The organism is Streptomyces axinellae (genome assembly GCF_039532135.1).
GTDB lineage: Bacteria > Actinomycetota > Actinomycetes > Streptomycetales > Streptomycetaceae > Streptomyces > Streptomyces axinellae.
The window spans coordinates 57672-113236 of record NZ_BAAARJ010000019.1; the positions used below are offsets into that span (position 1 = coordinate 57672).

Here is a 55565-nt window from a genome sequence, read left to right on the forward strand (position 1 = left end):
TCGGGGCCAGCGGATCGTCCGTGACGTCGATCTGCGCGAAGGCCGCGTCCAGCACCTTGTCCGGCAGCGGCTTGCCCGCATCCCGCCGCAGCGCCTCGTTGATGTGCTGCTTGGCCTCGTCGGGGTGCTTGTGGATCCAGGCGTTGGTCTTGACCGAACCGCGCAGTACGGCTTCGACCGCGGCGGGGTGCTTCTTGAGGAAGTCCTGGCGTACCACGAGGTTCGTGGTGACGAACTTGCCGCCCGGCCACAGCTTCTTCTCGTTCAGCAGGACCCTGCCGCCCTTGCTGACGAGGTTGGCCGCGGTCGGCTCGGGCACCCAGGCGCCGTCGATGCCGCCTTGCTGGAAGGTGGTGGGGATCTCCTTGTTGTCCTGCCGCAGTACCGAGGTGGCGCCCTTGCCGGTCTCGGGATCGACCTTGATGCCCTTGCTCTTGAGGTAGTTGAGGAGGGCGACGTCCTGGGTGTTGCCCAGCTGCGGGGTGGCGATCTTCTTGCCCTTGAGATCGCTCAGCGACTTCACCTTCTTCGGATCGACGACGAGCGAGGCACCGCCCGAGGTCGCGCCGGAGATGATGCGCAGGTTCTTGCCGTGGGACTTGGCGTAGCCGTTGATCGAGGGGGAGGGGCCCACCCAGGTCATGTCCACGGCTTTGGCGTTGAGGGCCTCGATGGCCGAGGGCCCCGCGTTGAAGACCTGGGTGGCGATCTTCGTCCCGCCCAGTTCCTTGGCGATGGGCCCGCCGGAGCGCAGCCCGACCAGCGGTGTGGCGTGGGTGACGTTGGGGAAGTAGCCGACCTTCACCTGGTCGAGGCCGTCGGTCTTCTTGCCGCCCGCGGCCTTCGGCTCCCCGTCGTCAACGGCCTTGGAGCCGTAGCCGCAGCCGGCGGCGACCAGCAGCGTGGGGAGCGCGAGCAGCGTCGCAAGAACGCGGATTCTGGGGCGATTCGGGCGGTTCGAGCGGAGGGTGGGGCGGGTGGCGGGCACGGAGGTGTCCTCTCGGAGGGGCCTGGGCGGCCTCTCAGCGAGGCCGGGTGCGGCGGTGGGCGGGCTGGTGCGGGCGGGAGCGCGGGACGCGTACGGATGTCAGCGCGCACATCGCCCGACTCCGCCCTGACCGCTGCCGCGTGCGCCGCTGCCGATGCGGCCACCGGTCTGGTCGAAGGTCGAGAAGACCTCGCCCGGGATGCCCTGGGTGCCCATGGTTCAAAAGTCCCAGCCGTCGTCGGCGCCCTCGCCGGCTGCCGCACCCGGTGCCGCGCCGACCGCGTCGGCGAACGCCGCACCGGCCATCCCGGCGGTCAGCGTGCTGCCGTCGGCGGGGTCGATGAGGAGGAAGGAGCCGGTGCGGCGCGAGTCGGCGTAGGAATCGACGGGCAGTGCCTCGGCGGTGCGCAGCACGACGCGGCCGATGTCGTTGGCCGCCAGTTCGCCGGGCGCCGGGTGCTGGGACAGGTCGGCGAGGGTCAGCCGGGAGGGAATCTCCTTGACGATCGCCTTCACGGTGCGGGTGGTGTGCTTGAGCAGCACCCGGTCGCCGGGCTTCAGCGGCCGGTCGTGCAGATGGCAGACCGTCGCTGTCAGATCCTGGCTGGGCCGCACGTCAGCGCCGGCCGGGGCGATCAGGTCGCCGCGCGAGATGTCCAGATCGTCGGCGAGCAGCACGGTCACCGACTGCGGCGCCCAGGCCACGTCCACGGCCTGGCCCAGCACGTCGATGGCCTCGACGGTGCTGCCGCGGCCCGAGGGATGCACGGTCACCCGGTCCCCGACGCGCAGCACGCCGGACGCCAACTGGCCGGCGTAGCCACGGTAGTCCGGGTGTTCGGCGGTGCGGGGCCTGATGACGTACTGGACGGGGAAGCGGGCCGGGTCGCCGGTCGGGTCGTGGGTGACCGCGACCGTCTCCAGGTGTTCGAGGACGGTGGGGCCGCTGTACCAGTCCATGTGCGCGGAGGGGGTCACGACGTTGTCGCCCTCCAGCGCGGAGATGGGAATGATGGTGACCTCGGGGACGCCGAGCGAGGTCGCGTAGTCGGTGAACTCCCGTGCGATGGCGGCGAACACGGACTCCTGGTAGCCGACCAGATCCATCTTGTTGACGGCCAGCACCACGTGCGGGACGCGCAGCAGCGCGGCGACGGCGGCGTGCCTGCGGGTCTGCTCGACCACGCCGTTGCGCGCGTCCACGAGGACGACGGCCAGCTCGGCGGTGGAGGCCCCCGTGACCATGTTGCGGGTGTACTGCACATGCCCGGGGGTGTCGGCGAGGATGAAGCGCCGCCTGGGCGTGGCGAAGTAGCGGTAGGCCACATCGATGGTGATGCCCTGCTCCCGCTCGGCGCGCAGCCCGTCGGTCAGCAGCGCGAGGTCGGGCGCCTCCTGGCCACGGGCCTGGGAGGCCAGCTCGACGGCCTCCAACTGGTCGGCCAGCACCGACTTCGAGTCGTGCAGCAGCCTTCCGACCAGCGTGGACTTGCCGTCATCGACGCTGCCCGCCGTGGCGAAGCGCAGCAGCGACGTCGCCTCATGGGTGACGGTCATGATCAGAAATAGCCTTCCCGCTTGCGGTCTTCCATCGCGGCCTCGGAGAGCTTGTCGTCGGCCCGGGTGGCGCCGCGCTCCGTCAGCCGGGAGGCGGCGATCTCGGCGATGACCTTCTCGACGGTGTCGGCGCCGGAGTCCACGGCGCCGGTGCAGGACATGTCGCCGACGGTGCGGTAGCGCACCCGGCGGCGCTCGACGGTCTCGGTGTCCTTGGGCCCGCCCCAGCCGCCGGGCGCCAGCCACATCCCGGAGCGGGCGAAGACCTCGCGCTCGTGGGCGTAGTAGATGGCGGGCAGCTCGATCTTCTCGCGGGCGATGTACTGCCACACGTCCAGCTCTGTCCAGTTGGACAGCGGGAAGACGCGCACATGCTCGCCGGGGGAGTGGCGGCCGTTGTAGAGCTGCCACAGCTCGGGGCGCTGGCGGCGCGGGTCCCAGCCGCCGAACTCGTCGCGCAGCGAGAAGACGCGCTCCTTGGCGCGGGCCTTCTCCTCATCGCGCCGCCCGCCGCCGAAGACCGCGTCGAAGCGGTTGTCGTTGATGGCCTCCAGCAGCGGCAGCGTCTGGAGCGGGTTGCGGGTGCCGTCGGGGCGCTCGCGCAGGGCGCCGCTGTCGATGTAGTCCTGCACGGCGGCGACATGCAGCCGCAGGCCGTGGTGGGCCACCGTGCGGTCGCGGTATTCCAGGACCTCGGGGAAGTTGTGCCCGGTGTCCACGTGCAGCAGCCCGAAGGGCAGCGGCGCCGGGGCGAACGCCTTCAGCGCCAGGTGCAGCATCAAGATGGAGTCCTTGCCCCCCGAGAAGAGGATCACCGGGCGCTCGAACTCCCCGGCCACCTCCCGGAATATGTGCACCGCCTCCGACTCCAGCGCGTCCAGGTGGGACAGCGCGAAGGGGCTGCCGGTGCCCTCGGGGGCCGTGATGGCCGTGGTCATATGAGTCCCCTCTCCTTGAGCAGCTCGTGCACCTCGCGCGCGGATTCGGCCACGCTCCGCCCGTGCGTCTCGATCCGCAGGTCCGGGTGCTCGGGTGCCTCGTACGGGTCGTCCACGCCCGTCAGGCCCGTCAGCTCGCCCGCGGCCTGCCTGGCGTACAGCCCCTTGACGTCCCGCTCGGAGCAGACCTCGACCGGGGTGGCGATGTGGACCTCCAGATAACCGGTGCCCCGCGCCTGGTGGCGCTTGCGCACGGCCTCGCGGCTGTCCGCGTACGGCGCGATCACCGGCACCAGCACGGTCACCCCGTGCGAGGCGAGCAGTTCGGCGACGAAGCCGATGCGCTGGACGTTGGTGTCGCGGTCGGCGCGGGAGAAGCCGAGCCCGGCGGAGAGGAAGGCGCGGATCTCGTCCCCGTCGAGCACCTCCACCCGCCGTCCGCTCCCGCGCAGCAGCCCGGCGACCTCGGTGGCGATGGTCGTCTTGCCCGCGCTGGGCAGGCCGGTCAGCCAGACCGTTGCACCGGTCGCACCGGTGTCCCCGATGGCACCGCTCACATGCCTCTCCTGCCCTTCTCCGGCGTCCGTGTCCTGCTGGGTGTCCGCGACTACTCCGTGTCCGGGTTCCTGGGCGGCCCGCATCAGTGCAGCCCGCACTCGGTCTTGTCGAGCCCGGCCCAGCGGCCGGCCCGCGCGTCCTCACCGGCCAGCACGCGGCGGGTGCAGGGGGCGCAGCCGACGGAGGTGTAACCGTCGCTCAGCAGCGGGTTGGTGAGCACCCCGTGCTCGGCGATGTAGCTGTCCACGTCCTGCTGGGTCCAGCGGGCGATGGGCGAGACCTTGACCTTCTTGCGCCGCTCGTCCCAGCCGACGACGGGCGTGCGGGCGCGGGTGGGCGACTCGTCGCGGCGCAGCCCGGTGGCCCAGGCGTCATAGGTGCGCAGCCCTTCTTCGAGGGGCTGGACCTTGCGCAGCGCGCAGCACAGGTTCGGGTCGCGGTCGTGCAGCCTGGGCCCGTACTCCGCGTCCTGCTGGGCTACGGTCTGACGCGGCGTCAGGGTGATCACCTCGACGTCCATGACGGCCTCCACCGCGTCGCGGGTGCCAATAGTCTCGGGGAAGTGATACCCGGTGTCCAGGAAGACTACCGAGACACCCGGGAATACCCGCGAGGCCAAGTGCGCGACGACGGCGTCCTCCATGGAGGAGGTGACGCAGAAGCGGCGGCCGAACGTGCCGGCGGCCCAGCGCAGCACCTCCAGCGCCGGCGCGTCCTCCAGCTCCCGTCCGGCCGTCTCGGCGAGCCGCGCCAACTCGTCGGGAGAGCGCTGCTCTTGGGGCGGAGCGGCGCTCGCGGCGGACGGGGAGCCGTGCTCTTTGTCCGGAGCGGTGCTCACAACTCCGTTTCGGGAGAGCTGCTTTCGTAGGTGATCGGTGGTCATGAAGTCGGCTCCTCTCCCTCGACGCCCTCGACGCCCTCGACGCCCTCGACGCCCTCGACGCCCTCGACGCCTTCGACGGCCACGGTGTGCGCCGCCGCCCGGCGCGGGGCGAGCCCGGCCGCGAGCAGGCCGAGGAACTTCAGCCGGAAGGCGCGGTTGCACGCGGTGCACTCCCAGGCCGCGCCCTCCCCGCGCAAGGACCCCTCCTCACTGGGGCGCAGATCCTCCTCCCCGCAGTAGGGGCAGTAGAACGGCGCGGCGCGCTCGCTCACTTCAGGTCTCCCTCGTCGGCGCGCGCCGCCCACTGGGCGAACCGTTCGCCCTCCTCGCGCTGCGCTTCGAAGGCGCGCAGCAGCCGTTCGATGTAGTCGGGCAGGTCGTCGGCGGTCACCTTCAGGCCGCGCACCTTGCGGCCGAAGCCGGGCTCCAGACCGAGCGAGCCGCCCAGGTGCACCTGGTAGCCCTCGACCTGCTCGCCCTCGGAGTCGGTGACGAGCTGTCCCTTGAGGCCGATGTCCGCTGTCTGGATGCGGGCGCAGGAGTTGGGGCAGCCGTTGAGGTTGATCGTCACGGGCTGGTCGAAGCCGGGGAGCCTGCGCTCCATCTCGTCGATGAGCCAGGAGCCGCGGCCCTTGGTCTCCACGATGGCCAGCTTGCAGAACTCGATGCCGGTGCAGGCCATCGTGCCGCGCCGGAAGACCGAGGGGCGGGCGGTGAGGTCCAGCGCCTCCAGGCCCTCGGTGAGCGAGGCGACCTGGTCCCCGGCCACGTCCAGGATGAGCATCTTCTGCTCGGCCGTGGTCCGAACGCGGTCGGAGCCGTGTGCCTCCGCCAGGTCCGCGACCTTGCTGAGGGTGGCGCCGTCGATGCGGCCCACGCGCGGGGCGAAGCCCACGTAGTAGTTGCCGTCCTTCTGCTGGTGCACGCCGATGTGGTCGCGCCACTCCTGCACCGGCTTCTCGGGCGCGGGCCCGTCGGCCATCTTGCGCAGCAGGTACTCCTCCTCCAGCACCTGGCGGAACTTCTCCGGACCCCAGTCGCCGACCAGGTACTTGAGGCGGGCGCGGTTGCGCAGCCGCCGGTAGCCGTAGTCGCGGAAGATCGCCACGACGCCCTCGTGGACGTCGGCCACATCCTCCAGCGGCACCCAGGCACCCAGCCGTACGCCGATCTTGGGGTTGGTGGAGAGGCCGCCGCCGACCCAGACGTCGAAGCCGGGGCCGTACTCGGGGTGGTCCACGCCGACGAACGCCACATCGTTGATCTCGTGCGTGACGTCCATGTGCGGGGAGCCGGAGACGGCCGTCTTGAACTTGCGCGGCAGGTTCGAGTAGGCGGGGTTGCCGATGACGCGCCGGTGGATCTCCTCGATCGCGGGTGTCCCGTCGATGATCTCGTCCTTGGCGATCCCCGCCACGGGCGATCCGAGGATGACGCGCGGGACGTCGCCGCACGCTTCGGTCGTCGAGAGCCCCACGCCCTCCAGGCGGCGCCAGATCTCCGGTACGTCCTCGACGCGGATCCAGTGGTACTGCACGTTCTGCCGGTCGGTGATGTCGGCGGTGCCGCGCGCGAACTCCTGCGAGATGTCGGCGACGACGCGCAGCTGACGCAGACTCAGCCGCCCGCCGTCGATCCTGACCCGCATCATGAAGAACTCGTCATCCAGCTCTTCCGGATCCAGCACGGCCGTCTTGCCGCCGCTGATGCCGGGACGGCGCTGGGTGTAGAGCCCCCACCAGCGCATCCGGCCGCGCAGGTCGGAGCCGTCGATGGAGTCGAAGCCACGGTGCGCGTAGATGGTCTCAATGCGTGTCCGCACATTGAGACCGTCATCGTCCTTCTTGTTCTGCTCGTTGGGGTTGAGCGGCGTGAAGTGACCAGCGGCCCACTGCCCCTCGCCGCGGTGGCGTCCGGCCTTGCGGCGGGCGGGGGCGGAGGGCACCCCCTGCTCGGAGAGCTTGGGGGAGGGGCGCTCGGAGGTGTCGGCCATGACGGGATCCTTCGGGCAGGAGGCGCGTGCACGCAGGGCTGCGGTGGTCCCCCACGGGCACATCCGGACAGGCGCGTCCGGCGGGTGCCCGGCGGATGTCCGGTCCGGCCGCGGGCATGCCTGTACGCAGGGGAAAAGTGGCGTCGAGCTGTGGGCTCACCCGCGACAGTGGGGGCGGCTGCGGCTCAGCGGGACGTCAGGGAGGTGCTGTCGGAAACGGCGGTGCTGTGGCTGTCAGCTCGCCGGACAGATGGCGCTGGACACGCGAACGAGATCGACGTGACGTCGACTCACCAAGGCGATTCCAGCGCGGGACATGACGGAAGCCTCGCACGGGCGTCTGACGCCAGTCCACTGCTATCCGTATTACGGACAGATCCGTCTCGTATGGCGATACGCATGCCGTGCCAGGCGCTGGCCTGCGACGCTCCGCCGCCCCTTCAGGGGCTGGTGAGCCTGCTCAGGGGCGGGTGAGCCCGCACGGGGGCGGGTGAGCCCGCACAAGGCCGGATGCGCCCGCTCAGGGCCGGGTGAGCGTGGTGATCTCCGGTGCATCGGGATCTCCTTCGCTCAGATAGAGCTTCGGCCGCTCCGCCGTACCGAGGATGTGCCACTCCTGGTCCCCGGCACACCTCTCCATCGTCACCGTGACGGTCTGCTCCCACGGGTCCGGGGCACGCGTGAACTCCCACACCCCCGTTCCCGAACAGCTGCCGGTGTCCGCGCGCGCCCCCGCCCCCGCCCCCGCGTCTGTTTCCGGCCCCACCCCCGACCCCGACCCCGCCGCCGCGCCGGAAACGCCGCCGGGGAGGGAGAGGGAGACCGCCCGCGCACTTCCGTCCGGAGCCAGCCGCAGCGTCCCGGACCGGCCGTCCGACCAAGTGCCTTGCAGCTGCCGGTCCGTCACCCGGGGCGGCGCGTAGGGCGAGACGATCTCCGTCGCGTACACCCCGTACCCCAGCATCGTGGTCAGGACGCAGGCCATCGCCCCCTGGGCCAGCGTGCGCCCCAGCGCCCGCCAGGCGCCCCGGCGTGCGCGCTGTCGCCGGGCGCGGCGGCCCGCCAGTGCGGTGGTGCCGAGCAGGAGCGCGCCCACCAGCCACGTCACCAGGAACCCCAGGAACCCGCCACCCATCCAGGCCGCCAGCGGCACACAGGGCACGAACGCGATCCCGGCGGCGCACAGCAGCACCCCTTGCCAGGACTCGCGCCGCACCGCCCCGGCCACCGCGAGCGAGGGCAGCGCCAGGCACACGGTCACCGCCACGCACGCGAGCACCAGCCCCGGCAGCAGCAGGACGGCCATCGCGCTCCCGCCGCCCGGCCCGGCCGGGTGCTCCTGCGCATAGGAGACCTGGGAGCTGATCACCGAAAGGACCGCGATCTCGCTCAGCAGCGTCGCCGAACCCACCAGCACCGAACGCCCGTAGCCGCGCTCCTTCGGCGCGCTTCCCCCCGGCGGCATGCTCAGGCCCCGGGCCAGGGGCCCGGCTGCACGGGGCAGGGCTCCTGACCGGTTTCCGTGCGGTAGAGGCGGAAGCCGCGCTTCTCGTAGTTGGCGCGGGCGTGCTCGCCGTCCTTGGTGCAGGTGTGGACCCACACCCGGCCCACCTTCGCGCGCCCCGGCCACCGGCTCGCCAGGTCCCAGGCCCTGCTGGTGCCGTAGGACAGCAGGTGGCCGCCGATGCCCCGGCCGCGGAAGGCGGGCAGCAGACCGAAATAGCTGATCTCCACGAGGCCCTCGGCGGTGCCGTCCAGCTCGATGAAACCGGCCGGTGTGCCGTGCTCGTAGGCAACCCAGGTCTCGACCGCCGGACGGTCCAGGAACTCCCGCCACCGCGCGTACGTCCACGGCAGCCGGTCGGTCCAGGCGATGTCCTGGCCGACCGACGCGTACAGGAACCGGCTGAACTCGGGGCTGGCGACCCGGGCGGGGGAGACCTCGACCGCCGCCCGGTCCGGTACTCGGGCGGGTACGAGGTCGCCGGGCGAGGTCTGCTCCAGATACCAGGTGGTGACGGTGACGCTCTCGGACATGCACACACCCAACCACGCCCCCTCCGCGCGGGCTTGCGCAGCCCCCGGTCGAGGGGACGGCCCCTCCCGCGAGGCGGCAGCCCCGGGGCATCAGCTCCGCAGCATGCGCAGCCCCCGTACCCGGTTCACGGCCGCCGCCGTCTCGAAGCGGCGGGGCGCGGCGAAGTCCTCGTCCCGGATGGTGAGCAGCGCCGCCGTCGGCTCGTCCGCCAGCGCCTCGTCCAGCAGGTCGAGGGCCTCGGCCAGGGTGCGCCGGCCATCCAGCAGGCCGCCGCGGACCATCAGCTCCAGAGCCAGCCCGATGCCGGTGACCTGGCGCGGGTCGGCGATCTGCTCGACGGCGCGCAGGTCCACTTCGTGGTCGCCGAAGGACAGCACGTCCTCGCCGCGCGCGCGGATGCGCGGGCGTCCGCGCACCTCGGCGTCCAGCGAGGCGGGATCCGGCACCCGCGCGACCACGCCGGGGAACGACTCGGCCTCCGCGCGCCGCCCGGTGGGTACCGAGGCGATCTCGCGGGCCCGCGCGGTGACGTCCGAGGGGCGGTACGCGTCCATCATGACCACGCGGTCCGCGACCTCCAGATAGTCGCCGGAGCCGCCCATCACCAGCACCGTGGAGACACCGTGGTCCCGGTGGAGCGAGCGGATGCTGTCCACCAGAGGGGTCAGCGGCTCGCGGTCCTTGGCCACCAGCGTCTGCATCCGGGCGTCCCGGATCATGAGATTTGTCGCGGCGGTGTCCTCGTCGATCAGCAGCACCCGCGCGCCCGCCTCCACCGCCTCGCACAGCGACGCGGCCTGCGAGGTCGAGCCGGAGGCGTTCTGCGTGGAGAAATCCGAGGTGTCCGAGCCGTCCGGCAGGTGGTCCACGAAGGCGTGCACATCCACCCGCTCGACGCGCCGCCCGTCCTCGGCCCGCAGCTTCACCGTCTCAGCCCGTGAGACGACCAACTCCCGCCCGTCGCCCGGCACATGGTCCCAGATACCGGTCTCCAAGGCCCGCAGCAGCGTCGATTTGCCGTGGAAGCCGCCGCCCACCACCAGGTTCACGCCCTCCGGCACGCCCATACCGGAGACCGCGCCCGCGTGCGGCAGCTCCACCGTCACCCGCAGCTCGGCCGGTGAGACGAACGGGACCACGCCCTCACCGGCAGCCGGACGGTCGTCCACCCCGCTGCGGCGCGGCAGCACCGCGCCCTCGGCCACGAACCCCACCAGACCGCGCCCCTCCAGCGCGTCCCGCAGCGCCACCGAGTCCTCGACGGTCTCCACGAAACGGCGCGCCCGCTCCGCGTCCAACGAGCCGTAACGCAGCGCCCGTTCGGCCGCGCGCGGCAGCACCTGGCACAGCAGCCGCTCGGCCTCGCGCCCGTCGATCCGCCGGCCCCTGCCCGGCAGCGCGGCGCCCAGCCGCAGCGTCACCGAGCCGTCCGCGCCGCTCACAGTGCACGAACTGCGCTCCAGCACCTCCTGCCCGCCCGCGTCCACCCGCAGCGCCTTCTCGCCGCCGACGGCGCGCGCCGCCTGCCGTACGAGGTACGAGGCCAACGCCCGCCGCCGGGTCGGCGTGCGCCACAAGTCCTCGGGCAAGGCGGCGAGTTCGCCGAGAACGTGTACCGCGATCCGCGCGGGTGGCGCGTACGGGTCGGCCTGTCCGCGCACCAGCTCCAGCGTCTCCCCGCCCGGCAGCTCCCAGCGCCCGATCAGGCTCTTGTAGCGGCCGTACTGCGCGCCTTCGAGCGAGCGCAGTTCGGCGGCGAGGCCGGTGCGGGGTGCGCGGGGGGTGTGCGGGGAGCGGGCGGCGCCGTTCTGGTCGCGGCGCCCGTCGTGATCGCGGCGAGCGCCGCCGGGGCCCCGGTATCCCCGATCGCCCCCGCCTCCGCCCTGGCCGCCGCCCGGACCTCCGTCGCCGCGTCCGCCGCGCCCCCCGTACCCGCCCCGGTCACGTGGCGGCCCGCCGTACCCGCGCCGGCCGGAGCCCCCGCGCCCGGCCTGGTGGCCGCCGCGCTCGCCCCAGCCCCCCTGGCGGTCCTGGGCCCCTCGGGCACGGGGACTCTCGCCTGGGTCGAACGGGCGTCCGCCGCCTCCGGATCCCTCGGCTCCTGCGGCTCCTCCGGGCTGTTCCCGCACGCCGTCGCCCGCCCTTCTCTCACATCGTTCCGATTGCCGGCTGTCGCTGTCGCTGTCGCTGTCGCTGTTGGTGTTGGTGTTGGTGCTGGTGCTGCTCGCGCCTGCCGGGTCCTTGGCCGGTCGTCCTTGGCCGCGTCCGCCCCTGTGGCGATCGCACGGAATCCGACGATACGGGTCTCTACCAGGACGCGCGCCGGGACGGGGCCCGCCCTGGGGGCGGCCGGGCAAGGCCGGGCCCGGAGTGGTCGGGGCCCGCCGAGGCGTGCCCCGAAAACACCTTCGCCAGGGCCGGAGCCTCGCTACGGTCCCCGTATGACAGCCATCCTCACCTGGGAGCCCGGCACTGTGGGCGTGCTGCGGCTGCCGTCCGGGCGCCTCGTGCGCGGCCGGGGGCTCCGGCACCCGCTGCCGCCGGGGCCCGAGCCCGAGTTCGGCCTCTACCTGCTGGGCCGCAGGCCCGCACCCGTCGGCTGGGAGTCCCGCTGGCTGCGCTGGCCCGACTTCCGCCTCCCCACCGACCGCGCCGACGCCCAGGATGCCCTGCGCCAGGTGTGGGAGCGGGCAGGGGAGGAGCGCGTGGAGGTCGCCTGCGGCGGCGGCCAGGGCCGCACCGGCACCGCTCTCGCCTGCCTCGCCGCCCTGGACGGCGTGCCCCCGGGAGAGGCGGTCGCCTACGTCCGCACCCACTACTCCCGCCGGGCCGTGGAGACACCCTGGCAGCGCCGCTACGTCACCCGCGGGGGGTGGCGGGAGGTGTGAGGGGCGGGGGCCGACGCCCCGGCGGCCCCCGCGGCGGGCCCGGGGAGGTGGGCTACGCTCGTCCGCCAGGCCGTCATGGACATGGGCATGACGGCAACAGGTCATGTGTCCGTACGGGGGAGAGGCAGTGCGCATGCGGAACACGCCCAACATGCGAAACACGCGGAACAGCGGGTGGATAGCGGGAGCCTCCATCGGGCTCGCGGTGATGGTGGTCGTGACGGGCTGCGGGGGCGGGCACGGGAAGAAGCCGGCCCGGAAGTCCACACAGACCTCCAGGTCGGCCCACGCGGGTGTCCACAAATCCCGCGGGCTGCACAACTCCCCCACATCTCACAGGTCCCACAAGTCCCGCACCCGGCACACGTCCTCCGCATCGGCGCCGCTGTCCCTCTCCGAGGCGCGCGGCGCGCTCCTGGACGTGGGCGACATGCCCGTCGGCTGGACGAAGAACGAGGAGCATCTGGACGGCCGGTACCACGTGCAGCAGAACCTCTTCGGCATGACGGCGAAGTCCACGTCCTGCCAGTCCTTCATCGACCGGACGAACCGCGCCATCGGCACGCCCCGGCTCGCGGTCGAGCGGACGCTGAAGGAGGGCGGCGGCGCGGGCGAGGTCACCGCGCGCGTGGTCGGCTACCGCAGCGCCAAGTACGCGCGGCGGGCCATGAGCCAGCTGCGGAACGTGCCCGGCGCGTGCCCCGGCGGCGTGGTCAAGGACGGCGTGAAGGTCGCCTTCGCCCCATGGCGGACCGAGCGGGCCGGCAACGAGACGGTGGGGACCAGAATGGGCCTGGGCGGTATGTCCTTCGGCGATGTGCTGGTGCGCGTGGGGGCTGCGACCGTCGAGCTGAACTTCTCCAAGAGCGGGAAAGCCGACACGGCCCTGGTCTCCCAGCTCACCCACAAGGCGGCGGACCGCCTCCGCTCGGCCGCCCGGTAGGCAGTCGGTGTACGGGGCGTATCCGCGCGCGGACATATCCGCGTACGGGACGTCGGCTCGGGTTTTCGCCCGGCGCTGGGCAGCGGAGTGGATACGGCGAGCGCGGGTCAGCCCCTTCGCCGGCCACCGCTCTGCCGGTTGGACGGTCCCGGTCCGGCGTACCCGGGTCCGCCGACCCGCCCGTACGGCGTGGGCCGCTGCCGACTCGGTGCCGCTGCCTGCGCCTGTGTCTGTGTCTGCTGTGTCTGCGCCCGCGCACGTGCCTGGCCTTGTCCGCCCGGCACGGCAGGGCGCCGGATGAGGGGCTTGACGAGGCCACGCCGTTCCAGCTCCGGCCGGTCGATCTGCACCTGCCCTTCGGACAGTTCCCTCAGCGGAAGCTCAGCGCAGTCGCGCAGCGCGGATATCTCAGGCTCGCTGGCGCGGTATTGGGGGTCCCCGGACAGCAGGTCGCGCATCCGTCTCCCGGCCGCAATCTTCTCCACGTACTCGGAGTAAGTCAGTACGGTTCCGGGCGCGTATTTTCCTTCCGGGTTGTCCCGGTGGCGGTACAGGGTGCGGAACGCGGCTGCGTAATCCAGGCCGCGTTCCTCTGCTATTACCTGGCTGGCCAGCATTACCGAATCCCGGCAGATCTTCCGGCAGTTGCTCTGCAGTTCCAGCTCGGCACCTCCCTTCTTCAGCTCCACTGTCTCCAGGACACCCGCTGATGCCAGGTCGCCGGCCGACAGAAGGTGCCTCCCTCGTTTCCCGAGGGCTACGCCGTTCACCGTCACACTTTCACGCGGCATCTTTTTGTAATTCTTCGGGTCTGCGAACCAAATGCGCCACGCGCCCGCGAACTCTTCATCTTTACGGCGCCTGGCCATATACGTTCCCTTACGCTCAGTGAGAGGCATCTGTGTCCGCCCTGTCTACGAACCGCACGACCCGTCGGTTCAGCCGCGGCGGCAACGCGGGGGTTCATCGGGAAAAACGCTGAGTCGGCAGCCTGGCGGGTACCGGCGCCCGCGCCGCGGTTCGGGCGCTCTCACCCAGCGGCAGCGCGCACGCACTGGAAAGACCCGTACGCGGTTCGTAACGGAGGCGGCTGCTGAGTCCGGTGCGGTGGGGTGCGGTAGCGTCGGCGCTCCATGGTCCAGTGCCCCCATCCCGGGCCGAGAGTCCGGGGAGCAGCCCCCGCGAGCCGGTCCGACAGGCCGAGGAGCGGCGCGCGGCTGTGTCCTGCCTCACAGTCCTGCGGCCCGGCGCCGCCGGTGCGGGAGGCGCGGGGCCGCGCGTACGCGTGTGACCGTGCGAACTCGCCGGGTACGCAAGCGCTCTCCGAGGTGAGCGGGTCACAGACTGTGTGCGGGTTTCCGGTCGCAACCGAGGAACTCATACGGTCAGCAGTGCATCTCACGTACCGGGCCACGCAGTCCCCGCCGTTCGAGGGCTGATGTCGCGGGTGTGCCGGGCTCTACGAGCGTCCTCGCGCCGAGGATGGTCTCATATACGTCATACCACCATTTACGAAGGATCTTGATGGCTCTCGACGCGACGCAGATGGCACAGCGCTCCGGTCACCAACCACCGTCAGGGCGGCCGGAGAGTCGCGGACCCACGTACGGGGAGGCGGTCGTGGACCTCGGCGCGATCGCCCACAACGCCTCCGTGCTGGCCGAACGGGCAGACGGCGCGGCGCTGATGGCCGTGGTGAAGGCGGACGCGTTCGGGCACGGTGCCGTGCCGGTGGCCCGTGCGGCGCTGGCACACGGCGCGAGCTGGCTGGGAGTGACCTCCACCGCCGAGGCGCTCCAACTGCGCAGAGCCGGGATCCAGGCGCCCATCCTGAGCTGGATGCACCTGCCGACCGAGGATTTCGCCCCGGCCGTACTGGCCGATGTCGATCTCTCCGCGACCTCCGTCCCCCACCTGGCCGGGGTGGCCTCGGGCGCGGAGCGCGCGGGCCGGACGGCCCGCGTCCATCTGAAGATCGACACCGGACTGAACCGGGGCGGGACCCCGCCGTCCGACTGGCCGGCGCTGGTCGAGGCGGCCCGTGGATACGAGCGGGAAGGGCTGCTGCGGGTCGTCGGCGTGTGGTCCCATCTCGTGCACTCCGACGAGCCGCACCATCCGACCCACCTGGAACAGGTCGAGCGCTTCGAGGCCGCCGTCGCCCGCGCCCGCGAGGCGGGGCTGCGCCCCGAACTGCTGCACATGGCCAACTCCGCAGCGGGCCTCGCCGCACCGGACACGCACTTCGACCTGGTGCGCGCGGGCCTCGGCCTCTACGGAGTGGAGCCGGCACGCGGACAGGACTTCGGGCTGCGCCCGGCCATGACCGTACGCGGCTGGGCCATCATGGCCCGCAGGGTGGAAAGCGGTGAAGGCGTCTCCTACGGGCACACCTACATCACCGAACGCCCGACCGGTCTGCTGCTCGTGCCCCTCGGCTTCGCCGACGGGATTCCGCGGGCGGCTGCCGGGCAGGCCGAGATGTGGGTCGCCGGACAGCGTCGTCCGATGGTCGGCCGTGTCGCCATGGACCAGTGCGTTCTCGACACCGGGGACGCGTCCGTGGACATGGGCGAGGAAGTGGTGGTCTTCGGCCCCGGCGACCGGGGAGAGCCGACCGTCACCGAATGGGCCGAGTGGGCCGGAACCATCCCACATGAGGTACTGACAGGGATCGGCGGACGTGTGACCCGCCGGTATCTGCCGGATCCGTCAGAGGGCACCGACGACCCCGCGTCGAGGCCGCACACCGCAAGTTCCGATGTCAAGGAGGGGGCCGCCCGTGTCTGAGCGTGTAGCCAAGAGCGAGGTCGTCGTTATATTCGGTGGCCGCAGCAGCGAATACGACGTATCCGCCGCGTCCGCCGCATCCGTGGTGACCCACCTGGACCGTGCGCGGTACGAGGTCGTCCCCCTGCGGATCACACCCGAGGGCGAGTGGGCGGTCGGCGACCGCGCGCCGGCCGGCCAGTACAGCGCGCAGGACCTGATCCGGCTGACCCCCGCCCCGGGGGCTCCCGTGCGCCACACCGTCGCCGACGCGCTGCACGCCATGGCCTCGGCGGACGTGGTGCTTCCGGTGCTGCACGGGCCGTACGGGGAGGACGGGCTCCTCCAGGGGTTCCTGGAGACGACCGACATCCCCTACGTCGGCAGCCGCGTGCTCGCCTGTTCGACCGGCATGGACAAAGACGTCACCAAGCGCCTGCTGGCCGCCGCCGGGCTCCCCGTCGCCGCGTCAGTGGTGCTGACGGGCACCGAGAGCTCCGTATCGCCGCAGGACCGTGAACGGCTCGGCCTGCCGGTGTTCGTCAAACCGGCGACGGCGGGCTCCAGCATGGGCGTCAGCAAGGTCGTGGACTGGGACGAACTGCCCAAGGCGATCGCCGTGGCCAGGGAACTCGACACCAAAGTGCTGGTGGAGGAGGCCGTGGTCGGGCGGGAGATCGACGTCGCCCTGCTGGAGTTCCCGGACGGGCAGGTCAAGGCGGGCCCGGCGCTGGAGATTTCCGTGGGCGCCGACCGCACCTTCTTCGACCACACCGCCAAGTACGCGGACCACACCACCCGGTTCGACATCCCCGCGAAACTGGAGGAGGACGACGCGGAGCGGCTGCGTGCGCTGGCACTGAACGTCTTCACGACGCTCGATTGCCGGGGGCTGCTGCGGGTGGACTTCTTCCTGAGAGAGTCCGGCGAACTGGTGGTGAACGAGATCAACACCTTCCCCGGCATGACGGCCGCGTCCCAGTTCCCGCAGGTCTGGCAGGTCGGCGGGCTGGACTACTCCGCGCTCCTGGACGTCCTGATCGAGACGGCGCTCGCCGGCCGTCCGGCCGAGGCCACCGCACCGCCCGTGCCCACCGCGGCGGGCTAGAGCGCGCCGGTACGGTTCGCCGGGCGGGCGGCCCCGCTTCATGCCGCCCGCCCGGCAGCCCGGCACCCTGTTCCCGGTGCCCTGGCGGGGGCGGGGTGGCTAAGCTCCCGGCCATGAACACCACTTGGCACCTTCTCGTCGAACGGCACGAGACCGCTCCGGGCGGCGGGTTCTGGGGCAGCCAGGTGCTGGGCCAGTACGTCGGCACCCGCGAACGGGCGATGGCCCTCCTGGAGGAACGGGCCCGCAACTACGTGCCCGAACACCCCTGGAACCGCGAGCGCACCCAGCTCTACCGGATCACCGACGGCTTCATGAAAGTCACGGAGGGCGTCCGTCACCGCCGTCGTTGGACCTGCCGTTTCGTCCTGGCGGAACTCCTCCACGACGACGGCGCCGGCGGCTTCCCCTTCGTGGCCCCGCCCCCGCCGTCTACTCCGCCCGACGTCCGCTGAGCGTGTCCGCGCACAGCGCGCCGACGAAGTGGGCCCACGGAGCGGCGGAGAACGCGAGCGTGGGCCCTCCGGACGCGGTCTTGGTGTCCCGCACCGGAACGATCCCCTGCGGGGTGTCCGGCCCCTGCGGGGTGCCGACGGCGACCTCTACGCAGTCGCCGCCGGAGCCGTTGCTGCGGGTGCTTTTGCGCCAGTGTGCGGCGCCGGGGAAGTCCTCGCCTACTTCCACGCAGCTTCCGCCGGATCCATTGCTGTAGCTGCTCTTGCGCCAGTGAGCGGCTGCGAAGTCAGTCTGGCTGCTTGCCATTTCGGTAGTCCTCTGCCGCGTCCTGGATCATGGCTAGGGACGCCTTTGGTGGCATCGCGGCGGCCCTGAGCAGCTCGTAAGACCTTCGATAGTCCGCCACGAGGCCCGGATCGTCGATCGTGTCCCCGCTGTGCGGACCTTCCGTGTAGACGAGAGCGGGAGCATCAGGGAACGTCATGATCGTGATCATGCCCATCATGAAGGGGTGGGCCCCCGCGTCCCCCGGGAGAACCTGTGGAACGATGCGACGCCGGCGTGCCAGGTTTGCGATGTGCGCGAGCTGGCAGCCATCTCAGCCGGGCTCAAGATCGGCCGCCGGAGCAGGCTCTCGTGCAGAACGGTCCAGAAGGTCGGCGTCTTCAGGTTGTTCTTGAGGAGTTGGGCTCGGGTCATCCGGGCTTCGACCTTGCCCGCTACTTCGTCTGGTGGTTCCGTCGGATGAGTTGCCCCGACAACAGCTCGGGCGTAAGTCTCAGTCTGCAGCAGGCCCGGGAAGAGTGACGGGCTCCATTCTTCAATGGTCAGGGCCTGTCCCTCCGCCTCCAGGGCCTTCTCGAAATACCGGGCATGCCCCTTCCGCCGTGCGCGCCGCACATCCTCGCAGGCGGGTGAAGAAGCCGTCTGTGTCGAGCTTTTTGTCCACGTGGACGGCCAGGTCGCGGGGCATGCGGCGCTCGCCGCTTCGATTTCGCTGAGGTGGCTGGCGCCGTAGAAGCTGTCCTCGACGAGTTCCAGCCGGGTCAGTCCCGCCTGTTCCCGCTTCCAGCGCAACTCCGCGCCGTAGAAGGTCGGGACTCCCGCTGATCCGTCGATGTCCTTGGGTCCGGGCATGGTTCACCGCCGCACGTTGGTGGTTGTTTCCGTTGGGGGCGGGGCGGTTCCCCGTCTCTCCGCAATTGGTCGTAGCTGATGAGCAGTTCGCTTGCGGGAGCCCGACAGCCGCAACGCTACGCGCTTTCCGGCCATTGTGTGAGGTGTCCGTCACGCAGTGCACAGGAAGGGTGCGGCAAATGAAAGAGTGTGCCTACATGCGCTCGCGAAGCCCTCGGAGGTGGCGGGGGTGCGGCGGCAGGCTGTTGCGCACTGCCGGTGGTGGGGTGCGGCCGATGTCGCCGATCTCGTCGCGCTGTGTGTGAGCGAAGTGCTCACCAACGTCATCGCACACGTGGGGGAGGGATCGCCCGCCACCGTGCGGCTCACCTGGCGGGGCGGCGGGAGCGGAGGCGCGGTACGGCTCGCGGTGACGGATACCGATCCGCGCCCGCTGCCGATGCCCTCGCCCGCCGCGCCGGACGCCGAGTCGGGGCGGGGGCTTGCCCTTGTCGAGGCGTTGAGCCTGCGGTGGGGCGTCGAGCGGCGAGGGCGGGTTCCGTTCGCGAAGACGGTGTGGTGCGAGCTTGCGGCCGTCGCCCCCAGCCCAGCCCCGACGACGAAGAAGAAAACCGTCACCCCCTAAACCGGTGACGAAATCTGCAAAGGGTACGGCGGCTGCGCGGGCTGCCCTGCGAGAGGGCTCCGATTGATAAGCGGACCGACGGTCCGTATGGTGGAGGTATGCGGACCGGTGGTCCGTATAGTCGCCGTCGCACGGAACGGAGCACCTCCATGGCCACGCCTGTCACACCCACCGCCCCCGAGGAGCTGTACCGGCACAGCCTCCGCCTGCTGCTGGACAAGGACATCCCCGCGTGGGTGGAACTCTTCGACGAGCGCGCCGTCATGGAGTTCCCCTTCGCCCCCGAGGGGTGGCCTGCCCGGCTGGAGGGCAAGGCGGAGATCGTCGCGTACATGCGCCACTACCCCGACCGCATCGACCTTCACGACTTCCCGTCCGTCGAGATCCACCGGACTATCGAGCCGGGCACGATCGTGGTCGAGATGCGGGGCGTCGGGCGGCTGGTGGAGACCGGTGGGCCCTTCGACATGACGTACATCGCCGTCGTCACGGTCGCGAACGGGCGGATCGCCTCCTACCGCGACTACTGGAACCCCCTCGCGCTCCGCGAGTCCGCCGCCGGCTTCGCGGGGAGCGAGCGATGAGCGCCGCCGGAACCGCGCGGGGCGCCGGAAGAACGAGCGCCGTCCGCACCACCTTGGTCCTCGGCGCCACCGGCACCACCGGCGGTCGCGTCGCCGCGCGACTGCTCGCCGCGGGGCACGAGGTCAAGGCCGCGAGCCGGAGGGCCACCCCGGCCGAGGGTGCGCGGGCGGTCCGGTTCGACTGGTACGAGCCCGCGACCTTCGCCGACGCCCTCGACGGTGCGGACAGCATCTATCTCGTCGCGCCCGTCGGCGCCCTGGACCCCGCCCCCGTCATGCTGCCGTTCCTGCGGCAGGCGCGCGCGGCGGGCGTGCGCCGGGCCGTGCTGCTCAGCTCCTCCGCGATCCCGGCGGGCGGCCCCGCGATGGGGCAGGTGCACGAGGCGCTGCCGGGGCTGTTCGGGGAGTGGGCGGTGCTGCGGCCGTCGTGGTTCATGCAGAACTTCACCGGCGACCACGCCCACGCCCGCAGCATCCGCGAGGAGGGCCTGCTGTTGTCCGCGACGGAGGACGGCCGGGTCGGCTTCGTGGACGCGGACGACATCGCCGCCGTCGCCGTCCACGCCCTCACCGGGGACCGGGCCCCGAACACCGATCTGGTCCTCACCGGGCCGCAGACGCTGAGCTACGACGACATCGCCGCACTCGTCACCGAGGTCACGGGGCGCCAAGTGACGCACCGCAGGCTGACGTTCGCGCGGCTGCGGGACCGGCTGGCGGCCGAGGTCCCGCCCGACTTCGCCGAGTTGCTGGCCGGAATGGACCGCGCCATCGCCGAGGGCGCCGAGGACCGTACCACCGACACCGTCCAGCGCGTCACCGGCCGGCCCCCGCGCGGCTTCCGCGCCCTCGCCGAGCGCGAGCTGTCCGGCCGCCTGTGAACCCGGCGCCCGTGAGCCGGGCGTACCGGCCTCACCTAGCATGAACCGTTGCCCGCCCTGCCCAGGGCATGCCCGTACGCGGAGGAGGAAGGCCATGGCCCAGCGCAAGGAGCGCGCGGACGCCTTGCGCAACCGGGAGTCCGTACTGGCCGCCGCCGACGCGCTGCTCGCCCGCAGCGACGACCCGCGCGGCGTCTCCATGGACGAGGTGGCCGCCGCGGCGGGCGTCGGCAAGGGCACGCTCTTCCGCCGCTTCGGCGACCGCGCGGGCCTGATCTCCGCCGTGATCGGAGCCCGCCTGGAGCCCCTGCTGGAGCGGGTACGGGAAGCGGACCGCGAAGACCAGGGGGACGGCGAGGGCGACGGGGAGCGCGCGGCCGGTGCGGCCCCGTCGCCACGGCAGCGGGTGCGCTCCCTGCTGGACGCCGTACTGCTCTTCAAGATCGAGAACCGGAGGCTGATGTCGGTCGCCGAGGACGCCGGGATCAGCAGCCCGTACCAGGCCGAGCACTACGTCAGCTGGCACGAGGCCCTGGCCGGGGCGCTGCGCCACGTACCGGGGGTCTCCCACCCGGACTTCACCGCCCACGCCCTGCTGTCCGCCGTCCGCGCCGACCTCGTGACCCACCTCGTGGACGGCCTGGGCACGCCGCCGGACGAACTGCGCGCCGCCCTCGCCGCACAGGTGAACGCGATCCTCGGCCCGGAGGCGGGCGACCGGTAGGCGGCCCAGATGGGAAGCGACCCCGCTGGGGGACGGCCCGACCGGTAAGCGGCCCGACCGGTCGGCGGACCAACCCGCGGGCGGGCGGCCGAAGTCGGCGGTGCGGGCGGCGGGGCCCCCGATGCCGGGACCCGGATGCCGCCCCGCCGTCCGCGTGAGAGAAGCTGCTCCCGCGCTTCCGCGCGCGGCGCCGCCGCAGAGGCCGGAGCGCGACCGAGCCGACAGAGAGGGCCCAGCATGTCCGTACGTCCTATCGCCGTCCTGGGGGAGTGCGTGGCCGACGCTTTCGTCAGCGCGCCGGGCAGCGCGCCCACCGGGGCGCTGGGTCTGGAGGTCTTCCCGGGCGGCGGCCCGGCCAACACGGCTGTGGCACTGGCCCGGCTCGGCGTGCCCACCCGCTTCCTCGGACGGCTGTCCCAGGACGTGTTCGGACGGCTCTTCCGTGCGCACCTCGACGCGTCCGGCGTCGATCTGAGCCGGGCGGTCAAGGCGCCCGAGCCCAGCACGCTCGCGGTGGCCGACCTGGACGAGAGCGGCAGCGCCGACTACTCCTTCCACGCCCAGGGCACCGCCGACTGGCAGTGGCAGGACGCCGAGTTGGCCGCCGCCTCGGCGGGCCCGCTCGCCTGTCTGCACACCGGTTCGCTGGCGCTGGTGCGCGAGCCTGGCGGCGCCGCCGTCGAACGGCTGCTGGGCGAGGTACGGGAGCGCGCCACGGTCTCCGTCGATCCCAACGTCCGCCCCCTGCTGGTCGATCCGGCCGTCTACCGCGAGGCACTGCCCCGCTGGTGCGCCGCCACCGACATCCTGCGGCTCTCCGACGACGACCTGGCCCACCTGCGCCCCGGCGCCGGACCGGAGGAGGCGGCCGACTCCTTTCACGCGGACGGGGCCGGGCTGGTCGTCATCACCCTGGGCGGCGACGGTGTGCTCGCCTCGCTGCACGGGCAGCGGGTGCGCGTCACCGCCCCGCGCACCGAGGTCGTGGACACGGTGGGCGCCGGAGACTCGTTCATGGCCGGCTTCCTCCACGCCCTCCACACGGCGGGCGCGCTGGGCGGACGGCTGGACGCGCTGAGCACCGAACAGGTCGAGGAGGCGCTGACGTTCGGCACACGGGTGGCCGCCGCCGTGGTGGCCGTACGCGGCGCGAACCCTCCGTGGGCCGCCGACCTGGGCCTGCCCACGTCCCGCTGAGCCGCGCCGAGCCGAGCCGGGCCCCGGAGCGCGGGACCCGGCTCGGAACCTGGTGCGGCGGGGCCCGGCATCAGGCGGCCGGAGCCGGCGGTCAGCTCACCGGCAGCGCCCGCTCCACCAGCGTCTTCAGGTGCGCGCCCGAGGGCAGGGTGCCGAAGGCCGTGCCCCAGTCGCCGCCCAGCCGTGAGGCGCAAAACGCGTCGGCGGTCTCCGGCGGCGCGAAGCGCACCAGCAGCGAGCCCTGGAAGACCAGCGCCATCCGCTCCACCAGGCGCCGGGCCCGCGCCTCGATGCCGTCCAGGTCGGACAGCTGCGTGAGCATGTCCTTGACGGCGGCGTCCAGCCGGTGGTCGGCGCCGCGCGCGTGCCCCAGCTCCGTCAAGAAGGCGTTCAGCGACTCGGGCGAGCGCTGGAGGGCCCGCAGCACATCCAGCGCCTGCACATTCCCCGAGCCCTCCCACAGGGAGTTGAGCGGCGACTCGCGCAGCAGCCTGGGCATGCCCGACTCCTCGACGTAGCCGTTGCCGCCCAGGCACTCCAGGGCCTCGCCCGCCAGCGGCACGCAGCGCTTGGTGACCCAGTACTTGGCCGTCGGCACGGCCAGCCGCAGCAGGGCCCGGTCGTGCGCCGCCGCCGTGCCCTCGCCCGCCGCGCTGTCGTAGGCGGCGGCCAGCCGCAGCGCGAGGGTGGTGGCCGCCTCCGACTCCAGTGCCATGTCGGCCAGCACGTTGCGCATCAGCGGCTGCTCGATCAGCACCTTCCCGAACACCGAACGGTGCGCCGCGTGATGGGCGGCCTGCGCCACGGCCTGCCGCATCAGCGCGGCGGAGCCTGTCACACAGTCCAGCCGGGTCGCGGCGACCATCTCGATGATCGTCGCGACGCCGCGGCCTTCCTCGCCGATGCGGCGCGCCCACGTCGTCCCGTCGAACTCGACCTCGCTGGAGGCGTTGGAGCGGTTGCCGAGCTTGTCCTTCAGCCGCTGGATCAAGAAGGTGTTCCGCGTCCCGTCGGGCAGCACGCGCGGCACCAGGAAGCAGGTCAGCCCGCCGGGCGCCTGCGCGAGCACGAGGAAGACATCCGACATCGGCGCCGAGCAGAACCACTTGTGACCCGTCAGCGTGTACTCGCCGCTGCCCGCGCCGTTACCGGTCAGCGGCGCCGCCCGCGTCGTGTTGGCCCGTACGTCGCTGCCGCCCTGCTTCTCCGTCATGCCCATCCCGGCGATGGCGCCCGCCTTGGTGCCCGCCGGGCGGTCCAGGCCGTAGTCGTAGATGTGCGAGCCCAGCAGCGGCTCCCACTCGGCCGCCACGTCGGGCTCCTTGCGCAGCGCGGGCACCGCGGCGTGCGTCATCGACAGCGGGCAGCCGTGCCCCGCCTCGACCTGCGACCACACGTAGAAGGCGGCGCTGCGCCGCAGCTGGCCGTCCGGGCGGGACCACGGGTCGGTCAGCCCCGCCGCGACGCCGCGCTCCATCAGCCGGTGCCAGGAGGGGTGGAAGTCCACCTCGTCGATCCGGTGCCCGTAGCGGTCGTGTGTCCGCAGTACGGGCGGGCACTCGTTGGCCTGTGTGCCCCACTCCTGGGCCTGCGCGGAGCCCGCCGCGCCGCCCAGCTCGGAAAGTTCGGCGCGAGCCTGCTCGGCGCGCTCCGGCGCCACGTGCCGGGCGACTCCCTCCGCCAGGGCCGCGTCGGCGGAGAAGACGTCGTAGTCGGTCAGCGGAGGAGCCTGGTTGGTCACGGTGTGTGTCGAGGCTGGCATGCCAGATACGTTAAGGACGTGCGTGCAGTCGAGGAAACCCCTGAGCAGACCCCCGAACGGGCCCCGGAGCGGCCCCCTGGGCGACTGGCCCGTCGCCGGCTTCGCCGTGCCCGGGTCAAATACAGGGACGTGCCCAAGCGGCGGATGGCATGGCTGCTGCTCAAGGACACGGTCAACTCCTGTATGGAATACCGGGTCCTCGGGCTGGCCGCCGAGGCCGCGTTCTTCACGCTGATCTCCATCCCGCCGCTCTTGCTGGGCCTGATCGGCCTCCTGGGCTACCTCGACTGGATAGGCGCCGACACGATCGAGTCACTGCGCAACAACTTCCTTGACGCGTCCGCCACCGTCTTGTCGGACAACGGCGTCGATCAGCTCGCCCGCCCGCTGATCGACGACGTGATCCGGGGCGGCGGCCCCGACGTCATCTCGCTCGGCTTCGCGCTGGCCCTGTGGTCGGGGTCACGTGCGGTGAACGTCTTCATCGACACCATCACCGTCATGTACGGGCTCGACGGGCGGCGCGGCATCGTCAAGACGCGCGTGCTCTCCTTCGGGCTGTACCTGGTGGCGCTGGTCATCGGCGCGGTGGCGCTGCCGCTGATGGTGGCCGGGCCCGACGCGGTGCTGCGGCTGGTGCCGCAGGCGGAGTGGGTCGTCACGGTCTTCTACTGGCCGGTGGTGCTGCTGCTGTCCATCGCCTTCCTCACCACGCTCTACCACGTGTCCGTGCCGGTGCGCTCGCCCTGGCGCGAGGACATTCCCGGCGCGCTGGTCGCCCTGGTGATGTGGGTGCTCGGCAGCTTCCTGCTGCGGCTCTACCTCACCAACACCGTGGAGGGGCCCACCATCTACGGCTCGCTGGCGGCACCCGTCGCCGTCCTGCTGTGGATCGGTGTGTCGGCCTTCGCCGTGCTGGTGGGCGCCGCCGTCAACGCGGCCATCGACCATGTGTGGCCCTCGGTCGCCACGGCGGCGGCCCGCCGTGCGAACGAGCGCCGCCGCGAGGAGGCGGCGGCCGAGGTGGTCGCCGCCGTCGCGGCCCGGCGTGCCCGGAGCGACGGTACGGACGACGGCGCGGACGACGCCCCCGCCGAATTCCCCGAACGCTGGACGAAGTTCCTGCCGCCCGGTGACATACGTGGCCGCCTCCACCGCCCCCGCGACCGGAACGGCCACGGCCGCGACGACGGCCATCGCGACGGCCATCGCGATGAGCACGGCGGCGGCCACCGGGGCGAGCACGGTGATGGTGACGGCGGCTGAAAACAGTCGGGACATGAGCGTGGCCCCCGGGAAAGGAACCGGGGGCCACGCGTGTGCGGAGGCGGGCCTGCCTTCGTGGAGCCGCCTCGCGCGGGTTTGTCAGTCGGCCGCGCAGGTGTTGCCGAAGGCCGGGTTGAGCAGCGCGATGGTGTCGATGGAGTTGCCGCAGAGGTTGACCGGGACGTGGAGGGGAACCTGGATCACGTTGCCCGAGAGCACACCGGGCGAGCCGGTCGCGCCGCCCGCCGCCCCGGAGTCGGCGGAGGCCAGTCCGGCACCGCCCAGCACGATGGCGCAGGCACCGGCCGCGGCAGCCGTGGTCCTCAGCATGTGAGCCATGTGAGCCATGAGTCGATCTCCTCAAATCCTGTTGCGGATGACGGTTCCTGGAGCAGGTGCGCGCGGGGCAGCCCTGCCGCCACGGTGGAACAAATCGTCAGGAACAGGGAGCATCCTCGCTGGACGTGCGCCCCACGGCGGGGCCGACACGGAGCGACCAACCCGTTCAGACGAACGAGAGGTCGACAAGCGGCACATGAGAACGGCGCGTCCGGCAGCCGGGACGGTGTCTGCCGCATCTCCCGCTGTTGACGGGAGGAACGCTCAACGACCGGGCGACGCCCCGCCCGTCGCGCGCACCGCCCCGGGGCCGGCCTCGGCAAACGCTCTCGGTCATCGAGGCCGGGGCCGACGCCGGGGGCGGTCCGGGACCGCCGCCGAACCGTGCGATTCGCCGGGCTGACGTCGGGCCGCGCGATCGCCCCGGGCGGCGCGGCGCCTTCCGCTCCGGGCAGGTGGCCCCCGCCTCGGACGGGCCCCGCTTCGCATGCCCGATCCCGTATGCGGCCGACTCGTATCCGTGCCGCAGCCGCAGCCGCATGCCGCGCGTCACGCCGCGCCGTGTCTCAATTCCGTGTCTCGCTGTATGAGACACGGAGGTATGGATTCCGGTGTCTCGATTACCGTGGCACGCATGTTCGGACCTGCGCGCCTGCGGGCGCTCGCGCTCACGCTCTTCGCGGCCACCGCGTGGAGCGTTGACGACGCGCTCTGTCGCCGCTGACGCCACCGCGCCGCGCGCCGCTCCGGACCCGCCGCCTCTCCCCGCGCCGTCTCCCGGCCCCACCCGTGCCCCACGCCCCCTGACCCCGCCGCCCGTCCGCCGGGCCGGGACGGCGGGCGGGCCGGTACGTACGGGCCGGGTGCGGGCCCGGCGGCTCCCGGTCCACGTTCCGCGCGGTGTCCGGGCGCCGCACCCCGCGCGGCGCCCCCGTACGCCCCCCGCCCCAGGGTGCGCGTACCGCCTGTCCCTGTCAGCCTCGCCTCCCCGGCGTTCCTCCTCCCGTACCCCGCACGGAGGTCCTCGTGACGACCGCTCCTCCCGCCGAGGCGCAGCCACCGGTCAGTACCGCGCTGCTGCCGCCCTCGCCCACCAGTGCCCCCGCGCCCGAGGCGGCGCCCGCGCCCGCCGTGCGGTGGCTGCCGCTCATCGTCGCCCTGGTCATCGGGCTCGCGCTGACCGGCTACGTCTGGGCGGCGCACGGCGCCAAGCCCGGCGTACTGCTGCTGCTCGGCATCGGCCTGGGCGTGGGTCTCTTCCACTCCCGGTTCGGATTCACCTCCGCCTGGCGGCAGTTGATCGCCGTGGGCAACGGCACCGGGCTGCGCGCCCACACGCTGCTGCTCGGGACGACCGCCACTCTCTTCGCGCTGATCATCGGCACCGGGAGCGGACTGTTCGGCTCCGTACCGGCCCCCAGTGCCGGACCCCTGGGCATCGGACTGCTGGTCGGGGCGTTCTTGTTCGCCGTTGGCATGCAGCTCGGCGGGGCCTGCGCCTCCGGCACGCTCTTCGCCGTCGGCTCGGGCCAGAGCACCATCGTGCTCACCCTCGGCGGTTTCATCGTCGGCTCGACCCTCGCCGCATGGCAGTACGGGCTGTGGAGCGGCCTTCCCGCCTTCGACCCGGTCCTCTTCTCCGACCACCTCGGCTGGGGCGGCTCGCTGGCGGTGACGCTGGCGGCGCTGGCGGCCGTCTTCTTCGTCTCGCGCCGGGTACAGGCACGGCGCAACCCGCCCCCGGTGGGCGCGCCGCCGTCCGCGCGCGGCGCCCTCGCCCGGGTGGTGCGCGGCTCCTGGCCGCTGCTCGCGGGCGCGCTGGTGCTCGCGGTGCTGGGCGGGGCCGTACTGCTGGTCTCGGGCGGCGCCTGGGGCATCACCAGCGCTTTCGCGCTGTGGGGCTCCAAGCTCGTGGGGGTGTTGGGGGGTTCGCCCGAGAGCTGGGCGTTCTGGCAGGAGCCGAAGAACGCCCCGCAGCTGGCCGGGCCCGTGCTGGCCGACAAGACCAGCCTCACCGACCTCGGCATCATGATCGGCGCCGCGGTCGCCGCCGCGGCCGGCGGCGTCTGGACGCTGCACCGGGGCATGCCGTGGCGTACGGCGGTGGCGGCCGTGCTCGGCGGGGTGCTGATGGGTATCGGCGCGCGGCTCGCCGGAGGGTGCAACATCGGGGCCTACCTGGCCGGAATCGCCTCCGGCAGCCTGCACGGCTGGATCTGGGGCGCCGTCGCACTCGTCGGCACCTGGGCCGGGCTGCGGCTGCGCCCGTACTTCGGCCTGGGCAACCCCAAGCCGGGGGACGGGGTCTGCTGACACTCCGCCGCCCGCGCTGAACGGACCCGCCTGTGTGCGGAACGGACCGCTCGCGCCGGGAGATGAGAGACAGGACGGCCGCCCGGCACACACCCCGCCGGGCGGCCGTCGCCGTGCGTACAGCGCCCCGGCCCGCGCGGTCCTCCCGTGCGGGACCGGTCCCCGGCCCGTGTCCGACCAGGCATCCGACCAGGCAGTGGCCACACATGGAGCCCGGCGAGTCCGGCAACCCGCCGGGGATCCGCTCCGTACGATCGGGCAGCAGATCCAGCCTTTCCGGTCATAGGGAACAAAGGGTGTGAACGCCGACGTGTCAAAGGCCCCGAGGACTTCGGACGAAGGATCAGGGGGCAGAGCCGCTGCCGCCCGCCAGGTGCCGCGCGCGGTGGCCGAGTTGCCCCGCCAGGTGCGCGACGAGCTGATGCGGCGGCTGCGCCACAAAGGCGGCCCGTTCACCAAGAGCGACGTACAGGTCGTCAAGGAGCCCATGCTCAAGAGGGCCGTCACCGCCTCGGCGCTCGGCAACTGCATGGAGTGGTTCGACTTCGGCGTCTACAGCTATCTGGCCGCCGACCTCGGCAGGGTCTTCTATCCCGGCGCCTCCGGCGCGGCGCAACTCCTCGCCTCCTTCGCCACCTTCGCCGCCGCCTTCGTGGTCCGCCCGCTCGGCGGACTGTTCTTCGGGCCGCTGGGCGACAAGGTGGGCCGGCAGAAGGTGCTGGCCACCACGATGATCCTGATGGCCTGCGGCACCTTCATGATCGGGTTCATCCCCGGTTACGCCACCATCGGGACCGCCGCGCCCGCGCTGCTGCTGTTCGCCCGGATGCTGCAAGGCTTCTCCACAGGGGGCGAGTACGGCGGCGCCACGACCTTCATCGCGGAGTTCTCCCCCGACCGCAGGCGCGGCTTCCTCGGCAGCTGGCTCGACTTCGGCACCTTCGTCGGCTACTCGATGGGCTCGGCGCTGGTGACCTTGCTCAACTTCCTGCTGACGGACAGCGAGATGATCGGCTGGGGCTGGCGCGTCCCCTTCCTGGTCGCCGGGCCGCTCGGCATCATCGGCCTCTACATGCGGCTCAAGCTGGAGGAGTCCCCGGCGTTCCAGAAGCAGTTGGACGAGCACGACCGGGTCGTCGCCGAACGGGAGTCCAGCAGGCACGAGTTCCGCACGATCTTCCTGCGCCACTGGCGCGTGCTGCTGATCTGCGTCGGGCTGGTGCTGCTCTACAACGTCACCAACTACATGGTGACCGGCTATCTGCCGTCCTACCAGACGGAAGTGCTGCACCGGAACGGCACCACCGCCGAAGTGCTGGTGCTCGTCGGCATGCTGTGGGTCGTCGTGCTGATCGTCTTCCTCGGCCGGCTCAGCGACCGCGTCGGACGCCGCCCCGTCTACCGCTGGGCGGCGATCGGCCAGATCGTGCTGGCGGTGCCCGCCTTCTTGCTCCTGCGCTCCGGCGGCTGGGTGCTGCCCGGGCTCGGGGTGCTGATCCTGGCCACCTTGCTGGCCGGATTCGCCGCACCCTCAGCGGCCACCTTGCCCGCGCTTTTTCCCACCAGCGTGCGCTACGCCGCGATGGGCATCGGCTTCAACTTCTCGGTCGCCGCCTTCGGCGGCACGACACCGCTGGTGACCGAGGCGCTGGTGCACCTGACCGGCAGCAGCCTGGTGCCCGGCTGCTATCTGATCGTCAGCGGGCTGATCGGGCTGGTCGCCGTGCACTTCATGCCGGAGAGCGCCGGAGTGCCGCTGCGCGGCTCACAGCCCATGGTCGCCTCCGAGCGGGAGGCCCAGGAGCTGATCTCCACCAGTCAGCAGCTCCAGACGATCCGCGAGAGCGGCCCCCGCTCCTGACGCCGGGCCCGCGTTCCTGACGTCCGGCCCGCACCCCGCGCGGCGGGTCGCGTACCCCGCGTGGCGGGTCACTCCGCCTCGTGGGCCCAGACCTCGTGGTTGCCGCCCTGCCAGTCGATGACCTCGTCGTCGTAGAGGTCGATGGTGGCGATGTCGAGGCCCGCGCGGCGGAGGAACTCGATCAGGTCGGTCAGCCCGTACGCCGTCCCCAGGGTCTCACCGTGCGCGGTGACACGGCGGCCACCCTCGGGGGCCGGCGGGTGCACGACGACGATGGGCGTATTCATACCCCCAGGCTGCGTCAGCGCGTCCCCGCCCGCACCTCGGAGCCACCGAGGCTTCAGGGGGTACCGTCTGGCCATGGCTGCTGCCCGCCCTCATGTGCACGGCTTCTGGGAAGCCGACGGCGCGACGAAGACGTTCACCCACGCGCTCGACCCCGAGCTGCTGTCCGCCTACATCCCCCGGGACGCCCGCGTCCTGGACTACGGCTGCGGATACGGCCGGCTCACCGCGCGGCTCGCGGCGCTCGGCTACGAGCGGGTCGTCGGCGTGGACCCGGCGCGGGCCATGATCGAGCGCGGTCGGCGCGAGAGCCCCTGGCTCTCCCTGCGCCACAGGCCCGCACTGCCCCTGCCCGAGGAGGACGGCTCGTACGACGCCGCGCTGCTGTTCGCCGTCCTCACCTGCGTACCCGACGACGACGGGCAGCGCGCGACGGTGGCCGAGCTGGCGCGGGTCATCAGGCCCGGGGGAGTGCTGTACGTCAGCGAGGTGCCGATCCAAAGCGACGAGCGCAACGTGAGCCGCTACACGCGCTACCGCGAGAGCGCCACCGCGCCGCTGCGCCCGTACGGCACGTTCACCACCCCCGACGGCGGATTCTTCCGGCACCACACCCCCGGCCACCTGCGCGCGCTGTTGGACGACCACGGCTTCGGCATCGCCGAGGAGCGCACCGGCACCGCCCCGACACTCAACGGCCACATCGCCGGATACCTCCAGCTGCTGGCCCGCAGGCGCGCCGACGGCGAGCCGCGCGGAGCCGGGGAAGCCGGGGTAGCCGGGGAAGCCGGGGAAGGCCGGACCCGGTCGTGATGCCCACGGCGCCGCGGGCATCGTGACGCGTACGGTGCCGCAGGGCAGCGTGACCGTGCTGCCTTATGGCGCCGTCGCGCGCTCCAGCGCCTCCTCGGCCAGCGCACGGGCCGTGCCCACCGGGTCGTCGGCCACGCCGAGCCCGTGCAGCACCGTCGCGCCCTCGTGCAGCAGCGACAGCTCATCGGCGAGGCGCTGGGCGCGGTCCGGGTCGCCGGCCCCGGCAGCCGCGCCCAGCTCGTAGAGATAGCCGCGCAGCCAGCGCTTCTGCTCCGTGACCGCCCGCCGCCCCGGATGGGCGGGGTCGGGGAGTTCGGCGGCGGCGTTGACGAAGCCGCAGCCGCGCGGATCGCGGCGGAGCATCCACTCGGCCAGCGCGTCGAAGGTGGCCAGCACCCGCTCGCGCGCGTCGCCCCCGTGCCCGTCCACCCACTCGGTCAGCCAGGCGCGCCAGCGCTGGTCGCGCTCGCGCAGATACGCCGCGATCAGCGCGTCCTTGCCGCCGAAGCGGTCGTAGAGCGTCTTCTTGGTGACCCCCGCCTCTTTGGCGATCAGATCGACGCCGACCGCGGTGATGCCGCGCTCGTAGAAGAGCGTGGCCGCCGCGTCGAGGATCTTCCGCGCGCCCGGGGTCAGTTCATCCGGTGGCGCCGTGCTCACCCTGCTCACTTCCCGCGCCTCTCCATCGTGTCCCCCTCGTGGTCTGCGCCGTCGGCCGGACGGCTTCCGGCGCCCTCGTGTGCACAGATCATTTGCATAAACCGATCTGTTTAGTCCATCCTACCGCGAGTACCAGTAAACAGATCGGTCTACCGTTTCCCGCCCGCCCCCAGGAGGCCCCGTGCCAGCCACACCCCCCTCTCCGGCGCCGACCCCGCCGGCCCCACCGGTCTCCGCGCCGGCCCCGGCAGCCGTGACCGCCCGTTCCGGAGGGCTCGCCTCGGCAGGTGCGTCCACCGGCCTGGTCGTCATGTGGAGTTCCGGCTTCATCGGCGCCGAACTCGGCACCCGGCTCACTGGCGCCGACACCCTCTTGATGTGGCGGTTCCTGGCCGCGAGCGCACTGCTGGGCGGCGCCTGGCTGCTGCTGCGGCGGCGCAGGCTGCCCGCCCGCGCCCTCGCCGAACAAGCCCGGATCGGACTGCTCTCCCAGGGGGTCTACCTCGGCTCCACCGTCTGGGCCGTCGGCCTGGGCGTGCCCTCGGGGACCTCCGCGCTGATCGCCGCGCTCCAGCCACTGGCCGCCGGAGCACTGGCCGGACGGCTGCTCGGCGAACGAATCTCCCGACGCCAGTGGGCCGGGCTCCTGGCCGGACTCGGCGGCGTCGCGCTCGTCGTACGAGACGACCTCGCGACGCCGGGCGCGGCCCCGGCGTGGGCGTACGCGCTGCCGTTCGCGGGTATGGCAGGGCTGCTCGCCGCCAGCTTCCTGGAGCGCGGTGCGCGCCACCCGCTGCCCGCCGCCGACGCGTTGCCGCTGCACTGCGTGGTGAGCGCGCTCCTCTTCTCCGCCGTCGCCTGCGCGCTGGGACACGCCACACCGCCCGCCACCTCCGGCGCCTTCTGGTTCGCCGTCGCCTGGGTCCTGGTGCTGTCCACCCTCGGCGGCTACGGCTTCTACTGGCTGAGCCTGCGCCGTGACGGAGTCACCCGCACCAGCGCGCTGATCTACCTCACCCCGCCGACGACGCTGCTGTGGGCGTACGCGATGTTCGGCGACGCCCCGGGCGGCGGCGCCCTGCTGGGCATGCTGGTGTGCGTGGGCGGAGTGGTGGCCGCGACGGCACGGCCCCGAGCCGGGGCGGCATCCCCGGCGGCCGGGGGCGCGCCTCCGGCCGCCGGGACGGGATCCACGGGGGCCGGAGCGGCGCCTGCGACGGCCGAGGCGGCATCCTCGGCAAAGGAACCGCAAAGCGTGGCCGGTCGTTACCCCCGGCATGACGGCAATGACTCCCGGCTCCAACCTTCCGCTGACCGCGCCACGCGTGGCGGTGGATGTGACCGCACCCACCAAGCTCGACATCTCGGCCCTGCTGCTGGGCCCCGAGGGCAAGGTGCGTTCGGACGACGATTTCGTCTTCTACAACCAGCCCAGCGCACCCGGCGTGACCCACAGCACCGGTGCCGCTGACTCCATCACCGTGGAGACCGGGGCGGTTCCCGCCGACATCGCGAAGGTCGTCGTCACCGCGAGCCTGGACAGCGGTGCCACCTTCGCGGGCACGGAACCCACGGCCACGGTGCGCGACGCCGCGACGAACGCGGTGCTCGCCACCTTCACCCCGCCCCGTCTCGGCACGGAGACGGCCTTGCTGGTGGTGGAGCTGTACCGCAGGAACGACGTCTGGAAGGTGCGAGCGGTGGGCCAGGGTTACGCCAACGGCCTGGGCGGCATCGCCTCCGACTTCGGGGTGAATGTGGAGGAGCCGGCCCCACCGGCTCCCACCCCTTCGGCTCCTACCCCTTCGGCTCCCACACCTTCGGCTCCCACCCCTTCGGCTCCTACCCCTTCGGCTCCCACACCTTCGGCCCCGGCCGCCCCGGTGGCGCCCTCAGCTCCTGTGGCCCCCGCACCCCAGGCGCCGGTTCCGGCAGCCTCCACCGCGCCCTTCGCTCCCTCTGCCCCCTTCGCCCCCTCCGCGCCTCCGACGGCACCTGCGGCGCCCCCGGCCCCCGCCCCGGCCGGGAAGATCAACCTGGACAAGGGGAGGGTCAGCCTCCAGAAGAATCAGACGGTCTCCCTCGTCAAGGGCGGTCGGCCGCTGCTCAGTTCGGTCCGGATGGGCCTCGGCTGGGAGCCCGCCTTCCGCGCGGGCAAGCGCCCGCGGGACATCGACCTGGACGCCTCGGTCATCGCCTACGACGCCAACCGCAAGAAGATCGACTCCTGTTACTTCGGCAAGCTCGCGATCCTGGGCGGCGTCATCCAGCACTCGGGCGACAACCTCACGGGCGAGGGCGGGGGAGACGATGAGGTCATCACCGTCCATCTCGGCGATCTGCCGCCGCAGGTCACGGGCCTGGTCTTCACGGTGAACTCCTTCTCGGGCCAGAAGTTCACCGAAGTGGCGAAGGCGTACTGCCGGCTGCTCGACGGCTCGGGCGCCGAGCTGGTCCGCTTCGACCTCAGCCACTCCGAGCCCCGCACCGGCGTCCTCATGGCCAAGTTCGTACGGCAGTTCACCGGCGAGTGGGACATGACGGCCCTCGGTGAGTACGTGGACTCCCGTACGGTGCGCGGCATGGTCAAGCCCGGGGCCGCGGCGCTGTGACAGCCAGGACGCCGTGACGGCCACGGCGTGGTGACGGCCACGGCGTGGTGACGACACGGAAGGGCGGGCCCGCGCGGCGCGGGCCCGCCCTCGTCGGGAGTCACGGAGGCCGTTGAGCTGTGGGCCTCCTTCGGTCTCCGGACGCCGAGGACCGCGCAAGGCGGAGAGCGTCAGAAGTCGAAGACCGGTCCGGTGGCCGCGTGCAGGGTGCAGGCGTTGGAGAAGGTCTTCTGCCAGCTGACGGGCCGGCCCCCATGCGTGCCCCGCGCGCTCACCGTCACCGGGTCGTACTCCTTGGTGCACCGGCCTCGGCCGCCCGGCAGGGACTCGGGGTTGCCGCCGGCCCGGTCCAGGGCCGCGCACGCCTCGCCTGCGCGGGGGTGGCGTCCGTGCGGGGCCGGCTCGCATTCCAGCGTCACTCCACGGATCCAGGTGTGTCCGGACCCCGAAACGGTGAGGAAGACGCCCTTGGCGTCGTGCGGGCCCCGCGGCCCGGCAGCGGCGGCCGGACCAGCGAGTGCCGGGAACGGAAGGACGAGGGCCGCGGCGGCCACCGCGGCCCCGCGGAGGGGGCGGGAGAAATGTCGTGTGCTCATGCCCGGACAACGAGACGGAGCGGGCCCCGACACCGAAGGGCCTCCCGTGTGCGCGGTGCACGCGGGAGGCCCTTCGGCTCGGTGGCCCGTTCAGTTCAGGACTGCGGACGGCTGCCGTGGTTGGCGGCGTTGCCGCGGCGGGCCTTCTTCTTGCGGCGGCGCTTGGAAGACATGGGCGCCTCCTCTCACTGCGATACGTACAGGGTTCTCCGCGTTTCTACCACTTCACCCCGCTTGCTGTCCGGCCGATCAAGGTCCGGACCGGCCGGGATCGGAACCGGGTCCGGAACCGGGATCGAGCCGGGCGCAGGACCAGCTCAAGATCAGCTCAGGGTCAGCGGCGGTCGCGGGAGTTGCCGAAGAGAAGACGGTAGGCGATCAGGAGTACCAGAGAGCCCGCGACCGCGGCGACCCAGAGACTCGGATCGACGAAGTTGTTGTCTATCGGGCGGTCCAGGAAGGTCGCCGAGAGCCAGCCGCCGAGGAAGGCGCCCGCGATCCCGATGAGCACGGTGCCGACCACGCCGCCGGGGTCGCGGCCCGGCAGCAGGATCTTGGCGATGGTGCCCGCGATCAGCCCCAGGATGATCCAGCTCAGCACGCCGGAGTGGACCAGGTCCGAGAGCATGTCCGAGCCCGAGGACGAGTCGGAGCCGGAGTCGGCGAGCAGGGTCAGGTGGGCGAACTGCGTGGCGGACATACGAAGGGGCCTCCCCGTGGCTGATCGGTTGCCGACCCATCATGCCCCGTACCCCTCGGGGCGTGAGCAGCCGCCCCGTCGCGGTCTCCGTGCGGCCTCAGTGGGGCCACTGGGGCGGGTGGGTGCAGAAGTGACCGCCCAGGTGGGCCTGGTCCGGCTGTGAGGGGTCCAACTCGCCGTGTTTCTCGATCAGTTCGGCGGCGTACGGCTCCGAGTCGTCCTGGGGCTCGTACCCCAGTGCGCGCGCCGACGTCAGGTCCCACCACAGGCGGGTGTTGGCGGAGGAGCCGTAGACGACGGTGTGGCCCACATCCCCGGCCGTCAGCGCGGCGTGGAAGAGCCGGGCGCCGTCGGCGGGGCTCATCCACATCGACAGCATCCGCACCGAGGTCGGTTCGGGGAAGCAGGAGCCGATGCGCACCGAGACCGTCTCGATGCCGTGCAGGTCCCAGTAGAGCTGCGCGAGGTCCTCGCCGAAGGACTTGGACAGGCCGTAGAAGGTGTCGGGCCGCCGTGGCGCCGTCACGGGGACGCGGGGCGCGCCCTCCTCGGGTACGGGGGTGAAGCCGACCACGTGGTTGGAGGAGGCGAAGACGACCCGGCGTACGCCCTCGGCGCGGGCAGCCTCGTACAGCGCGTGCGTGCCACGGATGTTGGCGGAGAGAATCCGCTCGAACGAGGACTCCAGTGAAATCCCCGCCAGGTGGAGGATCGCGTCCGCCCCGCGCACGGCGGAGCGGAGCGTCTCGCTGTCCGCCGTGGCCAGGTCCACGCCGAGCGAGCCCGGCTCGTCGGGGAGGGGGTGCAGGTCGAGCAGTCGCAGCCGGTAGCCGTAGGAGGGCAGCAGCTCGCGCATCAGCGTGCCGACGCCGCCTGCGGCGCCTGTGAGCAGGACGGTACGGGGTGCGGGCATCGACGGAATCTCCATCTGTAAACGCGATTCACATATATGGGGAAAGGATAGGGAAACGCTAAGGAGCGCCTCCGTCCGCGTCAAGGGAGCGGCGCCGGGACTCGGGTGAAAGGGTTCGTCGGCCGACTCGGGGGCGGGCCGGCTCGAAGACGGACTCGATCGGCGGGCTCGAACGGTGGGCCGGATCGGCGGGCTCGAATGGCGGGTGCCCTGCCGACGGGGTGCGGGGTGGGGCACGGGTGGAGTGGTGAAGTCCGCGCGCAGGGCGCCGACTTCGGCCTTGACCGGGGCCAACTCGCTGGCTTAGCGTGGCAGTTGTTCAGGAACATGGATGCGGATCAGAGACGTGCACGGCGGGGAACGGCTGCTCTGCGCTTGTCCGTCGCCGTCAGGCTGTGACCCGACCTGCCAAGGAGCGCCGCATGCCCTCGTCCCGGCCCATGTCCCAGCCCTCGTCCCGGCCCGACCCCACCTCGATCCGCCCCGTGCGTCCGCTCACCGAGCGGGTCGGCGGCCTGCTCTTCTTCCCCGTCACCGCCTTCGCCCCGGACGGCTCCCTCGACCTCGACGTCTTCCGCACCCATGTGCGCGACGGCATCGAGGCGGGCGCCGGAGCGGTCTTCGCCTGCTGCGGCACGGGGGAGTTCCACGCGCTCGCGCCGGAGGAGTTCCGGGACTGCGTGGCGGTCGCCGCCGAAGAGGCGGACGGCAGGGTTCCGGTCTTGGCGGGGGTGGGCTACGGAACAGCGCTGGCCGCCGAGTTCGCCGCACTCGCCGAAGAAGCGGGCGCCGACGGCCTGCTGGCCATGCCGCCGTACCTCGTCGTACCCGACCAGGAAGGACTGCTGCGGCACTACACCGCACTGGCCGAGGCCACCTCCTTGGACCTCGTCGTCTACCAGCGCGACAACGCCGTCTTCACCCCCGGCACCGTCGTCGAACTGGCCCGGCACCCCGGCATCGTCGGACTCAAGGACGGCTACGGCGACTCCGGCCTGATGCAGCGGGTCATCACCGCCGTGCGCCGCGCCGGCCTGGAGCGGGACTTCCTCTACTTCAACGGGCTGCCCACCGCCGAACTCACCGGCCTCTCCTACCGCTCCCTCGGCGTGCTCCTCTACTCCTCCGCCGTCTTCTGCTTCGCGCCCGAGATCGCCCTCGCCTTCCACAAAGCGCTCGACTCCGGCGACGACGCCACCGTTCACGCGCTCCTCGACGGCTTCTACGTACCGCTGGTCGAACTGCGCGACCAGGGCAAGGGATACGCCGTCTCGCTGGTCAAGGCGGGGGTGCGGCTGCGCGGCCTGGAGGTGGGCGAGGTCCGCCCGCCGCTGGCCGAACCCGCGCCCGCACATGTGAAGGAGCTGGCCGCGCTCATCGAGCGCGGCCTGGAACTGGCCGGAGCCGCCCGCTGATGCGAGCCGCCGCCTTCGTCTACCCCTGGGACATCATCGGAGACCCCGAGGCCCCCGGGCGGCTCGCCGCCCTCGGCATCCAGCAGGTCACCCTCGCCGCCGCCTACCACTCCACTCGCGCCCTCACCCCCCGCCACCCGCGCCACCGCGTCGTCACCGCACGGCACTCAGCGGTCCTCTACCCGCCCGGGGAACACCGCTGGCCGTCCGGCGCGCCCCGCCCCTACCTCCAGGACTGGCTGCCGAGCGAGGACCCCGGCGGGCCCTACGCGGAAGCGGCGCGCGCACTGACCGCCGCCGGGCTCGACATCCACTCGTGGGTGGTGCTCGCGCACAACTCCCGCCTGGGCGAGGACTTCCCGCACACCAGCGTCCGCAACGCATACGGCGACCGCTACCCCTGGGCGCCGTGCGTGGCGCGTCCCGAGGTGCGCTCCTACGCGGTGGCCCTCGCGGCCGAGGCAGCCGTACGGCCCGGCACCGGCACGCGCGGCACCGAACTGGAGTCCTGCGGCTGGTACGGCTTCGCCCACCTGCACGCCCACGACAAGGTCGCCGGGATACCGCTGGACGCGGTGGGCGCGGCGCTGATGTCCCTGTGCTTCTGCGACGTGTGCGAGACGGGGTACGCGGAACTGGGCGGGGACCCCGAACGGCTGCGCCGCGACGTACGCGCGGCGCTGGATCCGCTGTGGCGCGGCGAGGAACCCGGAGCAGGCTCCGCACCGGGCGGGGCAGGCACCGCGCCGGGCGCGGATGGCAGAGCGGGGGAGCGCGTGGCCCTCCGCGCGCTGCTCGGTGCTGAGAACTCCGCGCTGTTCGCCACCTGGCGCGGTGCGGCGGCCGGCCGCCTCCAGCGCGAGGCGGTCGCCGCCGTACGACAGGAGGCGGCACGGGAGGCGGGCGGCGGCACGGCGGACTTCCGGGTCCTCCTGCACGCCGACCCCGCCGCCCACCGTACCGGCGCCAACGCGGGCACCGACCCTGCGGAGGTGCTGGCGCACGCCGACGGGGTGGTCGTACCGTGCCCCGGCGGCGCGCGGGGGGCGGACGAACGGGCCGACGCGCTGGGGCCGTTCGCGGCGCAGGCGGGCAGCGCGACGACGCTCGCCGCGAACTTCACCGTCGTCTCCGGTATGGGCGGCTCCCCCGGCACCCTCGCCGCCGACGCCGCACACGCGGGGTCGCTCGGCGCGACCGAGCTCCGCCTCTACCACGCCGGCCTCGCCTCGGCACCCGACCTGAAAACCACAGCCCGGCAACTGGACGCCCTGCGTGGCTCGCTCGCGCCGCGATAGCCGCTTCCGCTCCGGGGCGTCGGGGTGTCCTCGGCGCCGCCGGGCTCCGCCGTTGTGGTTGTTCGCCGTTGCGGCGCAAAGGGGGAGGGTGGCCTCCCCATCCGGCAGCGGGGCCCCTTGTCCCGTCGCGACGGGGCGGCCCCGCCGAGGCGGCGATACCTCGTCCCGCAGCCCCACCGGTAGGTGGGGAAAGCCGCTCCACCGGGAGGTGGGAAACCTCCGGCGCCGGCCGGATCAGCGAAGGGCGGCCCGCATCATCTTTTCCGCGATGGGGGCCGCCAGGCCATTCCCGCTGACCTCGGCGCGGGCCGCGTCGGAGTCCTCGACCATCACGGCCACGGCCACCTTCTTGCCGGAGTCGCTCTTGGCGTAGGAGGTGAACCAGGCGTACGGCGTCCCGCTGTTGTCCACGCCGTGCTGGGCCGTGCCGGTCTTGCCGCCGACGGTGACGCCGTCGATCTTCGCGTTGCTGCCGGTGCCCTTGTCGACCACGGTCTCCATGGCGGACTGGAGCTGCTCGGCGTTGTCCTGGCTCATCACCCGGTGCGAGCCGGGGTTCTCGTAGGAGCGCAGCGTGGCGCCGCCCGAGTCCTGGACCTGGGAGACCATGTGCGGGTCCACCAGTTCGCCGCCGTGTGCGATGGCCTGGGAGACCATGGCCATCTGGAGCGGGGTCGCGGTGACGTCGTACTGTCCGATGCCGGACAGCCCGGTCTGCGCCGCGTCCATCTTCTTCGGGAAGCGGCTCTCGGACGCGCGGACGGGCACGTCCTGCTTGCTGTCGTTGAAGCCGAACTTCTCCGCCTGCGCCCGCACCTTCTTCTGGCCCAGGTCGGTGGCCAGCTTGGCGAAGACGTTGTTGCACGAGTAGCGCAGCGCGGTGCGCAGGGAGGCGTTCTCGCAGGGTGCGGCGGTGTTCTCGTTCTTGAGCACCGTGGAGGTGCCCTTGAGGGTGTACGGGTCGGGGCTGTGGGTCGGCTCGTCCACCGAGGAGTACAGGCCGTCTTCCAGGGCCGCCGCCGCGACGACGAGCTTGAACGTCGAGCCGGGCGGGACGGACTGGCGCAGCGCGCGGTTCAGCGTGGGTTTGTCGTCGTCCTTGTCGTTGCCGTCGCGCGCGGTGAGCGCGTTCCACGCGGCGGTGTCGTCCTTGCCGCTGCCGCTGATGGCCGAGGGGTCGAAGGACGGGGTGGAGACGGCGCCGAGGATCTCGCCGTTGTCGGGGTCGATGGCGACGGCCGCGCCCTTCTTGCCGTTCAGCGCCTGGTAGCCGGCGCGCTGGACACCGCTGTCGATCGTGGTGAGCACATTGCCGGGCTTGGCCTGTTTGCCGGTGAGCATGTTCAGGGGGTTCTGGAGCCGGTCGTCGGTGCCGTCGAGCACGTCCTGGTAGATGCCCTCCAGCTGGGTCCAGCCGCGCACCTGGGAGGCGAAGCCGGTGACCGGCGCGTAGAGCGGGCCGTCGGTGTAGGTGCGCTGGTAGCGCAGGTCACCGCCGTCCTCGGAGCGCTTGGAGCCGGTGACGGGCTTGCCGCCCACGATGATGTCCCCGAACGGGTGGCCGTACTGCTCGATGGCGTTCCGCCGGTTCTTGTCGCTGTCCGCGAGTGCCTGGCCGTCCACCACCTGCATCCAGGTGAGCCGCGCCAGCAGCGCCATCACCAGGAGCAGGGTGACCGTGCCCGCTCGCCTGATTGTCCTGTTCATCCTGTACGAGAACGCGATCCGTGACGGACCGGGTTCCTCAGTCCAGGACTTCTCAGGACATTTTCATCTCTTCGCGGCTGCGGCTGCGGCTGCGGCCCGGTGACCGGCTGGGCGTGGTGAGGGGCTGGGTGCGGGGGTCGCCGCAGTAGGCGCGGGCGCCACCGTCAGATCGGTGACGACCGCTCCGTGGTCGGAGTAGAACTGCCCGGCCGGGTGGGAGGGCAGCCGCTTGTCCACGGTGAAGGAACGGCGCACGCGCAGGCCCTGCCCCCTGGCGAAGATGAAGTCGATGCGTTCGGGGGTGACCCGGTGCTTCCGCTTGAGCGGGCTCCAGGTGCTGCCCGGATGTGTGCACACGTCCGGGTGCGCCGTGCGGTAGGTGTCGCGGAAGCCCGCTTCGGTGATCAGCCGGGTCGTCCGCAGGTCGTAGGAGAGCCCGTAGCGGCGCGGGCAGCGCGCCCACCGGGCCGACCAGTCCGAGGCGGCGACGGTGTTGAGGTCGCCCGCCATCAGCACGGGTGAGCGGTCGTCCCGGAGCATGGCCGGGAGCTGTCGGTCCAGGATGTCCCGCAGCTGAGGGAGCTGTCTGCGCTGCTCGGCGTCTGCGACCTGGGCCCGGGTGTGGGGGAGCGGCCGTCCCGCCTTGGCGGCCTTGGCGTTGCGGTTCACCATGTTGCCGATCCAGGGGCGCGAGAAGGACAGCCAGGTGTCCACGAGGTTGAGCCGCCGGCCGTTCGGGAGGGCCACGCGTGCCCCGCCCGTGTTGAAGCCGGTGGCGGCGACGCGGGTGCGCGGCTTGGGGAAGACGTTCACCACCTTGTAGCGGGTGAAGAGCCACAAGTTGTCCCTGCTCGGCCCCCGCCCGCCCCTGGTGACCTGCACCGCGCGGTAGCTGCCCTGGCCCGCGCGCCGGGTGAGGGCGCGGCGGATGGCCTCGCCGGAGCCGTAGGTCTCGATGGCGAAGAAGATGTCGGGCTTCAGCGCGACGACCTGGTCGAGGAGCAGCCGCAGGTTCTCGCGGCCTCCGAGGGCCCGGTCCCTGCCGCCGTGCCGGATGTTCCAGGACAGCACCCGCACCGGCCGGTCCGCCGCCGGCCCGGCGGCCGGCGGCGGGTGGCCGGAGGACGCCGATGCCGGTGCGGGCGAGGGGGCGGGTGTCGCGGCCGGTGCCGGGGCCGACGCCGAGGCCGCGGACAGGGCCGACGCCGCGGACGGGGCTGCCGCCGCCGACGGGAGCAGCAGCGCGCCGCTCGCGAGGGTGAGGGCGCAGCTCAGTGTGGTGGCTGTACGGCCCGGGTGTCCGGTGCTTCGGCCGGCGCGTCGGCCGGCGCTGCGGTAGGTGTGCCGTTTCTTCCCGTATGTGCTCCGCATGCCGGGATTGGACCAGCGGGCCATGCCGAAGAAAAGATTCCGCGCCGGGGGCGGCCGGATCGGCCGCCCGAGCCCCTCACAGCCTCCGGGTGGCGTGCATCAGGCGGTCCTTCGCGTCGAAGAGCGCGTCCTTGATCATCTGCTCGTGCGCCGGGGTCAGCCGGGCCACCGGCACCGAACAGCTGATCGCGTCGCGGGCCGGGGTGCGGTACGGGACGGCGATGCCGAAGCAGCGCAGCCCCAGCGTGTTCTCCTCCCGGTCCACCGCGTAGCCCTGTTCCCGTACCAGGTGCAGCTCCTCGATGAGCTTCTCGCGGTCGGTGAGGGTGTGCTCGGTCAACTGCGCCAGGCTCTCCGGCAGCATCTCGCGCACCTGCTCATCCGGGTAGGTGGCCAGCAGCGCCTTGCCGAGCGAGGTCGAGTGCGCGGGCAGCCGCCGCCCGACGCGGGTGAAGGGGCGCAGATAGTGCTGGGACTGGCGGGTGGCCAGGTAGACGACGTTGGTGCCGTCCAGGCGTGCCAGGTGGATCGTTTCGGCGGTGTCGTCGGAGAGCCGGTCGAGGGTGGGCCGGGCGGCGGCCACCACCTCGTCGCCGTCGATGTAGGAGGTGCCGACCAGCAGGGCCCGTACGCCGATGCCGTACCGGGTGCCCGTCGCGTCCGTCTCCACCCAGCCGAGGTCCACCAGCGTGCGCAGCAGCATGTAGAGGCTCGACTTCGGGTAGCCGACGGCCTCCTGGACGGTGGCGAGCGCGTGCATGCCGGGCCGCCCCGCGAAGAACTCCAGCAACTCCACCGTCCGCACGGCCGACTTGACCTGCGAACCCCCCGCCTCGGTACCCGACATCGACCTTGACCTCTCTGTTCGGACAGTCCTAGAGTCCCTGCTGAATTCATCTACAGGGATGTTGTTCAGCATACCGAACAAGGTCGCTGTGGGGGCCGGATCTCCCAGGAGGACTCCCGTGGCAGCAGCAGTACCAGTGTGGAGCGTTGACCCCCGGACCGGGAAGCGCCGCGAACGCGTGACCGACGAGGCCACCGCCCCCGACGTGGACGCCGCTGTTCAGGCCGCGCACGCCGCGCTGCCCGCGCTCGCCGACCGCACCACGCGCGCCGCCTTCCTGCGCGCCGCCGCCAAGCGGCTGGAGGCCGCGCGCGAGGAGATCGTCAGCACCGCCGACGCCGAGAGCGCGCTGGGCGAGCCCCGGCTCTCCGGTGAACTCGGGCGCACCACCGGGCAGTTGCGTGCCTTCGCCGACGAGATCGAGGACGGCGGCTACCTCGGCGTCATCATCGACCACGCCGACGCGACGCTCGCCCCGCCCCGCCCCGACCTGCGCCGCTACAAGCTCCCGATCGGCGTCGTGGCCGTCTACGCGGCCTCCAACTTCCCGCTCGCCTTCTCCGTGCCCGGCGGTGACACCGCCAGCGCGCTCGCCGCCGGCTGCCCCGTCGTCGTCAAGGCGCACCCCGACCACCCCGCGACCTCCGCGCTGTGCGGCGCCGCGCTGCGTGCGGCAGCCGCCGAGAGCGGGCTTCCGGAGGATGTGGTCAGCGTCGTGTACGGCTTCGACGCCGGGGTCGAACTGGTGCGGCATCCGCTGGTCGCAGCCGCCGGGTTCACCGGCTCGGTCCGTGGCGGCCGGGCACTGTACGACGCGGCAGCGGCCCGCCCCCGCCCCATTCCCTTCCACGGCGAACTCGGCTCCCTCAACCCCGTCGTGGTCACCCCGGCGGCCGTCGCCGAGCGCGCCGAGGCGATCGGCGAGGGCCTGAGCGGATCGATGACACTGGGCACGGGCCAGTTCTGCGTCAAGCCCGGCCTCGTCTTCGTCCCGGCGGGGGAGGACGGCGACCGGATGCTCGGCACGCTCACCGAGCGCCTGAACGCGGCGGCCCCCGGACACCTGCTCGACGACCGGATGCGCGAGGCGTTCCTCGACGGGGTCGCGGCCCGCTCGGCCCTGGGACCGGTCGAAACTCCCGTCACCCCCCAGACCGGTGACGACGGAAGAGCGGTGCGGCCGGGACTGCTCACCGTCACCGCCGACGCGCTCGGCGACGAGCACGAACTGCTGCTGGAGGAGTGCTTCGGACCGGTGACCGTCGCCGTGCGCTACGGCGACCAGAGCGAGGTCGAAGAGGTGCTCGACCGGCTCGGCGGAAGCCTCACGGCAACCGTGCACCTGGGAGAGGCGGAGGCCGCGGGCACGGACGGGGCTGCCACCGCCCTGCTCGCGCGGCTGACCCCGCTGGCCGGCCGGGTACTGGTCAACGGCTGGCCCACCGGCGTGGCCGTCGCCACCGCACAGCACCACGGGGGGCCGTACCCCGCCACGACCTCGACCTCCACCTCCGTGGGGGCGACCGCCATCGAGCGCTGGCTGCGGCCGGTCGTCTACCAGGACACCCCCGGGCCGCTGCTGCCGCCGGAACTGCGCGACGACAACCCGCTGGGGCTGCCGCGCCGGATCGACGGCCGCCGCGAGTGAGCCGGAAAGCGTTGGAGGGGCGGGAGCGAGAACACGCTCCCGCCCCTCCAACGAACCGACCGCCCTACTACTTCACAGGCGCGAAGTCACGTGCCCCGATGAACTCGGGGCGACGGACCGGCGCGGCGAAGGGCTCCACCGCTTCGTTCTCCACGCTGTTGAAGACGATGAAGACATTGCTCCGCGGGTACGGAGTGATGTTGTCACCGCTCCCGTGCATGCAGTTGCAGTCGAACCAGGTCGCCGAGCCGGCCTTGCCCGTGAACAGCTTGATGCCGTGTGCGTCGGCGAACTTGGTCAGGGCCTCGTCGGACGGGGTCCCCGCGTCCTGCATCTGCAGCGACTTCTTGTAGTTGTCCTTCGGCGTCTCGCCCGAGCAGCCGAGGAAGGTCGTGTGGGACCCCGGCATGATCATCAAGCCGCCGTTGGTGTCGTAGTTCTCGGTCAGGGCGATCGAGACCGACACGGTCCGCATGTTCGGCAGACCGTCCTCCGCATGCCAGGTCTCGAAGTCGGAATGCCAGTAGAAGCCCGTGGCGCCGAAACCCGGCTTGACGTTGATCCGGGACTGGTGGACATAGACGTCCGAGCCCAGGATCTGCCGCGCCCTGCCCACGACCCGCGGGTCCCGCACGAGCTGTGCGAAGACCTCGCTGATCTTGTGCACCTCGAACACGGTCCGGATCTCCTCCGACTTCGGCTCGACGATCGAGCGTTCGTCCGAGCGGATCTCCGGATCCGAGGTGAGCCGTTCCAGTTCCGCGCGCAGGGTGTCCACCTCGTCGGAGGTGATCAGCTCGTCGATCGCGAGGAACCCGTCCCGCTCGAAGTCCGCCAGGTCCGTGGCCCCGATGGGCCCTGGAGTACCCGGTTCGGACCACACGACGGGATCCATCCGCGGGGTGGCCACCTCGGTGGTTCCGCGAGTCGGGTACAGGTCGGCGGTGTGCTCGGGTGCGGTGGTCATGGTGGTGCCTTCCTCTCCTCTCGTACGGCCCTGTCCAGTGGGCGAAACAGCTAGTGCCCCTCCCGGTAAGCCTTGCCCCGTCGCGCCGCCCGGCACGCACTCCCCCGAGCTCTACGAGCAGGGGGCGCCCCCAGCGGCGTTGGCCGAAAGCCCTGGTAGCTCCTTCTCCAAGCTCTCAACTCCTCTCCCGGCCTTCGGCCGGGAGGTGCCCCCCAGAGCAGGGGAGACCCCAATCAAGGACTTCCGGCCGCCTTGTGATCGCACGCTGCCCCACGCTCGGCTCCGCTCGCGCGGGCGGTGCCCCCGCGACGACGCTCCTCGACGGGCGGACATTGCCGTTCACGGCACAAGGAGCGGACCGGCACGGCCGGTCCGCGGCCCTGCTGGAACTGTGGCTCAGTCCCCGTCGGGCTCGGTGAGCAGCGGGTAGACGCCGTTCTCGTCGTGATCCTCCCGGCCTGTGACGGGCGGGTTGAAGACACATACGCACCGGAAGTCCGTCTTGGGGCGCATCGTGTGCTTCTCGTGCCCGTCGAGGAGGTACATCGTGCCGGGAGAGATCCAGTGCTTCTCGCCGGTTTCCTCGTTGGTGAGTTCCGCCTCACCCTCAACGCAGAGTACGGCCTCTATGTGGTTCGCGTACCACATCGACGTCTCCGTACCCGCGTAGAGCGTCGTCTCGTGCAGGGAGAAGCCCACGCGCTCCTTGGCGAGCACGATGCGCTTGCTCTCCCACGTGCCCGAAGCCGCCTTGACGTGGCGGTCGGTGCCCTCGATTTCCCTGAAAGAACGAACGATCACGGTCTGCTGGTGCCTTTCTCTCATCCTGCCCCGGAGGGCCGGTCATTACTACGGAACCGGCCCGCCCCGGGGTACCCGGGACGGGCCGCGTCAGGCGTGTGCTAGACGGTTTCGCGCACGGCGCGTGCCAGGATGCGCAGACCCTCGTCCAGCTCCTCGGGGGTGATGGTCAGCGAGGGCAGCAGCTTGACGACCTCGCTCTGCGGCCCCGAGGTCTCGATGAGCAGGCCCAGGTCGAAGGCGCGGCGCGCCACGGTGTTGGCCAGGCTCTTGTTGTGGAACTCCAGGCCCCACACCAGCCCGCGGCCCCGGAAGTTGACGATCTCGGCGGCGTGCTCCTCGGCGATGGCCTTGAGCGCGGCCTCGACCTGCTCGCCGCGCGCCAGGGTCTGCTTCTCCATCTGGCCGTCGGCCCAGTAGGTCTGGAGCGCGGCGGTGGCGGTCACGAAGGCCGGGTTGTTGCCACGGAAGGTGCCGTTGTGCTCGCCCGGCTCCCAGATGTCCAGCTCCGGCTTGAACAGCGTGAGGGCCAGGGGCATGCCGTAGCCGCCGATGGACTTCGACAGCGTGATGATGTCCGGCTCGATGCCCGCCTCCTCGAAGGAGAAGAAGGCACCCGTGCGGCCACAGCCCATCTGGATGTCATCGACGATCAGCAGCATGTCGTGCCGCTTGCACAGGTCCGAGAGCGCGCGCAGCCACTCGGCGCGGGCGACGTTGATGCCGCCCTCGCCCTGCACGGTCTCCACGATCACGGCGGCCGGCTTGTTGAGCCCGGAGCCCTGGTCCTCCAGCAGCCGCTCGAACCAGATGAAGTCCTCGGTGGCGCCGTTGAGGTAGTCGTCGAACGGCATCGGCGTGCCGTGCACCAGCGGGATGCCCGCACCGGCGCGCTTGAAGGCGTTGCCGGTGACCGCGAGCGAGCCCAGCGACATACCGTGGAAGGCGTTGGTGAACGAGACGATCGACTCGCGGCCCTTGACCTTGCGGGCCAGCTTGAGCGCGGCCTCCACGGCGTTGGTGCCGGTCGGGCCGGGGAACATCACCTTGTGGTTCATGCCGCGCGGCTTGAGGACCGTCTCGGAGAACGTCTCCAGGAAGGCCCGCTTGGCGCTGGTGCTCATGTCCAGCCCGTGGACGACCCCGTCCCGCTCCAGGTAGTCCAGGAGGGCTCGTTTGAGTACGGGGTTGTTGTGGCCGTAGTTGAGCGTGCCCGCTCCGGCGAAGAAGTCGAGGTAGGTGTGGCCGTCCTCGTCGTACATGTGGGCGCCCTGGGCCCGGTCGAAGATGGTGGGCCAGCCACGGCAGTAGCTGCGCACCTCCGACTCCACGGTCTCGAAGACGCTGAGGTCCGGCTGGGTGATGGTCACGGCTTGCTCCTGGGAGTGAGTTGCGTGAGAAGGAAGTCTTTGGGGGGATGGGCCGGCGACGGTGCCGATACCCGCGTGGGGACGTGGCATGCCGGCGGGCCGGAGTGCGGAAAGGCCGCGTACGTCAGCGCCGCGCCCCGGCGCCGGGAAACACGACCGGTCCTATCCGGTACAGCACCTCCGGCTCGTGCCCGTCCTCGGGGAACAGGCCGGCGTCGAAGAGCACCTCTTTGGCGACCGCTGCCGAGTGGCGCCGGCCATAGGAGGCGAACAGCCGGTTGGAGGGGGTGTTGTCCGGGGTGACCGTGGTCTCGATGCTGTCGATACCGGACTCCTCTGCGACACGGAGTGTCAGCCCGTCGAGCATCGCGGCTGCCAGCCCCCGGCCACGGGCCGTCGCGTCCACGGCGACCTGCCAGATGACGAGGGTGCCGGGCCGCTGGGGGCGGAGGTAGCCGGTGATGAAGCCGGCCGGCTCGCCGTTGCCGTCCCGGGCGACGACCGAGGTGGCCGCGAAGTCGCGGCACCACAGCAGGTAGCTGTACGAGGAGTTCAGGTCGAGGGTCCCGGAGTCGCGGGCGATGCGCCAGATCGCGGCTCCGTCCTCCACACGAGGCGTGTCGAGCTTCAGTCCCTCCGGCATTTCCAGGAAATCGCTATGGGCACGTGCATGGTCTGCTTGTGCGGCGGTCATGCGAATTCAATTTACCCAGCGGAATCCGAAACTGCACGGGGGTGCGGGGTTACGTGAGAGGGGCACATTGTGATATCGCGCGGGGGCGCGCAGGCGCGCAACACCCCCCTTTCCGCCCGGCAAATGCGCGGAATTGTCCGGATATAGCAGACCAGTTGTGGAGTACGTCACAGTGGGATAACGGTGGTGTGACGCGTCCGAATTGCAGCTGCCGAGGCCCCTGGAATCTCGGTGTTTGAGGTGAAGGAAAGCGGGCAGGAGAACGAGGAAACCTGTACTCGGAAAAGCGCCCGAATTGCATCCTAATCCCGTGCGCAAGATGCTGTCTCCCTTTCCGTGGTGCCGAGTTCACCGGCCCGCTCGTGGAGTTCACCGACTCGCTCGTAGAGTTCCGCCCATGAGTGAGCGCGACGCGGGTCTGCACATCAAGGGGCGGGTGCTGGCCGGGCCCGAGGACGTCCGGGGCGAGCTGTGGGTCGTGGACGGCCGGATCACCTACGAGCGCCCCGCACCGCCGCACGGTTCCGCCCCCGGCCCCCGGACGCTGGAGGGCTGGGTGCTCCCCGGCCTGGTGGACGCGCACTGCCACGTGGGGCTCGACACGCACGGACCCGTGGACGACGCCACCAGTGAGAAGCAGGCACTCACCGACCGCGAGGCGGGCGCGCTGCTGCTGCGCGACGCCGGCTCACCCTCCGACACCCGCTGGGTCGACGAGCGCGCCGACCTGCCCCGCATCATCCGCGCCGGCCGCCACATCGCCCGTACACGCCGTTACATCCGCAACTACGCCCATGAGATCGAGCCCGGCGACCTGGCCGCTTACGTCCGCGGGGAGGCCCGCCGGGGCGATGGCTGGGTCAAGCTCGTCGGGGACTGGATCGACCGGGACGAGGGTGATCTGACCGCCTGCTGGCCGCGCTGGGCCATCGACGAGGCGATAGCAGCCGCACACGAGGAGGGCGCGCGCGTCACCGCCCACTGCTTCGCCGAGGACTCCTTGCGCGATCTGGTCGAGGCGGGTATCGACTGCGTCGAGCACGCCACCGGACTGACCGAGGACACCATCCCGCTCTTCGCCGAACGCGGGGTCGCCATCGTGCCCACCCTCGTCAACATCGCCACCTTCCCCCACCTCGCCGACGGCGGCGAGGCCAAGTTCCCCCGCTGGTCGGCACACATGCGTGAGCTGCACGCGCGGCGCTACGAGACCGTGCGCGCCGCCTGGGACGCGGGAATCCCCGTCTTCACCGGCACCGACGCGGGCGGCTCACTGCCGCACGGGCTCGTGGGCCAGGAGGTCGCCGAACTGGTCAAGGCCGGGATCCCGCCCCTGGACGCGCTGGCCGCCACGGCCTGGCGTGCCCACGACTGGCTCGGCCGCCCCGGCCTCACCGAGGGCGCGAGCGCCGACCTCGTCGTCTACGAGACGGACCCTCGCGCGGACGTACGGGTTCTCCAGGCGCCACGGCATGTGGTGCTGCGGGGGCGCGTGGTGGCGTGATGAGGCGCGGGGTGGTGTGACGAGGCGGGGGTGGCATGAGGACAGGCGGGGAACCGCGTCCAACGCGGCTGTCCGGCAGATGCGGCGGCCATCCGGCAGATGCGGCGGCCATCCGGCAGATGCCGTGGCCGCCAGCGCCCCCCGGGACGAACTCCTCGCGCCCGCGCCCCGTGAGAGCCGTGCGCCCTGTGAGGACGACACCCTCGCACTGCTGTTCCTGTGCTGCCATCCGGTGCTCGGCACGAGGCGCGCACCGCGCTCACCCTGCGCGCGGTCGGCGGCCTGACCACCGCCGGGATCGCCCGCGCCTACCTGGTCCCCGAGGCGACCATGGCCCAGCGCGTCAGCCGGGCCGAGCGGCGCATCAAGGAGGCGGGTGCGCGCTTCGTCCCGCCTTCCGAGGACGAGCGTGCCGAACGGCTCGGCGACGTCCTGCACGTGCTGTACCTCATCTTCGACGAGGGCTACACCGCCACCGCGGGCAACAGCCTCCAGCGGCACCAACTCGCGGGCGAGGCCATCCGGCTCACCCGCGCCCTGCGCGCACTCCTGCCCGCAAACGGTCAGGTGACCGGACTGCTCGCCCTGATGCTGCTGACCGACGCGCGCCGCGCGGCCCGCTGCCGGCCGGACGGCTCTGTGGTGCCGCTGGACGAACAGGACAGGACACTGTGGGACGCCGAAGCCGTGGCCGAGGGACTCGCGCTGGTCACCGAGGCGCTGGCACACAAGCCGGTCGGCTCCTACCAGCTCCAGGCCGCCATCGCCGCCGTACACGACGAGGCGGCCCGCGCCCAGGACACCGACTGGCCGCAGATCCTCGCCCTCTACGGACTGTTGGAACGGGTCGCGCCCGGCCCGGTCGTCGCCCTCGACCACGCGGTGGCCGCCGCCATGGTGCACGGGCCCCGGGTCGGCCTCAGCATGCTCGCGGCGCTGGAGGAGGAGCCGTCGATGGAACGGCACCACAGGCTCGGCGCCGTACGCGCCCATCTGCTGGAGCGCGCAGGCGACCGGCAGGCGGCGCGCGCGGCGTACAGCGCGGCGGCGGAGCTGACCCTCAGCCTGCCCGAACGGCGCTACCTGTCGGCCCGCGCGGCCCGGCCGGGCTGACAGCGGGGCGCCGGGTGCCGCAGCCTGGACGCATGAGCCCCAGCGGACCCACGGAACCGGACGGCCCTTCGGCGCGCGGCGCACTCGCCCAGGTGGTGCGCGACTTCAGGGAGTTCGCACCGCTGTATACGGCGGCGGAGTCCCGGGCCTCGGATGCGGACCTCGCCCCGGCGCCCGGCCAGGTGGACGGTCCCCTCGGCTGGACCGGCTACGACGAGGCCAGGGCGCGGGCCGCGCGGCGTACCGGCGAGAGCGAGTCCGTGGTATGCGGGACCGGGACGGTGGGTGGCACCGCCGGGACCGAGGGGGGTGCCGGGGCCGGCGCCGTGAATGGCACTGACGGCACCAGGGCGGCGGACGGCACTGGCGCGCCGGAGGGCATCCAAGCGGTGCTGATCTCTTTCGAGTTCGGCTTCCTCGGCGGCTCGCTCGGCGAGGCCACCGGAGACCGGATCGAGGCCGCGCACGTCAAGGCCCGCGAGCTGGGCCTGCCCGTGGTCACCCTCGTCGCCACCGGAGGCAGCCGCATGCAAGAAGGGATGCGGGCGCTCAGCCAGCTCCAGCGGGTGGCCCGGCAGACCGCGCTGACCCGGCGCGCGGGCCTGCCCCACCTCGCCGTCGTCCGCGACCCGTCCACCGGTGGCGGCTGGGCCACTCTCGCGGCGGGCGCCGACGTCACGCTCGGACTCCCCGGCGCGCAGGCCGCGTTCGCCGGCTCCCGGGTGCGGCCCCCGGACGCCGACCCCGCCGCGTACACCGTCGAAGGGCAGCACGCGGCGGGACACCTCGACCAGATCGTGCCGCCCGCGCGACTGGGGCGCGCCGTCGCCACGTGGCTCGCGCTGCTCACCGGAGGCGGCGCGTACGGCAGAGCGGGCGGCGGCGCGGACGGTCGCGCTCCGGAACCCGCGCCAGTGCCGTACGCGCTGCCCGGACCCGCCGGCTCCGGTCTCCCCCGAAACGGTCCGGAGGCGGTGGCCCGCGCCCGCTCCTCCGACAGGCCGCACGCCGCCGCGTATCTGGACGCCTACTTCGACACCCGGCAGGAGATCAGCGGCGACCGCTGCGGGGGAGTGGACCCGGGCACGCTGTGCGGCTTCGGACTGCGGGCGGGCCGCGCGATCGCCTATGTCGCGCAGTGCGGCACCGCCACCCTGCCCGCGGGATACCGCACCGCCGCCCGCCTCATCCGGATGGCCGACCGGCTCGGCCTCCCCGTCCTCACCCTCATCGACACCCCCGGCGCCGCCAACGGAGCCGAGGACGAGCGGGCCGGCGCGGGCCCCGCCATCGCCGAGGTGTTCGCCGCCATCGCGGAGGCAAGCGTTCCGGTCACCTCGCTGCTCATCGGCGAGGGCGGCTCCGGCGGCGCCCTCGCACTGGCCGCGCCGGGCAGACTGTGGGTCACCCCCGACAGCTACTTCTCCGTCATCGCCCCCGAGTCCGCCACCGCCATCCTCAAGCGCACCCCGGACCGCCTGGCGGAGACCACCGAGTCCCTCCGACTGCGCCCCCAGGACGCGGTCACCCTCGGCGTGGCCCGCGGCATGGCGGAGGTCCGACAGAGCGGAGAGTCCGGGCCGACTCCCCTGCGGCGAGGGGGGAACAGCTCCGGGGAATAGTGCTGATGTTCGGGTGGTTGGCCGGGGCATGCGTGTAGAGATCTGGTCCGACATCGCGTGTCCGTGGTGCTACATCGGCAAGGCCCGGTTCGAGAAGGGCCTGGCGGCCTTCGAGCACCGGGCCGAGGTCGAGGTGGTGCACCGTTCCTTCGAACTGGCCCCCGACGCGGGGGAGCCCACCGGGCTGCCGGTCACCCGGATCCTCACCGACAAGTACGGGCTCTCGCCCGACGAGGCCGAGGCGGCGGAGGCGCGCGTGGCGCGGACCGCGCGGGGCGAGGGGCTCGCATACGCCTCGGGCCGTCTGATGAACGGCTCCACCTTTGGCCTGCACCGACTGCTGCACCACGCCAAGAAGCGCGGCCCCGAGGCGCATGCGGCGCTGCTGGACGCCTTCTACCAGGCCAACTTCGCCGACCTGAAGCCACTGGGCGACCCAGGGACGGTCGTCGCCGTCGCCGCTTCGGTGGGATGGGAGGAGGCGGAGGTCCGTACCGTGCTCGCCGACGAGGACGCGTACGCGGACGACGTACGTGCCGACGAGCGCGAGGCCGCGGCCCTCGGCGCCACGGGCGTGCCCTTTTTCGTACTCGACCGCCGCTTCGGGGTCTCCGGAGGCCAGCCCGCCGAGGTCTTCACCCAGGCGCTGGAACAGGCCCACGTGGCGGGCGGCGGGCTCGTCCAGGTCCAGGCATCCGTGGGCGCACAGGCATCCGAGGATGCTCCGGTATGCGAGGACGGTGCCTGCGCCGTCCCGGCCCACCAGCACTGAGGCGGCCGGGGATGCCGGGCCCGAGGGCTGTGCGTGACTCCTGGCTCTGGCGGAGCGCGCTTGGGAGACTGGGGGCGAGCGCCCTTCCGGTGCCGGTGCCCTTGCCGGTGCCGGCGCACCCACCGGGCCAGGCGGCCACCTGAGAGGACGTGCCATGACGGAACGCAAGCCCCCGGGCATCAGCTTCGAGACCTGGGCCGACCGCCAGATCCGGGAGGCCGAGGAGCGCGGCGAGTTCGCGGACCTGCCCGGCGCCGGAAAGCCACTGGCCGCCATCGACAAGCCCTACACCGAGCAGTGGTGGGTCGAGCGCAAGATGCGCGACGAGAACCTCTCCTGCCTGCCGCCCTCCCTCGCGCTCCGCAAGGAGGCGCAGGAAGCTCGGGAGAAGGCCGCCGAGGCGCAGTCGGAGGCTCAGGTGCGGGCGATTCTCAGCGGCATCAACGTCAAGATCGCCGAAGCGATCCGGCGCCCGCCGGACGGCCCGCCGCACCGGCTCGTGCCCTTCGATGTGGAGAGCGCGGTACGGGAGTGGCGTTCGGCCCGCCGCTGAGGCGGCCCACCGCCGGATCCGGGCCTGTCCCGGCCCCGGACCTGTCCCGGATCCGGGCCTGACCCGGCCCCGGGCGGATGCGCTCGCCGGGCTCTGAGCCTCCGGCCGGCTCGGGTCCCGTCGGCCGGAGGCTCAGGCCCGGACCGCGTGTCGTCCCACCGGATACCCGCGTCGCCTCCTGCCAGAGCCTCTCGGCTTGTTCTTCGGCTCAGCTTGTTCTTCGGCCTGAACGCAGTCGGGCGCGCAGGACTTCCACACCGTCCCCCTCAAGGTCCTCGCAGGCCGCGGCGCGGCCTGCCATCCCCATGACCAGTGAGAGGGTCGGCCCCCGGAGCAGATCCCCCGAGCCGGTGGAGAACGGCCCGTCTGTGGCCTCGACCCGCAAGCCCGCGATCGCGCTGCTGCTCGCGACGGTGAAATCGCGGGCGGCGAAGAACCGGGCCACGGCGGTCGTCGTGGCCACCGGGGGTGTCCGCACAAGGCCCAACGGCCGGCGGATGTCCTCGCCGTGGACGACTGTCTCGCCCAGCCAGGCCGCCGTATGCCCGGTCGGCCCGGCAGGCCCGGCGACAACCTCGCGAAATCGCCGCAAGGTCTCTTCCGGTTCGGCACCGCGGTGCTTCGCGAGTCGTCGGTCGTTGTGCAGATCGGGGTCGAACCGAGCGGCCAGCATGCTGAGCAGCCAGCGCCACATCCTCGTGCCGGCACCTGCCGTCAGATGGGCTACGACCTCCTCCACGGTCCAGCGTTCGCACAGTGAGGCTTTCGCCCACTGGGCTTCGCTGAGCCCGGTGAGGTCTTGAGCGAGCGCGGACCGTTCGACGTGGATCGCTCTTTCCAGGGCATTCCGGGTTTCCAGCACGTGTGGTTCAGCCATAGGGCAAGCCTCCAGTGATCGGGTGTCCGCCATCAGACTCCTCTGGCCGTCCGAACTCATCGGCCGCACCCGTGCGGCGAGCCCCCATTCCCCGCGAGAGGACCCTCATCGCTTCTGCAACGGCTGAAAGGCCGAAGGACAAGCTCAGACTTCGCCGCGTGCCATTCCGGTCAGGCGGTCCAGGACCTTGCCCTGGCTGACGCGCAGGCCGTCGTGTTCCCACTCGTCGGTCACCCAGGTGCGTACTCGGGCTACGGCGCGTGCGGTGGCCAGCGAGTGTGCCGTATCGACGTACATGTCGTCGTGGTAGACCGCCGCGTACACCGGCACCTCGTTGGCCGACAGCCGCTCCGCGTCGTACAGGTCCGGCCAGTCCCCGCGCTCCGCCAAGAGGTGTGCCGCCTCGCGCAGCGGGATCAGCGCCGGATCGGTGTCGAACATCCAGGGGTAGATCATCTCGCCCGTCAGCGCGACCGGCTCTCCGGCCGCCAGCGCCCGGGCCGCGTCGAAGGCCGGGAACTCGTCGCGCACCCGGTGTGCCGCCCAGCGGGTGCCGAGCGGGCTCACCGAGCGCTGGGCGTAGATCGGTTCGTGCAGCGCGGCGAACAGGGGGCTGCCC

At 72.1% G+C, this 55565-nt stretch carries 52 protein-coding genes and 3 pseudogenes (2 of these 55 cut by a window edge); 24 read left to right on the plus strand and 31 right to left on the minus strand.

What is annotated here, in order from left to right; all coding sequences use genetic code 11:
• The 11 genes from ABD339_RS25780 to ABD339_RS25830 form a co-directional block, all read right to left on the minus strand.
• Positions 1-988 carry the 5' portion of an aliphatic sulfonate ABC transporter substrate-binding protein gene (locus tag ABD339_RS25780; protein ID WP_425576094.1) on the minus strand. It extends 149 nt beyond the left edge of the window, so the window shows 988 of its 1137 coding nt (coding positions 1-988); its start codon is at positions 986-988; the stop codon falls past the left edge of the window.
• Between the two features lie 219 nt (positions 989-1207).
• Positions 1208-2545, minus strand: a complete 1338-nt coding sequence (locus ABD339_RS25785) for a sulfate adenylyltransferase subunit 1 (protein WP_344569107.1) — start codon at positions 2543-2545, stop codon at positions 1208-1210.
• Positions 2546-2547: 2 nt separating this feature from the next.
• Positions 2548-3483: a sulfate adenylyltransferase subunit CysD gene (gene cysD / locus ABD339_RS25790; protein WP_344569108.1), complete on the minus strand. Its 936-nt coding sequence runs from the start codon at positions 3481-3483 to the stop codon at positions 2548-2550.
• Positions 3480-4124: an adenylyl-sulfate kinase gene (gene cysC / locus ABD339_RS25795; RefSeq protein ID WP_425576095.1), complete on the minus strand. Its 645-nt coding sequence runs from the start codon at positions 4122-4124 to the stop codon at positions 3480-3482. The genes cysD and cysC overlap by 4 nt, the downstream gene beginning before the upstream one ends.
• Entirely contained in the window at positions 4124-4924 is an 801-nt protein-coding gene (locus ABD339_RS25800) for a phosphoadenylyl-sulfate reductase (RefSeq protein WP_344569112.1), read from the minus strand. Before ABD339_RS25800 ends, cysC begins: the two co-directional genes overlap by 1 nt.
• Entirely contained in the window at positions 4921-5196 is a 276-nt protein-coding gene (locus ABD339_RS25805; protein ID WP_344569114.1) for a hypothetical protein, read from the minus strand. Before ABD339_RS25805 ends, ABD339_RS25800 begins: the two co-directional genes overlap by 4 nt.
• Complete coding sequence (locus ABD339_RS25810; RefSeq protein ID WP_344569116.1) at positions 5193-6917, minus strand: nitrite/sulfite reductase; 1725 nt, start codon at positions 6915-6917, stop codon at positions 5193-5195. The genes ABD339_RS25805 and ABD339_RS25810 overlap by 4 nt, the downstream gene beginning before the upstream one ends.
• Before the next feature lie 234 nt (positions 6918-7151).
• A complete protein-coding gene (locus tag ABD339_RS25815; RefSeq protein WP_344569275.1) occupies positions 7152-7235 on the minus strand; it encodes a putative leader peptide in 84 nt (27 codons plus the stop codon).
• Positions 7236-7437: 202 nt separating this feature from the next.
• Positions 7438-8382 carry a hypothetical protein gene (locus tag ABD339_RS25820; protein ID WP_344569118.1) on the minus strand — a complete coding sequence of 315 codons (945 nt, stop codon included), beginning with the start codon at positions 8380-8382 and terminating at the stop codon, positions 7438-7440.
• Between the two features lie 2 nt (positions 8383-8384).
• Entirely contained in the window at positions 8385-8954 is a 570-nt protein-coding gene (locus ABD339_RS25825) for a GNAT family N-acetyltransferase (protein WP_344569120.1), read from the minus strand.
• Positions 8955-9044: 90 nt separating this feature from the next.
• The gene (locus tag ABD339_RS25830; RefSeq protein WP_344569122.1) at positions 9045-11084 is read right to left on the minus strand and encodes an ABC-ATPase domain-containing protein; all 2040 of its coding nucleotides are present in this window, start codon (positions 11082-11084) and stop codon (positions 9045-9047) included.
• Positions 11085-11396: 312 nt separating this feature from the next.
• Between ABD339_RS25830 and ABD339_RS25835 the strand changes: the two genes are divergently transcribed.
• Complete coding sequence (locus ABD339_RS25835) at positions 11397-11843, plus strand: protein-tyrosine phosphatase family protein (RefSeq protein WP_344569124.1); 447 nt, start codon at positions 11397-11399, stop codon at positions 11841-11843.
• A 151-nt stretch (positions 11844-11994) separates the two neighbouring features.
• Entirely contained in the window at positions 11995-12786 is a 792-nt protein-coding gene (locus tag ABD339_RS25840; RefSeq protein WP_344569126.1) for a hypothetical protein, read from the plus strand.
• Between the two features lie 107 nt (positions 12787-12893).
• Here ABD339_RS25840 and ABD339_RS25845 read toward each other — a convergent pair whose 3' ends face one another.
• Positions 12894-13655, minus strand: a complete 762-nt coding sequence (locus ABD339_RS25845; protein ID WP_344569128.1) for a hypothetical protein — start codon at positions 13653-13655, stop codon at positions 12894-12896.
• A gap of 655 nt (positions 13656-14310) precedes the next feature.
• On the opposite strand from ABD339_RS25845, the gene alr reads away from it, so the two are divergent.
• From alr to ABD339_RS25860, 3 genes are all read left to right on the plus strand, one after another.
• Positions 14311-15576, plus strand: coding sequence for an alanine racemase (alr, locus tag ABD339_RS25850; protein ID WP_344569130.1), 1266 nt, complete (start codon positions 14311-14313; stop codon positions 15574-15576).
• A complete protein-coding gene (locus ABD339_RS25855; protein ID WP_344569132.1) occupies positions 15569-16663 on the plus strand; it encodes a D-alanine--D-alanine ligase family protein in 1095 nt (364 codons plus the stop codon). Before alr ends, ABD339_RS25855 begins: the two co-directional genes overlap by 8 nt.
• A gap of 113 nt (positions 16664-16776) precedes the next feature.
• A complete protein-coding gene (locus tag ABD339_RS25860) occupies positions 16777-17118 on the plus strand; it encodes a hypothetical protein (protein WP_344569134.1) in 342 nt (113 codons plus the stop codon).
• On the opposite strand, the gene ABD339_RS25865 is transcribed toward ABD339_RS25860, so the two are convergent.
• Both ABD339_RS25865 and ABD339_RS25870 read right to left on the minus strand, forming a co-directional pair.
• On the minus strand, positions 17096-17425 hold the full coding sequence (locus ABD339_RS25865) for a DUF397 domain-containing protein (protein ID WP_344569135.1): 330 nt from the start codon (positions 17423-17425) through the stop codon (positions 17096-17098). The two genes, ABD339_RS25860 and ABD339_RS25865, sit on opposite strands and share 23 nt — an antisense overlap.
• Positions 17406-18256: pseudogene (locus ABD339_RS25870) on the minus strand (helix-turn-helix domain-containing protein). The gene ABD339_RS25865 and the pseudogene ABD339_RS25870 overlap by 20 nt, the downstream one beginning before the upstream one ends.
• 187 nt (positions 18257-18443) lie before the next feature.
• Here ABD339_RS25870 and ABD339_RS25875 point away from each other — a divergent pair.
• The 5 genes from ABD339_RS25875 to ABD339_RS25895 all read left to right on the plus strand — a co-directional run bounded on the left by ABD339_RS25875 (position 18444) and on the right by ABD339_RS25895 (position 22267).
• Positions 18444-18881, plus strand: coding sequence for an ATP-binding protein (locus tag ABD339_RS25875; RefSeq protein WP_344569137.1), 438 nt, complete (start codon positions 18444-18446; stop codon positions 18879-18881).
• 149 nt (positions 18882-19030) lie between these two features.
• Entirely contained in the window at positions 19031-19465 is a 435-nt protein-coding gene (locus ABD339_RS25880) for a nuclear transport factor 2 family protein (RefSeq protein WP_344569138.1), read from the plus strand.
• Entirely contained in the window at positions 19462-20346 is an 885-nt protein-coding gene (locus ABD339_RS25885; RefSeq protein ID WP_344569139.1) for an NAD(P)H-binding protein, read from the plus strand. The genes ABD339_RS25880 and ABD339_RS25885 overlap by 4 nt, the downstream gene beginning before the upstream one ends.
• Before the next feature lie 94 nt (positions 20347-20440).
• The gene (locus tag ABD339_RS25890) at positions 20441-21070 is read left to right on the plus strand and encodes a TetR/AcrR family transcriptional regulator (protein WP_344569141.1); all 630 of its coding nucleotides are present in this window, start codon (positions 20441-20443) and stop codon (positions 21068-21070) included.
• 237 nt (positions 21071-21307) lie between these two features.
• The gene (locus ABD339_RS25895) at positions 21308-22267 is read left to right on the plus strand and encodes a carbohydrate kinase family protein (protein ID WP_344569143.1); all 960 of its coding nucleotides are present in this window, start codon (positions 21308-21310) and stop codon (positions 22265-22267) included.
• 91 nt (positions 22268-22358) lie between these two features.
• Here the strand turns inward: ABD339_RS25895 and ABD339_RS25900 are convergent, their stop codons facing one another.
• On the minus strand, positions 22359-24029 hold the full coding sequence (locus ABD339_RS25900; RefSeq protein WP_344569145.1) for an acyl-CoA dehydrogenase family protein: 1671 nt from the start codon (positions 24027-24029) through the stop codon (positions 22359-22361).
• 144 nt (positions 24030-24173) lie between these two features.
• On the opposite strand from ABD339_RS25900, the gene ABD339_RS25905 reads away from it, so the two are divergent.
• Positions 24174-25295 carry a YihY/virulence factor BrkB family protein gene (locus tag ABD339_RS25905; protein ID WP_344569277.1) on the plus strand — a complete coding sequence of 374 codons (1122 nt, stop codon included), beginning with the start codon at positions 24174-24176 and terminating at the stop codon, positions 25293-25295.
• Positions 25296-25394: 99 nt separating this feature from the next.
• On the opposite strand, the gene ABD339_RS25910 is transcribed toward ABD339_RS25905, so the two are convergent.
• Positions 25395-25634: a chaplin gene (locus ABD339_RS25910; RefSeq protein ID WP_344569279.1), complete on the minus strand. Its 240-nt coding sequence runs from the start codon at positions 25632-25634 to the stop codon at positions 25395-25397.
• Positions 25635-26660: 1026 nt separating this feature from the next.
• Between ABD339_RS25910 and ABD339_RS25915 the strand changes: the two genes are divergently transcribed.
• Both ABD339_RS25915 and ABD339_RS25920 read left to right on the plus strand, forming a co-directional pair.
• Entirely contained in the window at positions 26661-27947 is a 1287-nt protein-coding gene (locus ABD339_RS25915; protein ID WP_344569147.1) for a YeeE/YedE family protein, read from the plus strand.
• A gap of 310 nt (positions 27948-28257) precedes the next feature.
• On the plus strand, positions 28258-29808 hold the full coding sequence (locus tag ABD339_RS25920) for an MFS transporter (protein WP_425576099.1): 1551 nt from the start codon (positions 28258-28260) through the stop codon (positions 29806-29808).
• A 68-nt stretch (positions 29809-29876) separates the two neighbouring features.
• Here the strand turns inward: ABD339_RS25920 and ABD339_RS25925 are convergent, their stop codons facing one another.
• On the minus strand, positions 29877-30095 hold the full coding sequence (locus tag ABD339_RS25925) for a hypothetical protein (protein WP_344569148.1): 219 nt from the start codon (positions 30093-30095) through the stop codon (positions 29877-29879).
• 73 nt (positions 30096-30168) lie between these two features.
• Here ABD339_RS25925 and ABD339_RS25930 point away from each other — a divergent pair, with 73 nt between their 5' ends.
• On the plus strand, positions 30169-30906 hold the full coding sequence (locus ABD339_RS25930; protein WP_344569149.1) for a class I SAM-dependent methyltransferase: 738 nt from the start codon (positions 30169-30171) through the stop codon (positions 30904-30906).
• Positions 30907-30969: 63 nt separating this feature from the next.
• On the opposite strand, the gene ABD339_RS25935 is transcribed toward ABD339_RS25930, so the two are convergent.
• Entirely contained in the window at positions 30970-31575 is a 606-nt protein-coding gene (locus ABD339_RS25935) for a TetR/AcrR family transcriptional regulator (RefSeq protein ID WP_344569150.1), read from the minus strand.
• Positions 31576-31876: 301 nt separating this feature from the next.
• On the opposite strand from ABD339_RS25935, the pseudogene ABD339_RS25940 reads away from it, so the two are divergent.
• Together ABD339_RS25940 and ABD339_RS25945 are read left to right on the plus strand one after the other, a co-directional pair.
• Positions 31877-32623, plus strand: a pseudogene (locus tag ABD339_RS25940) (DMT family transporter); the annotation flags it as partial.
• Positions 32624-32852: 229 nt separating this feature from the next.
• Entirely contained in the window at positions 32853-34178 is a 1326-nt protein-coding gene (locus ABD339_RS25945; protein WP_344569283.1) for a TerD family protein, read from the plus strand.
• Between the two features lie 170 nt (positions 34179-34348).
• Here ABD339_RS25945 and ABD339_RS25950 read toward each other — a convergent pair whose 3' ends face one another.
• The 4 genes from ABD339_RS25950 to ABD339_RS25960 all read right to left on the minus strand — a co-directional run bounded on the left by ABD339_RS25950 (position 34349) and on the right by ABD339_RS25960 (position 36387).
• Positions 34349-34774 (minus strand): SSI family serine proteinase inhibitor, encoded by a 426-nt coding sequence (locus tag ABD339_RS25950; RefSeq protein WP_344569151.1) that lies wholly within the window; start codon positions 34772-34774, stop codon positions 34349-34351.
• Positions 34775-34869: 95 nt separating this feature from the next.
• On the minus strand, positions 34870-34947 hold the full coding sequence (locus tag ABD339_RS34035) for a hypothetical protein (RefSeq protein ID WP_486388547.1): 78 nt from the start codon (positions 34945-34947) through the stop codon (positions 34870-34872).
• Between the two features lie 161 nt (positions 34948-35108).
• Entirely contained in the window at positions 35109-35402 is a 294-nt protein-coding gene (locus ABD339_RS25955) for a GlsB/YeaQ/YmgE family stress response membrane protein (protein ID WP_344569285.1), read from the minus strand.
• A 169-nt stretch (positions 35403-35571) separates the two neighbouring features.
• Positions 35572-36387 carry an NAD-dependent epimerase/dehydratase family protein gene (locus ABD339_RS25960; RefSeq protein WP_344569152.1) on the minus strand — a complete coding sequence of 272 codons (816 nt, stop codon included), beginning with the start codon at positions 36385-36387 and terminating at the stop codon, positions 35572-35574.
• A 440-nt stretch (positions 36388-36827) separates the two neighbouring features.
• Between ABD339_RS25960 and ABD339_RS25965 the strand changes: the two genes are divergently transcribed.
• Positions 36828-37802, plus strand: a complete 975-nt coding sequence (locus tag ABD339_RS25965) for a 5-dehydro-4-deoxyglucarate dehydratase (protein WP_344569287.1) — start codon at positions 36828-36830, stop codon at positions 37800-37802.
• A complete protein-coding gene (locus ABD339_RS25970; protein WP_344569153.1) occupies positions 37802-39100 on the plus strand; it encodes a hypothetical protein in 1299 nt (432 codons plus the stop codon). Before ABD339_RS25965 ends, ABD339_RS25970 begins: the two co-directional genes overlap by 1 nt.
• Positions 39101-39334: 234 nt before the next feature.
• Here the strand turns inward: ABD339_RS25970 and ABD339_RS25975 are convergent, their stop codons facing one another.
• From ABD339_RS25975 to ABD339_RS25985, 3 genes are all read right to left on the minus strand, one after another.
• Positions 39335-40807, minus strand: coding sequence for a peptidoglycan D,D-transpeptidase FtsI family protein (locus tag ABD339_RS25975; RefSeq protein WP_344569154.1), 1473 nt, complete (start codon positions 40805-40807; stop codon positions 39335-39337).
• 63 nt (positions 40808-40870) lie between these two features.
• A complete protein-coding gene (locus tag ABD339_RS25980) occupies positions 40871-42178 on the minus strand; it encodes an endonuclease/exonuclease/phosphatase family protein (RefSeq protein WP_344569155.1) in 1308 nt (435 codons plus the stop codon).
• A gap of 76 nt (positions 42179-42254) precedes the next feature.
• On the minus strand, positions 42255-43025 hold the full coding sequence (locus tag ABD339_RS25985) for an IclR family transcriptional regulator (RefSeq protein ID WP_344569156.1): 771 nt from the start codon (positions 43023-43025) through the stop codon (positions 42255-42257).
• A 136-nt stretch (positions 43026-43161) separates the two neighbouring features.
• Here ABD339_RS25985 and ABD339_RS25990 point away from each other — a divergent pair, with 136 nt between their 5' ends.
• A complete protein-coding gene (locus tag ABD339_RS25990; RefSeq protein WP_344569289.1) occupies positions 43162-44673 on the plus strand; it encodes an aldehyde dehydrogenase (NADP(+)) in 1512 nt (503 codons plus the stop codon).
• A gap of 67 nt (positions 44674-44740) precedes the next feature.
• Here the strand turns inward: ABD339_RS25990 and thpD are convergent, their stop codons facing one another.
• The 4 genes from thpD to ectA all read right to left on the minus strand — a co-directional run bounded on the left by thpD (position 44741) and on the right by ectA (position 48454).
• Positions 44741-45640 carry an ectoine hydroxylase gene (gene thpD, locus ABD339_RS25995; protein WP_344569157.1) on the minus strand — a complete coding sequence of 300 codons (900 nt, stop codon included), beginning with the start codon at positions 45638-45640 and terminating at the stop codon, positions 44741-44743.
• 396 nt (positions 45641-46036) lie between these two features.
• Entirely contained in the window at positions 46037-46441 is a 405-nt protein-coding gene (locus ABD339_RS26000) for an ectoine synthase (RefSeq protein WP_344569159.1), read from the minus strand.
• A 101-nt stretch (positions 46442-46542) separates the two neighbouring features.
• Positions 46543-47811, minus strand: a complete 1269-nt coding sequence (gene ectB, locus ABD339_RS26005; protein WP_344569160.1) for a diaminobutyrate--2-oxoglutarate transaminase — start codon at positions 47809-47811, stop codon at positions 46543-46545.
• A 124-nt stretch (positions 47812-47935) separates the two neighbouring features.
• Entirely contained in the window at positions 47936-48454 is a 519-nt protein-coding gene (gene ectA, locus ABD339_RS26010) for a diaminobutyrate acetyltransferase (protein ID WP_344569161.1), read from the minus strand.
• A gap of 448 nt (positions 48455-48902) precedes the next feature.
• On the opposite strand from ectA, the gene ABD339_RS26015 reads away from it, so the two are divergent.
• From ABD339_RS26015 to ABD339_RS26035, 5 genes and pseudogenes are all read left to right on the plus strand, one after another.
• Complete coding sequence (locus ABD339_RS26015) at positions 48903-50009, plus strand: amidohydrolase family protein (protein ID WP_344569162.1); 1107 nt, start codon at positions 48903-48905, stop codon at positions 50007-50009.
• Positions 50010-50136: 127 nt separating this feature from the next.
• Positions 50137-51122: pseudogene (locus tag ABD339_RS26020) on the plus strand (RNA polymerase sigma factor); the annotation flags it as partial.
• A 32-nt stretch (positions 51123-51154) separates the two neighbouring features.
• The gene (locus tag ABD339_RS26025; RefSeq protein ID WP_344569164.1) at positions 51155-52744 is read left to right on the plus strand and encodes a carboxyl transferase domain-containing protein; all 1590 of its coding nucleotides are present in this window, start codon (positions 51155-51157) and stop codon (positions 52742-52744) included.
• 28 nt (positions 52745-52772) lie between these two features.
• Entirely contained in the window at positions 52773-53516 is a 744-nt protein-coding gene (locus ABD339_RS26030) for a DsbA family oxidoreductase (protein WP_344569166.1), read from the plus strand.
• Positions 53517-53670: 154 nt separating this feature from the next.
• On the plus strand, positions 53671-54069 hold the full coding sequence (locus ABD339_RS26035; protein WP_344569168.1) for a DnaJ family domain-containing protein: 399 nt from the start codon (positions 53671-53673) through the stop codon (positions 54067-54069).
• A 208-nt stretch (positions 54070-54277) separates the two neighbouring features.
• Here ABD339_RS26035 and ABD339_RS26040 read toward each other — a convergent pair whose 3' ends face one another.
• The gene (locus tag ABD339_RS26040; protein WP_344569170.1) at positions 54278-54946 is read right to left on the minus strand and encodes a maleylpyruvate isomerase family mycothiol-dependent enzyme; all 669 of its coding nucleotides are present in this window, start codon (positions 54944-54946) and stop codon (positions 54278-54280) included.
• 144 nt (positions 54947-55090) lie between these two features.
• Positions 55091-55565, minus strand: the 3' portion of a protein-coding gene (locus ABD339_RS26045) for an alpha/beta fold hydrolase (RefSeq protein ID WP_344569172.1). The gene runs 842 nt beyond the window's last position; 475 of the gene's 1317 nt are visible here — the last part of the coding sequence; its start codon lies off the right edge, out of view; the stop codon is at positions 55091-55093.

Bases quoted from the DNA above. Each gene is read 5' to 3' on its own strand.
- ABD339_RS25785 (WP_344569107.1), bottom strand. From the start codon at position 2,545: ATGACCGTCACCCATGAGGCGACGTCGCTGCTGCGCTTCGCCACGGCG.
- cysD (WP_344569108.1), bottom strand. From the start codon at position 3,483: ATGACCACGGCCATCACGGCCCCCGAGGGCACCGGCAGCCCCTTCGCG.
- cysC (WP_425576095.1), bottom strand. From the start codon at position 4,124: ATGCGGGCCGCCCAGGAACCCGGACACGGAGTAGTCGCGGACACCCAG.
- ABD339_RS25800 (WP_344569112.1), bottom strand. From the start codon at position 4,924: ATGACCACCGATCACCTACGAAAGCAGCTCTCCCGAAACGGAGTTGTG.
- ABD339_RS25810 (WP_344569116.1), bottom strand. From the start codon at position 6,917: ATGGCCGACACCTCCGAGCGCCCCTCCCCCAAGCTCTCCGAGCAGGGG.
- ABD339_RS25815 (WP_344569275.1), bottom strand. From the start codon at position 7,235: ATGTCCCGCGCTGGAATCGCCTTGGTGAGTCGACGTCACGTCGATCTC.
- ABD339_RS25820 (WP_344569118.1), bottom strand. From the start codon at position 8,382: ATGCCGCCGGGGGGAAGCGCGCCGAAGGAGCGCGGCTACGGGCGTTCG.
- ABD339_RS25825 (WP_344569120.1), bottom strand. From the start codon at position 8,954: ATGTCCGAGAGCGTCACCGTCACCACCTGGTATCTGGAGCAGACCTCG.
- ABD339_RS25835 (WP_344569124.1), top strand. From the start codon at position 11,397: ATGACAGCCATCCTCACCTGGGAGCCCGGCACTGTGGGCGTGCTGCGG.
- ABD339_RS25840 (WP_344569126.1), top strand. From the start codon at position 11,995: ATGCGAAACACGCGGAACAGCGGGTGGATAGCGGGAGCCTCCATCGGG.
- ABD339_RS25845 (WP_344569128.1), bottom strand. From the start codon at position 13,655: ATGGCCAGGCGCCGTAAAGATGAAGAGTTCGCGGGCGCGTGGCGCATT.
- alr (WP_344569130.1), top strand. From the start codon at position 14,311: ATGGCTCTCGACGCGACGCAGATGGCACAGCGCTCCGGTCACCAACCA.
- ABD339_RS25860 (WP_344569134.1), top strand. From the start codon at position 16,777: ATGAACACCACTTGGCACCTTCTCGTCGAACGGCACGAGACCGCTCCG.
- ABD339_RS25865 (WP_344569135.1), bottom strand. From the start codon at position 17,425: ATGGCAAGCAGCCAGACTGACTTCGCAGCCGCTCACTGGCGCAAGAGC.
- ABD339_RS25880 (WP_344569138.1), top strand. From the start codon at position 19,031: ATGGCCACGCCTGTCACACCCACCGCCCCCGAGGAGCTGTACCGGCAC.
- ABD339_RS25885 (WP_344569139.1), top strand. From the start codon at position 19,462: ATGAGCGCCGCCGGAACCGCGCGGGGCGCCGGAAGAACGAGCGCCGTC.
- ABD339_RS25890 (WP_344569141.1), top strand. From the start codon at position 20,441: ATGGCCCAGCGCAAGGAGCGCGCGGACGCCTTGCGCAACCGGGAGTCC.
- ABD339_RS25895 (WP_344569143.1), top strand. From the start codon at position 21,308: ATGTCCGTACGTCCTATCGCCGTCCTGGGGGAGTGCGTGGCCGACGCT.
- ABD339_RS25900 (WP_344569145.1), bottom strand. From the start codon at position 24,029: ATGCCAGCCTCGACACACACCGTGACCAACCAGGCTCCTCCGCTGACC.
- ABD339_RS25905 (WP_344569277.1), top strand. From the start codon at position 24,174: ATGGCATGGCTGCTGCTCAAGGACACGGTCAACTCCTGTATGGAATAC.
- ABD339_RS25910 (WP_344569279.1), bottom strand. From the start codon at position 25,634: ATGGCTCACATGCTGAGGACCACGGCTGCCGCGGCCGGTGCCTGCGCC.
- ABD339_RS25925 (WP_344569148.1), bottom strand. From the start codon at position 30,095: ATGAATACGCCCATCGTCGTCGTGCACCCGCCGGCCCCCGAGGGTGGC.
- ABD339_RS25930 (WP_344569149.1), top strand. From the start codon at position 30,169: ATGGCTGCTGCCCGCCCTCATGTGCACGGCTTCTGGGAAGCCGACGGC.
- ABD339_RS25945 (WP_344569283.1), top strand. From the start codon at position 32,853: ATGACTCCCGGCTCCAACCTTCCGCTGACCGCGCCACGCGTGGCGGTG.
- ABD339_RS25950 (WP_344569151.1), bottom strand. From the start codon at position 34,774: ATGAGCACACGACATTTCTCCCGCCCCCTCCGCGGGGCCGCGGTGGCC.
- ABD339_RS34035 (WP_486388547.1), bottom strand. From the start codon at position 34,947: ATGTCTTCCAAGCGCCGCCGCAAGAAGAAGGCCCGCCGCGGCAACGCC.
- ABD339_RS25955 (WP_344569285.1), bottom strand. From the start codon at position 35,402: ATGCTCTCGGACCTGGTCCACTCCGGCGTGCTGAGCTGGATCATCCTG.
- ABD339_RS25960 (WP_344569152.1), bottom strand. From the start codon at position 36,387: ATGCCCGCACCCCGTACCGTCCTGCTCACAGGCGCCGCAGGCGGCGTC.
- ABD339_RS25965 (WP_344569287.1), top strand. From the start codon at position 36,828: ATGTCCCAGCCCTCGTCCCGGCCCGACCCCACCTCGATCCGCCCCGTG.
- ABD339_RS25970 (WP_344569153.1), top strand. From the start codon at position 37,802: ATGCGAGCCGCCGCCTTCGTCTACCCCTGGGACATCATCGGAGACCCC.
- ABD339_RS25975 (WP_344569154.1), bottom strand. From the start codon at position 40,807: ATGAACAGGACAATCAGGCGAGCGGGCACGGTCACCCTGCTCCTGGTG.
- ABD339_RS25980 (WP_344569155.1), bottom strand. From the start codon at position 42,178: ATGCGGAGCACATACGGGAAGAAACGGCACACCTACCGCAGCGCCGGC.
- ABD339_RS25985 (WP_344569156.1), bottom strand. From the start codon at position 43,025: ATGTCGGGTACCGAGGCGGGGGGTTCGCAGGTCAAGTCGGCCGTGCGG.
- thpD (WP_344569157.1), bottom strand. From the start codon at position 45,640: ATGACCACCGCACCCGAGCACACCGCCGACCTGTACCCGACTCGCGGA.
- ectA (WP_344569161.1), bottom strand. From the start codon at position 48,454: ATGCCGGAGGGACTGAAGCTCGACACGCCTCGTGTGGAGGACGGAGCC.
- ABD339_RS26015 (WP_344569162.1), top strand. From the start codon at position 48,903: ATGAGTGAGCGCGACGCGGGTCTGCACATCAAGGGGCGGGTGCTGGCC.
- ABD339_RS26025 (WP_344569164.1), top strand. From the start codon at position 51,155: ATGAGCCCCAGCGGACCCACGGAACCGGACGGCCCTTCGGCGCGCGGC.
- ABD339_RS26030 (WP_344569166.1), top strand. From the start codon at position 52,773: ATGCGTGTAGAGATCTGGTCCGACATCGCGTGTCCGTGGTGCTACATC.
- ABD339_RS26035 (WP_344569168.1), top strand. From the start codon at position 53,671: ATGACGGAACGCAAGCCCCCGGGCATCAGCTTCGAGACCTGGGCCGAC.
- ABD339_RS26040 (WP_344569170.1), bottom strand. From the start codon at position 54,946: ATGGCTGAACCACACGTGCTGGAAACCCGGAATGCCCTGGAAAGAGCG.